Origin of the sequence: Trabulsiella odontotermitis, from assembly GCF_001297775.1 — a bacterium.
GTDB lineage: Bacteria > Pseudomonadota > Gammaproteobacteria > Enterobacterales > Enterobacteriaceae > Trabulsiella > Trabulsiella odontotermitis.
Map to the genome: position 1 here is coordinate 1 of NZ_LIFX01000007.1, position 56,785 is coordinate 56,785.

The 56,785-nt window shown below is 56.0% G+C and carries 55 protein-coding genes (1 of these 55 cut by a window edge); 22 read left to right on the forward strand and 33 right to left on the reverse strand.

What is annotated here, in order from left to right; all coding sequences use genetic code 11:
- From AOY23_RS10530 to nrdG, 3 genes are all read left to right on the forward strand, one after another.
- Nucleotides 1–1,938, forward strand: a 1,938-nt coding sequence (locus AOY23_RS10530) for an autotransporter outer membrane beta-barrel domain-containing protein (protein ID WP_152958516.1), incomplete at its 5' end; no start/stop codon positions are given.
- A gap of 482 nt (nt 1,939–2,420) precedes the next feature.
- Nucleotides 2,421–4,559 carry an anaerobic ribonucleoside-triphosphate reductase gene (nrdD, locus tag AOY23_RS10535; RefSeq protein WP_054181264.1) on the forward strand — a complete coding sequence of 713 codons (2,139 nt, stop codon included), beginning with the start codon at nt 2,421–2,423 and terminating at the stop codon, nt 4,557–4,559.
- A 105-nt stretch (nt 4,560–4,664) separates the two neighbouring features.
- Nucleotides 4,665–5,129, forward strand: coding sequence for an anaerobic ribonucleoside-triphosphate reductase-activating protein (gene nrdG, locus AOY23_RS10540; protein WP_054179602.1), 465 nt, complete (start codon nt 4,665–4,667; stop codon nt 5,127–5,129).
- A 3-nt stretch (nt 5,130–5,132) separates the two neighbouring features.
- Here the strand turns inward: nrdG and AOY23_RS10545 are convergent, their stop codons facing one another.
- The 12 genes from AOY23_RS10545 to AOY23_RS10600 form a co-directional block, all read right to left on the reverse strand.
- Nucleotides 5,133–5,423 (reverse strand): type II toxin-antitoxin system RelE family toxin, encoded by a 291-nt coding sequence (locus AOY23_RS10545; protein ID WP_054179603.1) that lies wholly within the window; start codon nt 5,421–5,423, stop codon nt 5,133–5,135.
- Nucleotides 5,413–5,655, reverse strand: a complete 243-nt coding sequence (locus tag AOY23_RS10550) for a type II toxin-antitoxin system RelB/DinJ family antitoxin (RefSeq protein WP_054179604.1) — start codon at nt 5,653–5,655, stop codon at nt 5,413–5,415. Before AOY23_RS10550 ends, AOY23_RS10545 begins: the two co-directional genes overlap by 11 nt.
- A gap of 95 nt (nt 5,656–5,750) precedes the next feature.
- Nucleotides 5,751–7,661 carry a BglG family transcription antiterminator gene (locus AOY23_RS10555; RefSeq protein ID WP_054179605.1) on the reverse strand — a complete coding sequence of 637 codons (1,911 nt, stop codon included), beginning with the start codon at nt 7,659–7,661 and terminating at the stop codon, nt 5,751–5,753.
- A 49-nt stretch (nt 7,662–7,710) separates the two neighbouring features.
- Nucleotides 7,711–8,862 carry a lactonase family protein gene (locus AOY23_RS10560; protein ID WP_054179606.1) on the reverse strand — a complete coding sequence of 384 codons (1,152 nt, stop codon included), beginning with the start codon at nt 8,860–8,862 and terminating at the stop codon, nt 7,711–7,713.
- 80 nt (nt 8,863–8,942) lie between these two features.
- On the reverse strand, nt 8,943–9,683 hold the full coding sequence (gene dagF, locus AOY23_RS10565; protein WP_054179607.1) for a 2-dehydro-3-deoxy-phosphogluconate aldolase: 741 nt from the start codon (nt 9,681–9,683) through the stop codon (nt 8,943–8,945).
- The gene (locus AOY23_RS10570; RefSeq protein WP_054179608.1) at nt 9,680–10,798 is read right to left on the reverse strand and encodes a DgaE family pyridoxal phosphate-dependent ammonia lyase; all 1,119 of its coding nucleotides are present in this window, start codon (nt 10,796–10,798) and stop codon (nt 9,680–9,682) included. Before AOY23_RS10570 ends, dagF begins: the two co-directional genes overlap by 4 nt.
- Nucleotides 10,782–11,915, reverse strand: coding sequence for an amidohydrolase/deacetylase family metallohydrolase (locus tag AOY23_RS10575; protein WP_054179609.1), 1,134 nt, complete (start codon nt 11,913–11,915; stop codon nt 10,782–10,784). The genes AOY23_RS10570 and AOY23_RS10575 overlap by 17 nt, the downstream gene beginning before the upstream one ends.
- A 43-nt stretch (nt 11,916–11,958) precedes the next feature.
- Nucleotides 11,959–12,603, reverse strand: coding sequence for a DUF4310 family protein (locus AOY23_RS10580; RefSeq protein ID WP_049848648.1), 645 nt, complete (start codon nt 12,601–12,603; stop codon nt 11,959–11,961).
- Between the two features lie 12 nt (nt 12,604–12,615).
- Nucleotides 12,616–13,392 carry a DUF4311 domain-containing protein gene (locus AOY23_RS10585; RefSeq protein ID WP_038156176.1) on the reverse strand — a complete coding sequence of 259 codons (777 nt, stop codon included), beginning with the start codon at nt 13,390–13,392 and terminating at the stop codon, nt 12,616–12,618.
- A gap of 22 nt (nt 13,393–13,414) precedes the next feature.
- Nucleotides 13,415–13,714, reverse strand: coding sequence for a DUF4312 family protein (locus AOY23_RS10590; RefSeq protein WP_054179610.1), 300 nt, complete (start codon nt 13,712–13,714; stop codon nt 13,415–13,417).
- 2 nt (nt 13,715–13,716) lie between these two features.
- On the reverse strand, nt 13,717–14,079 hold the full coding sequence (locus AOY23_RS10595) for an SFCGS family glycine-rich protein (protein WP_038156178.1): 363 nt from the start codon (nt 14,077–14,079) through the stop codon (nt 13,717–13,719).
- A 10-nt stretch (nt 14,080–14,089) separates the two neighbouring features.
- On the reverse strand, nt 14,090–14,428 hold the full coding sequence (locus AOY23_RS10600; protein ID WP_152958518.1) for a glycine dehydrogenase: 339 nt from the start codon (nt 14,426–14,428) through the stop codon (nt 14,090–14,092).
- 414 nt (nt 14,429–14,842) lie between these two features.
- Between AOY23_RS10600 and AOY23_RS21770 the strand changes: the two genes are divergently transcribed.
- Nucleotides 14,843–14,998 (forward strand): Hok/Gef family protein, encoded by a 156-nt coding sequence (locus tag AOY23_RS21770; protein ID WP_072170981.1) that lies wholly within the window; start codon nt 14,843–14,845, stop codon nt 14,996–14,998.
- A gap of 72 nt (nt 14,999–15,070) precedes the next feature.
- On the opposite strand, the gene cybC is transcribed toward AOY23_RS21770, so the two are convergent.
- Together cybC and pmbA are read right to left on the reverse strand one after the other, a co-directional pair.
- Nucleotides 15,071–15,460 carry a cytochrome b562 gene (cybC, locus tag AOY23_RS10605; protein ID WP_054179612.1) on the reverse strand — a complete coding sequence of 130 codons (390 nt, stop codon included), beginning with the start codon at nt 15,458–15,460 and terminating at the stop codon, nt 15,071–15,073.
- 54 nt (nt 15,461–15,514) lie between these two features.
- Nucleotides 15,515–16,867 carry a metalloprotease PmbA gene (gene pmbA, locus AOY23_RS10610; RefSeq protein WP_054179613.1) on the reverse strand — a complete coding sequence of 451 codons (1,353 nt, stop codon included), beginning with the start codon at nt 16,865–16,867 and terminating at the stop codon, nt 15,515–15,517.
- A 95-nt stretch (nt 16,868–16,962) separates the two neighbouring features.
- On the opposite strand from pmbA, the gene yjgA reads away from it, so the two are divergent.
- Nucleotides 16,963–17,514: a ribosome biogenesis factor YjgA gene (gene yjgA / locus AOY23_RS10615; RefSeq protein ID WP_054179614.1), complete on the forward strand. Its 552-nt coding sequence runs from the start codon at nt 16,963–16,965 to the stop codon at nt 17,512–17,514.
- Nucleotides 17,515–17,593: 79 nt separating this feature from the next.
- On the opposite strand, the gene mpl is transcribed toward yjgA, so the two are convergent.
- The gene (gene mpl / locus AOY23_RS10620) at nt 17,594–18,970 is read right to left on the reverse strand and encodes a UDP-N-acetylmuramate:L-alanyl-gamma-D-glutamyl-meso-diaminopimelate ligase (RefSeq protein WP_054179615.1); all 1,377 of its coding nucleotides are present in this window, start codon (nt 18,968–18,970) and stop codon (nt 17,594–17,596) included.
- Between the two features lie 174 nt (nt 18,971–19,144).
- Between mpl and fbp the strand changes: the two genes are divergently transcribed.
- Nucleotides 19,145–20,143, forward strand: a complete 999-nt coding sequence (gene fbp / locus AOY23_RS10625) for a class 1 fructose-bisphosphatase (RefSeq protein WP_054179616.1) — start codon at nt 19,145–19,147, stop codon at nt 20,141–20,143.
- A 51-nt stretch (nt 20,144–20,194) separates the two neighbouring features.
- Here the strand turns inward: fbp and AOY23_RS10630 are convergent, their stop codons facing one another.
- The 5 genes from AOY23_RS10630 to ytfQ all read right to left on the reverse strand — a co-directional run bounded on the left by AOY23_RS10630 (nt 20,195) and on the right by ytfQ (nt 26,449).
- The gene (locus AOY23_RS10630) at nt 20,195–21,766 is read right to left on the reverse strand and encodes a methyl-accepting chemotaxis protein (RefSeq protein WP_054179617.1); all 1,572 of its coding nucleotides are present in this window, start codon (nt 21,764–21,766) and stop codon (nt 20,195–20,197) included.
- Between the two features lie 91 nt (nt 21,767–21,857).
- On the reverse strand, nt 21,858–22,856 hold the full coding sequence (gene yjfF / locus AOY23_RS10635) for a galactofuranose ABC transporter, permease protein YjfF (RefSeq protein ID WP_054179618.1): 999 nt from the start codon (nt 22,854–22,856) through the stop codon (nt 21,858–21,860).
- Entirely contained in the window at nt 22,843–23,868 is a 1,026-nt protein-coding gene (gene ytfT, locus AOY23_RS10640; protein ID WP_161804022.1) for a galactofuranose ABC transporter, ATP-binding protein YtfT, read from the reverse strand. Before ytfT ends, yjfF begins: the two co-directional genes overlap by 14 nt.
- A gap of 10 nt (nt 23,869–23,878) precedes the next feature.
- Entirely contained in the window at nt 23,879–25,384 is a 1,506-nt protein-coding gene (gene ytfR, locus AOY23_RS10645) for a galactofuranose ABC transporter, ATP-binding protein YtfR (RefSeq protein WP_054179620.1), read from the reverse strand.
- A gap of 108 nt (nt 25,385–25,492) precedes the next feature.
- Nucleotides 25,493–26,449, reverse strand: coding sequence for a galactofuranose ABC transporter, galactofuranose-binding protein YtfQ (gene ytfQ, locus AOY23_RS10650; protein WP_054179621.1), 957 nt, complete (start codon nt 26,447–26,449; stop codon nt 25,493–25,495).
- A gap of 305 nt (nt 26,450–26,754) precedes the next feature.
- On the opposite strand from ytfQ, the gene ppa reads away from it, so the two are divergent.
- On the forward strand, nt 26,755–27,282 hold the full coding sequence (gene ppa, locus AOY23_RS10655) for an inorganic diphosphatase (RefSeq protein ID WP_054179622.1): 528 nt from the start codon (nt 26,755–26,757) through the stop codon (nt 27,280–27,282).
- A gap of 62 nt (nt 27,283–27,344) precedes the next feature.
- Here the strand turns inward: ppa and AOY23_RS10660 are convergent, their stop codons facing one another.
- The 5 genes from AOY23_RS10660 to tamA form a co-directional block, all read right to left on the reverse strand.
- Entirely contained in the window at nt 27,345–27,695 is a 351-nt protein-coding gene (locus tag AOY23_RS10660) for a type II toxin-antitoxin system ChpB family toxin (RefSeq protein ID WP_054179623.1), read from the reverse strand.
- Complete coding sequence (locus tag AOY23_RS10665; RefSeq protein WP_054179624.1) at nt 27,689–27,940, reverse strand: AbrB/MazE/SpoVT family DNA-binding domain-containing protein; 252 nt, start codon at nt 27,938–27,940, stop codon at nt 27,689–27,691. The genes AOY23_RS10660 and AOY23_RS10665 overlap by 7 nt, the downstream gene beginning before the upstream one ends.
- Before the next feature lie 205 nt (nt 27,941–28,145).
- Complete coding sequence (locus tag AOY23_RS10670; RefSeq protein ID WP_054179625.1) at nt 28,146–28,490, reverse strand: gamma-glutamylcyclotransferase family protein; 345 nt, start codon at nt 28,488–28,490, stop codon at nt 28,146–28,148.
- 2 nt (nt 28,491–28,492) lie between these two features.
- Nucleotides 28,493–32,269, reverse strand: a complete 3,777-nt coding sequence (gene tamB / locus AOY23_RS10675) for an autotransporter assembly complex protein TamB (protein WP_054179626.1) — start codon at nt 32,267–32,269, stop codon at nt 28,493–28,495.
- A complete protein-coding gene (tamA, locus tag AOY23_RS10680) occupies nt 32,266–33,999 on the reverse strand; it encodes an autotransporter assembly complex protein TamA (RefSeq protein ID WP_054179627.1) in 1,734 nt (577 codons plus the stop codon). The genes tamB and tamA overlap by 4 nt, the downstream gene beginning before the upstream one ends.
- A 210-nt stretch (nt 34,000–34,209) precedes the next feature.
- Here tamA and msrA point away from each other — a divergent pair, with 210 nt between their 5' ends.
- Nucleotides 34,210–34,851, forward strand: coding sequence for a peptide-methionine (S)-S-oxide reductase MsrA (msrA, locus tag AOY23_RS10685; protein ID WP_054179628.1), 642 nt, complete (start codon nt 34,210–34,212; stop codon nt 34,849–34,851).
- On the opposite strand, the gene AOY23_RS10690 is transcribed toward msrA, so the two are convergent.
- On the reverse strand, nt 34,852–35,910 hold the full coding sequence (locus AOY23_RS10690) for a LacI family DNA-binding transcriptional regulator (RefSeq protein ID WP_054179629.1): 1,059 nt from the start codon (nt 35,908–35,910) through the stop codon (nt 34,852–34,854).
- A 191-nt stretch (nt 35,911–36,101) separates the two neighbouring features.
- Between AOY23_RS10690 and AOY23_RS10695 the strand changes: the two genes are divergently transcribed.
- The 7 genes from AOY23_RS10695 (at nt 36,102) to paeA (ending at nt 44,746) form a co-directional block, all read left to right on the forward strand.
- On the forward strand, nt 36,102–37,256 hold the full coding sequence (locus tag AOY23_RS10695) for a Gfo/Idh/MocA family protein (RefSeq protein WP_054179630.1): 1,155 nt from the start codon (nt 36,102–36,104) through the stop codon (nt 37,254–37,256).
- A 16-nt stretch (nt 37,257–37,272) separates the two neighbouring features.
- Nucleotides 37,273–38,466, forward strand: a complete 1,194-nt coding sequence (locus AOY23_RS10700) for a Gfo/Idh/MocA family protein (protein ID WP_054179631.1) — start codon at nt 37,273–37,275, stop codon at nt 38,464–38,466.
- Nucleotides 38,453–39,532 (forward strand): Gfo/Idh/MocA family protein, encoded by a 1,080-nt coding sequence (locus AOY23_RS10705; protein ID WP_054179632.1) that lies wholly within the window; start codon nt 38,453–38,455, stop codon nt 39,530–39,532. The genes AOY23_RS10700 and AOY23_RS10705 overlap by 14 nt, the downstream gene beginning before the upstream one ends.
- The gene (locus AOY23_RS10710; protein ID WP_054179633.1) at nt 39,529–40,557 is read left to right on the forward strand and encodes a Gfo/Idh/MocA family protein; all 1,029 of its coding nucleotides are present in this window, start codon (nt 39,529–39,531) and stop codon (nt 40,555–40,557) included. The genes AOY23_RS10705 and AOY23_RS10710 overlap by 4 nt, the downstream gene beginning before the upstream one ends.
- Before the next feature lie 37 nt (nt 40,558–40,594).
- Nucleotides 40,595–42,142, forward strand: coding sequence for an MFS transporter (locus AOY23_RS10715; RefSeq protein ID WP_054179634.1), 1,548 nt, complete (start codon nt 40,595–40,597; stop codon nt 42,140–42,142).
- A 9-nt stretch (nt 42,143–42,151) separates the two neighbouring features.
- Nucleotides 42,152–43,219, forward strand: a complete 1,068-nt coding sequence (locus AOY23_RS10720) for a glycoside hydrolase 5 family protein (protein ID WP_054179635.1) — start codon at nt 42,152–42,154, stop codon at nt 43,217–43,219.
- A gap of 183 nt (nt 43,220–43,402) precedes the next feature.
- Nucleotides 43,403–44,746 carry a polyamine export protein PaeA gene (gene paeA, locus AOY23_RS10725; protein ID WP_054179636.1) on the forward strand — a complete coding sequence of 448 codons (1,344 nt, stop codon included), beginning with the start codon at nt 43,403–43,405 and terminating at the stop codon, nt 44,744–44,746.
- Between the two features lie 75 nt (nt 44,747–44,821).
- On the opposite strand, the gene AOY23_RS10730 is transcribed toward paeA, so the two are convergent.
- Complete coding sequence (locus AOY23_RS10730; RefSeq protein WP_003856054.1) at nt 44,822–45,028, reverse strand: DUF1107 domain-containing protein; 207 nt, start codon at nt 45,026–45,028, stop codon at nt 44,822–44,824.
- Between the two features lie 321 nt (nt 45,029–45,349).
- On the opposite strand from AOY23_RS10730, the gene AOY23_RS10735 reads away from it, so the two are divergent.
- Nucleotides 45,350–45,907 carry a YtfJ family protein gene (locus tag AOY23_RS10735; RefSeq protein ID WP_038156218.1) on the forward strand — a complete coding sequence of 186 codons (558 nt, stop codon included), beginning with the start codon at nt 45,350–45,352 and terminating at the stop codon, nt 45,905–45,907.
- Here the strand turns inward: AOY23_RS10735 and cysQ are convergent.
- On the reverse strand, nt 45,904–46,644 hold the full coding sequence (gene cysQ / locus AOY23_RS10740) for a 3'(2'),5'-bisphosphate nucleotidase CysQ (protein WP_054179637.1): 741 nt from the start codon (nt 46,642–46,644) through the stop codon (nt 45,904–45,906). The two genes, AOY23_RS10735 and cysQ, sit on opposite strands and share 4 nt — an antisense overlap.
- A gap of 188 nt (nt 46,645–46,832) precedes the next feature.
- Between cysQ and AOY23_RS10745 the strand changes: the two genes are divergently transcribed.
- Nucleotides 46,833–48,776: a bifunctional 2',3'-cyclic-nucleotide 2'-phosphodiesterase/3'-nucleotidase gene (locus AOY23_RS10745; RefSeq protein WP_152958519.1), complete on the forward strand. Its 1,944-nt coding sequence runs from the start codon at nt 46,833–46,835 to the stop codon at nt 48,774–48,776.
- A 3-nt stretch (nt 48,777–48,779) separates the two neighbouring features.
- Here the strand turns inward: AOY23_RS10745 and AOY23_RS10750 are convergent, their stop codons facing one another.
- On the reverse strand, nt 48,780–49,154 hold the full coding sequence (locus AOY23_RS10750) for a winged helix-turn-helix transcriptional regulator (RefSeq protein ID WP_054179639.1): 375 nt from the start codon (nt 49,152–49,154) through the stop codon (nt 48,780–48,782).
- 89 nt (nt 49,155–49,243) lie between these two features.
- Here AOY23_RS10750 and AOY23_RS10755 point away from each other — a divergent pair, with 89 nt between their 5' ends.
- From AOY23_RS10755 to ytfE, 4 genes are all read left to right on the forward strand, one after another.
- Entirely contained in the window at nt 49,244–50,092 is an 849-nt protein-coding gene (locus AOY23_RS10755; RefSeq protein WP_054179640.1) for an SDR family oxidoreductase, read from the forward strand.
- Between the two features lie 80 nt (nt 50,093–50,172).
- Nucleotides 50,173–50,997, forward strand: coding sequence for an AraC family transcriptional regulator (locus tag AOY23_RS10760; RefSeq protein ID WP_054179802.1), 825 nt, complete (start codon nt 50,173–50,175; stop codon nt 50,995–50,997).
- A 74-nt stretch (nt 50,998–51,071) separates the two neighbouring features.
- Nucleotides 51,072–52,043, forward strand: coding sequence for a DMT family transporter (locus tag AOY23_RS10765; protein WP_054179641.1), 972 nt, complete (start codon nt 51,072–51,074; stop codon nt 52,041–52,043).
- Nucleotides 52,044–52,136: 93 nt separating this feature from the next.
- Entirely contained in the window at nt 52,137–52,799 is a 663-nt protein-coding gene (gene ytfE / locus AOY23_RS10770) for an iron-sulfur cluster repair protein YtfE (protein WP_054179642.1), read from the forward strand.
- Nucleotides 52,800–52,837: 38 nt separating this feature from the next.
- Here the strand turns inward: ytfE and cycA are convergent, their stop codons facing one another.
- Together cycA and fklB are read right to left on the reverse strand one after the other, a co-directional pair.
- On the reverse strand, nt 52,838–54,247 hold the full coding sequence (gene cycA / locus AOY23_RS10775; RefSeq protein ID WP_054179643.1) for a D-serine/D-alanine/glycine transporter: 1,410 nt from the start codon (nt 54,245–54,247) through the stop codon (nt 52,838–52,840).
- A gap of 301 nt (nt 54,248–54,548) precedes the next feature.
- Nucleotides 54,549–55,169 carry an FKBP-type peptidyl-prolyl cis-trans isomerase gene (gene fklB, locus AOY23_RS10780; RefSeq protein ID WP_038156233.1) on the reverse strand — a complete coding sequence of 207 codons (621 nt, stop codon included), beginning with the start codon at nt 55,167–55,169 and terminating at the stop codon, nt 54,549–54,551.
- Nucleotides 55,170–55,326: 157 nt separating this feature from the next.
- Between fklB and AOY23_RS10785 the strand changes: the two genes are divergently transcribed.
- A complete protein-coding gene (locus AOY23_RS10785; protein WP_054179644.1) occupies nt 55,327–55,971 on the forward strand; it encodes a LysM-like peptidoglycan-binding domain-containing protein in 645 nt (214 codons plus the stop codon).
- 104 nt (nt 55,972–56,075) lie between these two features.
- Here the strand turns inward: AOY23_RS10785 and rplI are convergent, their stop codons facing one another.
- A complete protein-coding gene (gene rplI / locus AOY23_RS10790) occupies nt 56,076–56,525 on the reverse strand; it encodes a 50S ribosomal protein L9 (protein ID WP_038156237.1) in 450 nt (149 codons plus the stop codon).
- A 41-nt stretch (nt 56,526–56,566) separates the two neighbouring features.
- A protein-coding gene (gene rpsR, locus AOY23_RS10795) for a 30S ribosomal protein S18 (RefSeq protein WP_000135199.1) crosses the window boundary here: on the reverse strand, nt 56,567–56,785 show its 3' portion. It continues 9 nt past the right edge of the window; the window shows 219 of its 228 coding nt (coding positions 10–228); its start codon lies beyond the right edge, outside the window; its stop codon occupies nt 56,567–56,569.

The following is a 56,785-nucleotide window of genomic DNA, read 5'->3' on the forward strand; positions in this document are numbered from 1 at the left end:
GCCTCGCTGATTAACACCGGGACCCTGGAGTTCACCGCCGCACAGAGCAGCAAGCCACTGCGGTTCAACGGCAATGCCCAGGTGATTAACGCCGGAACCATGAATGTCACCGGGGTGGCTGACGGTATTGTGTCAGAAGGCTCAGCCACTGATGCCTTCTTCTGGAACCAGCAGGGCGCCACGCTCAACTTCAGCGGCAACAACGGCTGGGGCGTCAAAATGGGGGGCAGCGGCTACTCAGCGCAGAACGACGGCACCATTAACATCAGCGGCAACAAATCCGTGGCGATGTACGTGGGCGGCAGTAACCAGGCAGTCAACAACGGCACCATTAACCTCGGCACCGAGGGCGGCAGTGACTCCGGGCTTATCGGTATGCAGCTGGGGGCTGACGCCACCGAAGACGCGGTGATTGAGAACAACGGCACCATCAATATTTATGCCGACAACTCGTATGCCTTCAGCAAGGCCGGTGCGAACGGCCATGTGGTCAACAACGGCACCGTGTATATCGCTGATGATGTCACCGGCTCCGGCCTGATTGCCCAGGACTCCGCCACCATCGAAGGGCTGAACGGCAATGACGGCAACGCCAGCGAAGTGCACTACTACAGCCACGACAACAGCAACAGCCTGAACGGTTACGTGGTCGGCACCAACGCTGACGGCAGTGCCGGGCAACTGATGGTCAGCAATGCCAGCATGGACGGCGTCAGCGTCAACACCGGTTTCACCTCCGGCACGTCGGCCACCACCATGACTTTCGACAACGTGGTGCAGGGCAGCAACCTGACCGACGCGGACGCCATCACCTCCACCTCGGTGGTGTGGAACGCGCAGGGCAGCACTGATGCCCAGGGCAACGTGGACGTCACCATGACCAAAAACGCCTATGCCGATGTGGCAACCGACAGTTCGGTCAGCAGCGTGGCGACCGCGCTGGACGCGGGTTACACCAGCAATGAACTGTACAGCAGCCTCAACGTCGGCAGCACCGCAGAGCTCAACAGCGCCCTGAAACAGGTGAGCGGCAGCCAGGCAACGAACGTGTTCCGTGAAGCACGGATGCTGGGCAACCGCTTTGACATGCTGGCCGACGCGGCACCGCAGGTGAGCAGCGGTCTGGCATTCAACGTGGTGGCGAAAGGCGACCCGCGTGCCGAACTCGGTAAAAACACCGACTACGACATGATGGCCCTGCGTCAGAAACTCGCCCTCACGGACAGCCAGAACCTGACGATGGAGTACGGTATCGCGCGCCTTGATGGCAGCGGCAGCCAGAGTGCCGGTAACAACGGCATCACCGGCGGCTACAGCCAGTTCTTCGGTCTGAAGCATCAGATGGCGTTTGACAACGGCCTGAGCTGGAACAACGCCCTGCGTTATGACGTGCATAACCTCGACAGCAACCGCTCTGTTTCCTACGGCGACACCAACAAGACCGCTGACAGCAGCGCGAAACAGCAGTATCTGGAGTTCCGCAGCGAAGGGGCGAAGACGTTTGAACTGAGCGAGGCGCTGACCGTCACCCCGTATGCGGGTGTCAAACTGCGCCATACGCTGGAAGACGGTTATCAGGAGCGTAACGCCGGAGACTTCAACCTGAACATGAACAGCGGCAGTGAAACGGCGGTGGACAGTATCGTCGGGATGAAGCTGGATTATGCCGGGAAAGATGGCTGGGGAGCGAGCGCCACCCTGGAAGGCGGCCCGAACCTGAGCTATTCGAAGAGCCAGCGCAGTGCGACACTGGCGGGTGCCGGAAGCCAGCGCTTTGCGGTGGACGACGGCCAGAGCGGCGGCGGCGTTAACAGTCTCGCGACGGTGGGCGTGAAGTACAGCGGCGAAAGCAGTGCCCTGCAGCTTGACGCGTTCCACTGGAAGGAGGACGGCATCAGCGATAAGGGGATGATGCTGAACTTCAAGAAAACGTTCTAAACAATATCAAATACCCCGGCAGTCAGGATGACGGCCGGTGACAGCGTTCCTTTCCTGAACCGGTGTGACGAAAGTCCTCCGTTAATATCCCCGGCGACACGGATGCCTGCCGGGGTATTAAAAATTCCCCCTAAGTGACGTGAGTCCGTGTTTTTGTTGAAGTTTTACTCAGAATATTCTCATCAAAATTTACATACCCGCCAATGCCCGCCCACTGCGCCCCGCGATTTTTACTTTGTTTTGAATCAATAAAAATGCAAACTTGTTTGATGCAAATCACTATATATAGAATTTAGAATGCACTCCGACCCAACATATAGTATTAATCGTCTACTATGTCATCAGATCCCATCGAACTATGGCGGTGATGGGTGTGGATAAAACGGGTCATGGCCGAAGGAAGTGCTTGGTTGCACTATGAATAACGCCTTCCGCCATCGTTCCGCCTCTGTGGATAACCTGTTCTTTTATATGGAGTGATCATGACACCGCATGTGATGAAACGAGACGGCTGTAAAGTGCCTTTCAAATCAGAACGCATTCAGGAAGCTATTCTGCGTGCGGCAAAAGCAGCGGGAGTCGATGACGCAGATTACTGCGCCACCGTCGCGGCAGTGGTGAGTCAACAAATGCAGGGCCGCACACAAGTCGATATCAGCGAAATCCAGACAGCCGTGGAAAACCAGCTGATGTCAGGCGCCTACAAGCAACTGGCGCGCGCTTATATTGAATATCGACACGATCGCGACATCCAGCGTGAGAAACGCGGTCGTCTGAACCAGGAAATTCGTGGACTGGTCGAGCAGACCAACTCCGCGCTGCTGAACGAAAACGCGAACAAAGACAGTAAAGTGATCCCGACGCAGCGCGATCTTCTGGCCGGTATTGTCGCCAAGCACTATGCCCGTCAGCACCTGCTGCCACGCGACGTGGTGCAGGCGCACGAGCGTGGCGACATTCACTACCACGATCTCGACTATTCCCCTTTCTTCCCGATGTTCAACTGTATGTTGATCGATCTGAAAGGCATGCTGACGCAGGGCTTCAAGATGGGGAACGCGGAAATCGAACCGCCAAAATCGATCTCGACAGCAACGGCTGTCACCGCACAGATCATCGCTCAGGTCGCGAGCCATATTTATGGCGGCACCACCATTAACCGTATTGATGAAGTGCTGGCGCCGTTCGTTACCGCCAGTTTCAAAAAGCACCGTAAGGTCGCTGAAGAGTGGCAGATCCCCGATGCCGACGGCTACGCCCACGCGCGCACCGAGAAAGAGTGCTATGACGCGTTCCAGTCGCTGGAGTATGAAGTCAATACGTTGCATACCGCCAACGGTCAGACGCCATTCGTCACCTTCGGCTTTGGTCTCGGCACCAGTTGGGAATCGCGCATGATCCAGCAGTCGATTCTGCGCAACCGCATCGCGGGCCTCGGTAAAAACCGTAAAACGGCGGTGTTCCCGAAACTGGTCTTTGCGATCCGCGACGGCCTGAACCATAAGTTTGGCGATCCGAACTACGACATCAAACAACTGGCGCTGGAATGTGCGAGCAAGCGCATGTACCCGGATATTCTGAACTATGACCAGGTGGTAAAAGTCACCGGTTCGTTCAAAACCCCGATGGGCTGCCGCAGCTTCCTCGGCGTGTACGAAGATGAAAACGGCGAACAAATTCACGATGGCCGTAACAACCTCGGCGTTATCAGCCTTAACCTGCCGCGCATCGCGCTGGAAGCAAAAGGCAACGAAGCCGTGTTCTGGAAACTGCTCGACGATCGTCTGCAACTGGCGCGTAAGGCGCTGATGACGCGTATCGCCCGCCTGGAAGGGGTCAAAGCCCGCGTGACGCCCATTCTGTATATGGAAGGCGCCTGCGGTGTACGTCTGAAAGCGGACGACGACGTTTCCGGCATCTTCAAAAACGGTCGCGCGTCGATTTCCCTGGGCTATATCGGCATCCATGAAACCATCAACGCGCTGTCTGGCAATCAGCACATTTACGACAGCGCTGCGCTGCGTGAAAAAGGCGTGGCGATTGTCCAGCGTCTGCGTGACGCGGTAAACCAGTGGAAAGACGAAACCGGTTATGGTTTCAGCCTCTACAGCACGCCGAGCGAAAACCTCTGCGACCGCTTCTGCCGTCTGGATACCGCAGAGTTCGGTATTGTTGAGGGTGTGACGGACAAAGGCTACTACACCAACAGCTTCCACCTCGACGTGGAGAAAAAGGTGAACCCGTACGACAAGATCGACTTTGAAGCGCCCTACCCGCCGCTGGCGAGCGGCGGTTTCATCTGCTACGGCGAGTACCCGAACATTCAGCACAACCTGAAAGCGCTGGAAGATGTCTGGGACTACAGCTATCAGCATGTGCCGTACTACGGTACCAACACGCCGATTGATGAATGCTACGAGTGCGGTTTTACCGGTGAATTCGAGTGTACCAGCAAGGGCTTTACCTGCCCGAAATGCGGCAACCACGACGCCTCCCGCGTGTCAGTCACCCGCCGTGTTTGTGGTTACCTCGGCAGCCCGGATGCGCGTCCGTTCAACGCCGGTAAGCAGGAAGAGGTGAAACGCCGCGTTAAGCATCTGGGGAATGGGCAGATCGGTTAATCCGCTGCCACGTTAATGCCCGGTGGCGCTGCGCTTACCGGGCCTACGGACCGCTCTCTTTTGTAGGCCGGGTAAGCGCAGCGCCACCCGGCGTGGTTATTCGCGATGAACTATCACCAGTACTACCCCGTCGACATCGTCAACGGGCCTGGTACGCGATGCACCCTGTTTGTTTCAGGGTGCGTCCATGAATGCCCCGGGTGCTACAACAAAAGCACCTGGCGGCTGAACTCCGGGCAGCCGTTTACCCAGGCGATGGAAGACCAGATCATCAACGACCTGAACGATACGCGCATTCATCGCCAGGGCGTGTCGCTGTCGGGCGGTGATCCGCTGCACCCGCAGAACGTACCGGATATTCTGAAGCTGGTACAACGGGTACGCGCCGAATGCCCCGGCAAAGACATCTGGGTATGGACCGGCTACAAGCTGGACGAACTCACCGATGCGCAAATGGCGGTGGTCAACCTGATCAACGTGCTGGTGGACGGTAAATTCGTGCAGGACTTAAAAGACCCGGCGTTAATCTGGCGCGGCAGCAGTAACCAGGTCGTGCATCACCTGCGGTAGTGCTTACTCATCCAGCCGTTTGTCCGCACTGGCGTAGACGGCTGATTTTTCTCGTTTCCCCACCGCAATGACCATCACCACAACAATTTCCTCTCTGACCTGATAAACCAGTCTGTAAACTGCTGTTTTCAATTTTATTTTGTAGCAGTCCGGCAAATCATGCAGTCTGGCGGATTCCACCCGCGGATGAACAAGCACCTCAGCCAGTTTCTTTTTGAACTGTGAACGAACGGTACTCCCAAGCTTTTTCCACTCTTTCAAGGCGCGGGGATCAAACTCCAGTTCATAGCTCATCCAACCTGACCTTAATGCCCTTTTGCGGATTAGCCAGCCGTTCACGCACGGTGCGCAGTAAGGCGTCTTCGGTATCGCTGACGGTCACTGTTTTCACCGGCATGCGACCGTTTTCTGCGAGGTATTGAAACAGCAGCCGAACGGCTTCTGTTGGGGTGAGATTGAGTTTATCCAGCACGGCGTATGCCTCTTCCTTAAGTTTGTCATCGAGTCTGACGTTAAGCGTGGCCATTATGCCTCCGGAAAAAGAAAAGATGTAATGCATTATAGCATTACATCTGCATTACATTCATTTCTGGAAAGCGGCTCGCAGAACTTAACCTGCACTCAGAAACGGCTTACACACTCCATTGCCACCGCTTTAAATTCGCTAAAGCTTTGACAGGCAGAGAGTCTTTGCATGGCGCGCTCGCGCAGGAAGGTGACGAAAATATCGTAAATCGCCATCGCCTCTTCGTATTCGCTTTTGCTGATCGCCAGCAGGAAAATCGCGTGCGCGGTTTCATCTCCCCAACGGATACCCTGCGGTGCGAGTACGGTATAGACCACCGTTTTTTTCGCCAGCAGGCCAAGGGCGTGCGGCAGGGCGATCCCTTCGCCGAGCATGGTGCTGACGATGGCTTCACGCTCAACCACTGAGGCATGGAATTCAGCATCAACAAAGCCCTCTTCGCACAGGCTGTCGCACAGCTCGCGGAACAAGGTTTGCTGATCCATCGGTGTGTTGATCACCCGGAAATGGGCGACATCAAAGAACTTTTCCAGCATCCACGGGCGCGTTCTGTCCACCAGCACCAGCTTGCCGATCTGCTCCAGTTGATAATCAGTCGGGAATGGCGCAATCGTCACCACCGGTTTGTCTTTTTCGCTGATGCGAACGGTGGAAATGACAAAGTCTTCGGTGATGCTTTCACGGTCTTCATAGTCGCGCAGTGAAAGCGTATCGGTAATTTCAATCTGCGGATATTTGCGCAGCAGCACCGCTTCGATCATTCTGACCATCGCGTTGCCTGCGTCGCACACCAGCAGGACACGCGGCTGGCGCTGATAACCGATGTTGTAGTGACGCTCAAGCCCGACGCCGATATGCAGCACCAGGAAACCAATTTCGTTTTCGCTGATCACATACGGCGTGTATTTTCCCCAACTGGAAACCGCCGCCAGCGTCATGTCCCACGCCATCGGGTAGTGCTGCTTGATGTTGTCGAGCAGCGGATTGGGGATCATGATCTGGTAGCGCACCCGGGTGATCATCGTTTTGATATGGGTGAGCAAATCCGCATGCAGTTGCGCGTCGTTCAACAGGTTGTAGTTATATTGCGTGTTGATATAGCGAAGAATGTAGTTCACCAGCGCTTCGTCATCGTCGGCGCTGATGGTTTCCGGGTCGACATCCTGCACCTGGCGGGCGGCGATATGCACACACAGCCACTCTTCTTCCGCCGGTGACAGCGCCTTCCCTGCCAGTTGTTGCAACGATGCAGCGATGTCCTGCGCCGCATCACGCACGTTCTGCGCGACATCTTCCGCACTGAATTCCGACAGCGGGTAGCCTTCGCTGATGCGGCGAACCGCCACCGCGCAGTAAATACGCACAAAGCGCTCGCCTTCCGCCGTCAGGCGCACATGGTGGCGGGTAAACGCCTCCTGTAATACTTCCGCCAGTCGCTCCGGGACTCCGGCGTTGAGTGCCTCTTCGGTGATGAGCGGGTTGTTGCTGTCAGTTTGCGCCAGCTCCCACAACAGATCCGTCAGGCAGGCGCGAATGGAGACTTCGCTGCCAAACAGCTTCATGCCGTGACGCGGGCGGGTTTCCAGCGTCAACTGATAGCGCTGAAAACGCTCGCGCACGTCAACCATATCGCTTTGCAGCGTGGCGCGGCTGACAAACCATTCATCCGCTAAATCTTCCAGCTTGAGGGAAAAGGCGGAAGTGAGAAAACGTACGGATAAGTAATTCACCCGCTCATGGGCGGTGCGCGGGATGCGCAGCGCTTTCGGGCGTGAGGCTTCCAGCGTCTGGTAGCGTGAAGGGTCATCAATTTTCAGCTGATAACCACTGCCGCGCGTCAGAATAAACTGCGCGCCATAATGCAGCAGCAGTGAATTCAGCGCGGTAATATCAGCGCGAACGGTACGTGTGGAAACCGACAGTCGCTGCGCCAGTTCATCCTGCGGCAGCGTTTCGTTTTGCAGCAAATCAAACAGTTGCGCTAAACGTTGGTTGGGGAATCGCACGTCAGTTTCCTCTCTGATGGGCGGGCGCCTCTCGCACCCGCCTTACCACTTAGGGTTTTGATGATATGACCATTTGCGATGGGCTTCCCACCGCCGTGTAGTCCTCTGCAAAGGTTAACTTGCCATCGGTCGGCGACACGCTGAAACGGGTGATATTGTCGCTGCGCTGGTTCATCACATACAGCCAGCGGCCTTGTGCATCGAGCGTCAGCGTGCGCGGATAGTCGCCGCGCGTCCAGATATCCTGCTGGTGTGTCAGCGTACCGTCGGCCGTTACAGTAAAGTGACCAATGCTGTTATGCAAACGGTTGGCAACATACAGCTGTTTTCCGTCGTGGCTTAACACCAGACCGGCGGCAAAACTGGTGCCCTTGTAGCCGTCCGGTAATGCCGAAATCGTTTTACCTTCGCGCAGGGTGCCGGTGGCCGTATCCAGTTGATAGTAAGTTAGCGTAGAGGCTTCTTCGTTAATCAGCCACACGCCGTCGCCTTTCGGAGTGAAAACAAAGTGGCGCGGACCGGCACCGTTCGAGGATGCCGCGACAAACGGCGGATCGTTCGGCGTCAGCTTGCCGCTCGCTGCGTCAAAGCGGTACTGATAGACGCGATCCAGCCCCAGATCGGTTGAAAAGACATACTTCCCGCTGGGATCAGCGGCGATCATGTGGGCATGCGGACCGTTATGGTCACTGATAGCAAAGCTGCCTTCGACGGCACCTTCAGGTTTTGCCGCGCCCGCCGGACCTTCATCCTGATGCGTATCACTCGCCTCGCCCAGGCTGCCATCCGCTTTCACCGGCAATACAGCGATCGAACCGCTGACGTAATTCGCCACCAGCAGATGTTTACCGTCCGGCGTCAGCGAGAGATAGACCGGCCCGGCACCACCGGAAGCGGCCTGATTCAACTCGCTCAGCTCACCCTTTTCATTAATACGCCAGGCCTGTACGACGCCTTTTTCAACTTCGCTGGCGGCATACAGCGTTTTGCCGTCTGCGGAAACGGTGAGCTGGGCGGCGTTAGGTAGCGTGCTGACCAGCGTTTTGTCGCTGAGTACGCCGGTTTGTGGATCAACCGAAAAACGGTACAGCCCTTCACCATTCGGATTGTAGGTGCCCACCCAGGCAAACTGCGTTTGCGCCGTGGCGGCGGTGGCGAGCAGAGAAAATGAAGCAACAAGCAGATGACGTGCAGAAAGCATATTAACTCCTTGATGGATCGACTGAAATTATTTTCCCTTCACTCCCGCCCTCTCCCGACGAGAGGGGGCGAAGGGGCAGGTTATTTAACCCGTTGTTTGGTCATCGCCAGCAACTGGCGTACATCGTCAGGGCGGGTATCACCACTGGCTTTATCAATGATGGAGCTATAGATGTGCGGAATGATTTTGCTGACCCCGGCGTCGAGCGCGATCTGCAGGATCTCGCCGAAGTTTTCCAGATCGATACCCCCGGTCGGCTCCAGCCAGAAATCATGACGGGCGCAGGCTTCCGCCACCGCTTTGTATTCGTCACGGCACTTGAGGCCACCCATCGGGAAATATTTCACCGAACTGCCGCCCATGTCTTTCAGCAGGGCGATCGCGGTGTCAACCGGCACGATGCCATCCGCGGCGGCGCTGCTCAGCGGACCGGTGGAGATCTTCACCATGCCCGGCGTGCCGGTCGGGGAAATCAGCCCATTTACCACCGTCTGGTTCTGCCCCAGCAGCGCACGGCTGGTCGCGACGCCGGTGAAAACCTGGTTCACATGCTGCGGCTGTACCTGACGGGAGATTTCACTGACCATGGCCGACTGGTTCGGATCGCCCGCGCCCAGCCCGACGGACAGCGCGTTATCGATTAGCGCCGCATACTCGCGCATATCCGCCACCGCCGTGGCGACATCCGGGTAATTTTTGGAAAGCACACCGACCAGCACGTGGCCTTCTGCCGCTTCGTAAATGGCGCTGGCATTCGCTTTGCTTCCCGCCAGCACGTTCAGGCAGACACGATCACGATAAAAATTCGGGGTCAGTTTCATGCTTTTTTCTCCTTGTTCAGTACTTCGGCAATGCGGCGCGCGACGATCTCAAGCTGATCGGCGTTAACGCTACGCACATCCGCTTCGATGATCCCTTCGTTCGCTTTGTAACCACGGAAATAGATGGCGTACTGCCCTTGCTTAAGAGCGTTGACCAGATCGCCGGTCGCCACGTTGGTCACCGCTTCATCAAATTTGATTTCGGTACGGGCGATGTCGCGTCCGGCGCTGTCCCATACCACGCGGGCAGTCACACCCTTCAGGGTATTGAGCTGGTTGATGAATGGCGTCATCTTCGCCACCATCTCATCACCGCTCTCTTTGCTGGCGGTGAGGTAATGTTCGATGGCGCAAGTCAGGCCGAGAATGCCCTCTTTACCGACTTTCATCGCCCGGCCGATGCCTGCCGTCTGGCGTTTCACCCATTCGACGTACTGCGTTTTACCGATCACCAGTCCGCTGGTCGGCCCTTCGATGGCTTTCGCGCCGCTGTAGATCACCAGATCGGCGCCCATGCGGTAGTAGCACTGCAAATCTTCTTCTGCCGCCGCATCAACAATCAGCGGCAGGTTGTGTTTACGCGCTACCACGGCGGCCTGCTCAACGCTGAGCATGCTTTTCTGTACGCAGTGGTGAGATTTGATATACAGGATCGCCGCAGTGCGTGGCGTGACAGCCGCCGCGAGCTGATCGGCAGAGCATTCATTGGCATAGCCCGCTTCCACCAGCTTACCGCCGCCGAGCGCAACCATGGTGCCCACCGGCGCGCCAAAGTTAACGTTGTGCCCTTTCGGCAGCACGATTTCGTTATTTTCAATCGGCGTGACGTGGAGATTTTCCAGCAACCAGTCGCTGTCTTTTACCAGCACCGCCGCGACCGACTGCGCGATCCCCGCAGAAGCGCAAGAGACCACCGTCGCCCCTTCCACTTCCAGCAGTTTTGCAATGTATTCCCCGGTTTTGTTGACCAGATCTTTCATTTCAAAGTAGTGGTTCATGCCGCTCATGACGGCCTCGACCACTTCCGGACGCGGCGTGGAAACCCCTAACGCCGTCATGCGACCGGATGTATTAATCACTTGTTTTAAATTGTATTTTTCAAAAATCGAAGGCATGTTCCGTGCTCCCTTGTTCGGTCATATAGCCCTTGCCCGCACGAATAGCGGCCAGCGGCACCAGAATATTGTCAGCCTGCAGGCTGTCGTTTTCGGCATCCACCATCACGGTGGGCTGATGTTTCAGCGTGAAGAGGGTCAGATCAGCGTCAAAGCCTGCTGCCAGGCGTCCTTTACGCGATAAGCGCAGCCCTTCTGCCGCATGGTCAGTGACACAGGCGATCACCTGCGGCAGCGACAGGCCAATGGCGAGAAATTTCGACATCACACTCGCAAGAGAATGTACCGGGCCGTCAATACGGTTGCGGCAGTAGATATCCGAGCTGATGGTGTGCGGCAGAATGCCCATGCTGATGGCGCGTCGCGCCACCTCAAAGCTGAAACTGGCCGTGCCGTGGCCCACATCGAGGCGCACGCCGCGCTGAATGGCGCGGGTAATGGAGGCACGCAGTTCGCCCGCGGGCGTCAGAATGCGGTTTGGTTTGCCGTTATAGCAGTGAGTAATGATATCGCCGGAGGTCAGCAGTTCCGCGATCTCATCCAGATTCGGCGGATTGTTGCCGATATGCACCATCAGCGGCAGATCGCCGTTCTCTTTCTGGATGCTTTTGGCGCGTTCCAGCGGCGTGATGCCGTTTTCGCCGACCACGCTACTGCTCATACGCGCTTTCAGTCCGACGATAAAATCCGGGTGACGTTTGACCGCGTCGCGAACCGCAGCGGCATCAATATTCGCCATGTTCGACAGTTCGTTCTGGGCAATCAGCCCGACGCGGGATATATTCAACAGCGCATAGACGTCAGTGCTGGCCTGACGGGTCAACTGCCAGAAGTCGTCAATGTCGTCCGCACCGGTGCTGCCAGCGTCGATGACCGTGGTGACACCCGTCGCGATGCCGACGCTGTCAGGTTCATCGTGATAAATCGGGGATTTTGGGTAGCAATGGACGTGGGAGTCAATCCAGCCTGCGCTGACATAAACCTCGCCGTGGAGTTCTACCGTTTTTTTCGCGGGTGCGGTGATATCGCCCAGTGCGGCAATTTTGCCGTCCAGAATGGCGATATCGGTCAGGGTATCGTCGACGAGGCGCGCACGGCGCAGGAGTAAATCAAACATACCTTTCTCCTGTGAAGGCGGGCGCCGGAGCGCCCGTAAAACATTAGCTGATAGCGATGGGGAAGATAGAACCGAGGATCATGGCGCCAAGAATGGCTCCCCCGGTGATCGGCTTCTGCCAGAGGTAGAACAGCAGCGCGCCAATCAGTGAACCCACGCCGATCGGAATGGACGCCGTCATTGCGCTCAGGATAATCAACGGCCCGAGGAAGCGGCCTGACGCGTTACCGGCACCCATCATGACGTCAGCACCGTAGGTGGAGTCGCTCTGGTTGATGGTGAACTTACGCGCCAGAATAATGATGTAACCAATCGCCAGACCAATCACCAGACCGGTAATCAGCGACGCAATGAAATTGGTCACCGGGAACATGATCCCCGCGCCCAGCAACAGCGCCGGAACCCCAAGACCCACACCGGTCTGGATAGCGCCGCCGATATCAAGGATCCCCACCAGCGAACCTTCGATGATACGGGCAAACAGGAAGCTCGCGCCAAACGCCGCGACCGCACCGTATACGCCGGTATCAATCCCCGCTTTCAGCATGGCCACGAAGGCCACTTCGTTAAACGCGCCGATACCGTAGAGGTAGTACATGTGCGTCCCGGCGAACACGCCGGAGGAGAGCAGGCCAACAAAGATCGGGAACGACCAGTCGGCATACCAAAAACCTTTTTTCTCTTCCATTTCAGGCTCCTGTTATTTACCGCTGAGAGAGTTATGGATCACATCCAGCCAGTTCGGGACGGTCAGATGGAAAGATTCGATCATCTTCATGTCGAAGCCGCGGAAGAAGCCGCTCAGAACGAACAGCGCTACAATCGCCACCATCATCACTTTGGTCACACGATGCCAGCCGCTCTCTTCAACGCCTTTACCGATCAGAATACCCAGTACCAGACCTGGCACGGCGTTACCCATGATCAGTTGCGCTGCGCCACCGAAGACGGTTGCCCAGAAGCCGGATTTTTTACCCGCGTCGATAGCCGCCAGCCAGAAGATCACCGGCATCACGGTATTCACCAGCAGGTTTGCCGCCGGTACCAGTACCTTCACTGCCGTCACCTGCAGTGCTTCCGGTACGGACGAGGCGGTCAGGTTGAGGAAGGTCACCACGATCATGCCGATCACGCCGCAGGCGATCGCCATTTTCTTCGGATCATGCAGCGTTTCACCGACATTGCGGTTTTTCAGCATCAGCGCTGCCGCACCCCAGTTAGGAATAATGCGGTGGTCGACGTCCTGTGTGAAAGAACCCGCCGCAACAGAGGAGGCCCACGCGTTGAAGAAGAAGCCTAACCCAAAGGAGAAGTGAGACGCAGGGTCCCCTTCGCAAGAGTTCAGTTCCCCCAACGTACGAAACGCGCCCATCCCCTGTGTGGTGGGCGCATGAAACATGCGTGCAGCCCCAGCACCCACGCCGACGCCCACGAGGCCACCGATGATGAGTGATTTTATTAAAATTATCAGGAACATTAGTCTGCCCTTTTAGTAAGAATCAGCGTTGCGTGACAAAATCTACCCTGTCGAGGTTGATGGCGGTCACGTTGACGGTGACATCCAGCTCCACGCTGTACGACCGTCTTTCCCGGCGCAGAAAGAAGAACAAAAACGCTTCCTTACGCACCGCTTCACGCGCATGAACAACTTGCACATCCTGTGGCTCAATACGCAGTAAAATGTGCGGTGAACTCTTCATCACCGCTGATTGCACCTGGTTAAGCGCATCGGAAAAAGCACGTGCTTTTGAGTCGCCTTTGCCCTTAACCCTCACCGTGGTGGTGAACTGCTCTTTCATAGTTATGCGCCGTATTTCTTTTTCCAGGCTTCCACCAGGCGCTCGCCCAGCTCTTCTTTATCCATAAAGCCAAAACCCAGAACGTTGCAGCCTTCATTGATGGCCGTTACGCCCTCATCCACAGAACGCATGCCGTATTTCGCTTTGTAGCCATATTTGTTTTGTGCCGTAATGGCGCCCGCGCCACCGCTACCGCAGAAAGAGATGCCGAAGGTGGCGTTTTCCGCTTTCATCACGTCGCCAAGCTTCATGTCTGCCGCTACGCCCGGAACAACCACGGCACGGCCACCGGCTTTCTCAACGCCTGCAGCCACTTTCTGTCCTTTGCCAAGGCGATCGCCAATCACAACGGTAATCTGTTCCATCATTTGCTCCTTAAAGGTTGTCTTTCGCTACTTCGAAGTGAACGGAGAGCAGCCAGGCTTCTTCCTCAGGGAGATTGCCGAACTGCGCGACCACTTCTCGGGCGAGCGTCATTGAATCTGGTGAAATTTCTTCGAACAGGCTGGCGTCCACTTCAGGCAGCGGCTCACCGGTCACTGACCGATGCGCCATCGCGCGGACGTGAGAGGTCAGCATCTGCTCCTGTACTGCATTGGGGAGAATGTTGTGGCGGCTGAGCAGCGCAAAGGTCTGCTTCAGCATGGTATCGGCAAGTTTCTCTGTCTGAACTGCCTGGTCCCCAACGTCGTTCATTACCGCTCCGTTAATCACTCGTCTTACCCCGTTAATGTCTCTGAGATAAAAGTAGCGTTGGGAAACCGGAGTTTGTAGACAGTTGTTTTCCACTTCGAAGTGGAAAGGAAACAGGCAGCAGTGATCTGTGCCACATAATTGCGGTGAATAAGTTTAATTGACTGGAATTATGTGATGAATATCACGGGGATTGGCGGCAAATCATGGCGTGTCGCAGCGAAAAACCTTGCGAGGCTTCTCGTAAAAATGTGATGTCGATAAGGTTTGCTTATAAAAAATCGCTAAGATGCTTGCGGGTGCTTGAGACTTTCCGTCTCAGGCATGGGACGGAAAGTGGAAAGCCCCACCTGACTATAAATCAAGGTGGGGCCCTAAACTTCACGTCTCAACCGTGGAGGTTAGTGCCTTACCTGCAGAAGCAAGGAGGCATCCATGAAACGACCGCAACCAATTATACGGGCGCTGCTGATAATTGCTATGACAATCATCGCAGTGACTCTGATTACCCGGCGATCGCTTTGCGAAATTCGATATCGCAACGGTTCGCAGGAAGTTGCAGCACGTCTGGATTGCAAATCTGACAAGTAAGGAGCTATACCGGGGGGAGTTCCGAACTCCCCCCGCCCCACACAATGAGGGCGTAAGGCTCAAGCACCTATTTTAACGATACTTTTTGTGATAGGTATTGCGCGTCGTCACAAAGCCGTCAGCCGCAGCCTGCGCCTCTTTCACTTTACCTTCGTTAGCCAGTTTCAGCGCGCCGTCGATTTGCCCGACCAGCGTATCCAGGCCGTGGCGGAAATCTTTCATCTCGGCGCTGTCAGCCGCTTTGCCTTCCAGCTTCGGCGGCGTCTGTTTCTGCGCATCCAGCGCAGCGGCGCGCATTTTGCTCAGCGCGTCCTTCATGTCCGCGGCGTTATCGGTCTTCTGTACAATTTTCAGGTTTGCGTTGAGGGTATCCATATCGTCTTCAAGATCGGCGGCAAAGACGTTTGTCGCGCTGAGGACAAGGGAAGACACCGCTAACATCGCGAGGAGTTTTTTACGCATTGCTCACTTCCTTTTTTGTTATTAACGGCGCGGCAGGTCGCGCCAATAAGTGAATCATTGCCCGGCGATTTTTATCTCCGGCAACAGCACAGAACCACACTGTATATTGCTACGTGTTTCAATATCGTCGGCGATGGTGACAATATTGCGCCACATGTCTTTCAGATTCCCGGCGATGGTGATTTCACTCACCGGATACTGAATTTCGCCATTCTCAACCCAAAAGCCTGACGCACCGCGCGAATAATCACCCGTTACGCCACTGACACCCTGCCCCATCAGTTCGGTCACCACAAGCCCGGTGCCCATTTCTTTTAGCAACTTTTCAAAACTCAGGCCACGCCCGGCAATGCGCCAGTTGTGAATGCCACCCGCATGCCCGGTGCTTCTGAGGCCCAGTTTACGGGCTGAATAGTTGGTCAGCAGCCATTGCGTGAGGATACCGTCTTTGATGATATCGCGACGTTCTGTGCGTACGCCTTCGCTGTCGAACGGCGTCGAGGCCAGCCCTTTACGCAGATGCGGATGTTCTTCGATGGTCAGCCACGCCGGCAGGATCTGCTTGCCGAGGGAATCCAGCAGAAACGTAGATTTGCGGTAGACCGCGCCGCCAGCAATCGCGCCGACCAGGTGCCCAAACAGCCCGGTCGCCACATCACTGGCGAAAATCACCGGCGCTTTCATCGTCGACAGTTTGCGCGGCGCGAGACGCGCCAGCGTGCGACGCGCGCACTCTTCACCGACCCACTCCGGCGATTTCAGATCATCAATCGCCCGGCCGATGGTGTAGGCGTAATCGCGCTCCATTTCGCCGTTCTCTTCCGCAATAACGCAACTGGAAAGCGAATGGCGGGTCGAGCAGTAGCTTTGCAGCATGCCGTGGCTGTTGCCGAACACTTTGATGCCGTAGTGGCTGTTAAAACTGCCGCCTTCGGTGTTGGTAATGCGCTTGTCGGCCTTGAGGGCGATTTGTTCGGCGCGGGCCGCCAGTTCGATGGCTTCATCGGGTGAGATTTCTGACGGATGGAAGAGATCCAGATCCGGCGCGTCAAAGGCCAGCAGGTCTTTATCCGCCACCCCGGCGTAAGGATCGGCGGAGGTGTAACTGGCGATATCCAGCGCCGCCTGCACGGTGCGCGCAATCGCCTGCGGGCTTAAATCGGTCGACGAGGCACTGCCTTTGCGATTCTGGTGATACACCGTAATGCCGAGCGCGCCGTCGCTGTTGAATTCGACATTCTCCACTTCACCGTAACGCGTGCTGACGCCAATGCCGGTGGTTTTCGACACCGACACTTCGGCGCCATCTGACTTGCCCGACGCCAGTTCCAGCGCGGTAGAGACCGCTTCTTCCAGTGCTTTACGCTGCTCTGCAACTTGTGTGATTACTTTCATCGTCAATGCCATAATGTAAAGAGAGTTTCAATGAAGTCTAACAGAGAACCGTTTTCCAGTGCGCGCCTTAACTGGTAACATGTGCCTCTTTTTTTAAGGAGCCTGAGATGACCAAGCAGCCCAAAGACTGGCTCGACGATGTTCCCGGTGATGACATCGAGGATGAAGATGATGAAATCATCTGGGTCAGTAAAAGTGAAATTAAACGCGACGCCGAAGAGTTAAAACAGCTTGGCGCGGAAATGGTCGATCTGGGGAAAAACGCGCTGGATAAAATCCCGCTCGACCAGGATCTCCGTGACGCCATCGAACTGGCGCAGCGTATCAAGAAAGAAGGCCGTCGCCGTCAGTTGCAACTGATTGGCAAAATGCTGCGTCAACGCGATGTCGATCCAATTCGCCAGGCGCTGGATAAGCTGAAAAACCGTCACAACCAGCAGGTTGCGCTGTTTCACAAGCTGGAGCAGATGCGTGATCGCCTGATCGACGAAGGCGACGATGCCATGGCGGAAGTGCTGAATCTGTGGCCGGATGCCGATCGCCAGCAGATGCGCACACTCATCCGCAATGCGAAGAAAGAGAAAGAAGGGAATAAGCCGCCAAAATCCGCGCGCCTGATTTTCCAGTATCTGCGCGAACTGGCAGAGAACGAGCAGTAACCGTTTTGCCGGATGGCGCTGCGCTTATCCGGCCTACAGGATCGTAGGCCCGGTAAGCAAAGCGCCACCGGGCAGTAAACTACGCTTCAACCGCGTCCGTTTTTTTCGCCAGACCGTCCAGCAGTTTCTGATGGATCCCACCAAAACCGCCGTTACTCATCACCAGAATGTGATCGCCTGGCTGCGCGGATTTCACAATCATCTCCACCAGCGCGTCAACGTCCGCACTCCAGAAGGCTGGCTGGACGCAGGCTTCCGCCACTTCCGCCACCTGCCAGGGAATATGCTGCGGCTGTAGCAGATACACTTCATCCGCGCGCCCCAGCGACGGCGCCAGATCGCTTTTGCTGATGCCCATTTTCATGGTGTTGGAGCGTGGCTCCAGCACCGCGATAATGCGCGCCGTGCCGCCCACTTTACCGCGCAGTGCCTGCAGCGTGGCGAGGATCGCCGTCGGGTGATGCGCGAAATCGTCATACACGCAGACGCCGTTCGCTTCGCCACGCAGTTCCAGGCGGCGGCGGGCGTTGATAAACGACCCCAACGCATTCGCGGCATCCGCAGGCGTGACGCCCACATGACGCGCGGCGGCAATCGCCATCAGGCCGTTATTCATGTTGTGTTCGCCAACCAGCGCCCACTTCACCTGACCGACGACCTCGCCGTCCAGCAGCACTTCCCACTCGGACGCGTCAGTGTTCAGCTTTCTCGCCTGCCAGTGACCCTGTTCGCCCACCAGTTCCTGTTCGCTCCAGCAGCCCATCGCCATCACCTGTTTCAGGTTAATGTCGTTTTCCGGCAGGATGATGCGCCCCTGACCCGGCACGATGCGCACCAGATGGTGGAACTGTTTCTGAATTGCTTTCAGATCATCAAAGATGTCCGCGTGGTCAAACTCAAGGTTGTTGAGCACCAGTGTGCGCGGACTGTAATGGACGAATTTGGAGCGCTTGTCGAAGAACGCACAGTCATATTCGTCAGCTTCGATAACGAAGAACGGGCTGTCGCCGAGACGGGCAGACACATCAAAATTGCCCGGCACACCGCCGATCACAAAGCCCGGCTTGTAACCGCAGGCCTCTAAGATCCAGGTTGCCATCCCGGCGGTGGTGGTTTTGCCGTGAGTCCCGGCAATGGCCAGCACCCAGCGGTCACGCAGCACGAAATCGTGCAGCCACTGCGGACCGGACATGTACGGAATATTCTTCTCCAGCACCGCTTCCACGCACGGGTTGCCGCGCGTCATGGCATTGCCGATGATCACCAGATCCGGCTGCGGATCGAGTTGAGCAGGATCGTAACCCTGAATTAAATCAATACCTTGATTTTCCAGTAACGTGCTCATTGGCGGATACACGTTGGCGTCCGAACCCGTCACTTCGTGGCCCAGGGTGCGTGCCAGCATCGCCAGTCCGCCCATGAAAGTGCCACAAATTCCCAAAATATGAATGCGCATAGTTACGTCCTTTCTTTTAGCTGGCGCGTATTTTACTCATATGTTCGACAGCAGCGAAACGCATTTCAGTTAAATCCGTATTTTGCTGGCGCGATTCACCTGTGCGCTACTATTTGAATCTTTGTTAAGATTGTTGCGGTCGCTTTACTCCACATAAAATGCAGGGAAAGTGTTATGAAAACGTTAGGTGAATTTATTGTCGAAAAGCAGCACGAGTTCTCTCATGCTACCGGTGAGCTCACTGCTTTGCTGTCGGCAATAAAACTGGGCGCCAAAATTATCCACCGCGATATCAATAAGGCCGGTCTGGTCGATATCCTGGGTGCCAGCGGTGCTGAGAACGTGCAGGGCGAGGTTCAGCAGAAACTCGATCTGTTCGCGAACGAAAAACTGAAAGCTGCACTTAAGGCGCGCGACATCGTCGCGGGCATCGCGTCGGAAGAAGAAGACGAGATCGTCGTCTTTGAAGGCTGTGAGCATGCGAAGTACGTCGTGCTGATGGATCCGCTGGATGGCTCATCCAACATTGATGTTAACGTTTCTGTTGGCACCATTTTTTCAATCTACCGTCGCGTGACGCCGGTAGGCACCCCGGTTACCGAAGAGGATTTCCTGCAGCCGGGCAACAGGCAGGTCGCTGCCGGATATGTGGTTTACGGCTCCTCCACCATGCTGGTGTACACCACCGGCTGCGGTGTTCACGCCTTTACCTACGATCCGTCGCTGGGGGTATTTTGCCTGAGCCAGGAGCGCATGCGCTTCCCGGAAAAAGGCAACACCTACTCCATCAACGAAGGCAACTACATCAAATTCCCGATGGGCGTGAAGAAGTACATCAAGTTCTGTCAGGAAGAAGATAAGGCCACGCAGCGTCCGTATACGTCACGCTATATCGGTTCTCTGGTGGCCGATTTTCACCGTAACCTGCTGAAAGGCGGGATTTATCTCTACCCAAGCACCGCCAGCCACCCGCAGGGTAAACTGCGTCTGCTGTATGAGTGCAACCCGATGGCCTTCCTCGCCGAACAGGCGGGCGGTAAAGCCAGCGACGGTAAAGCGCGCATTCTGGATATTATCCCGGATAGCCTGCACCAGCGCCGTCCGTTCTTCGTCGGCACCGATCATATGGTGGAAGATGTGGAACGCTTTATTCGTGAGTTCCCGGACGCGTAATACCTGAACGTCTGACCCTCTTCCCGATGGGGAGAGGGTCAGTGTGAGGCATCAGACCGCGCCTGCGCCCTGTAGCCTGAACGAGGCCATCGCTTCAATCAGCTCCTGCGACTGCTCTTCCAGCGAGCGCGTTGCCGCGGAGGATTGCTGTACCAGCGCGGCGTTCTGCTGAGCGGTTTCATCCATCTGGCTGACGGCGATATTCACCTGCTCAATGCCACGACTTTGTTCCTGCGACGCACTGGCGATTTCACGCATCAGCTTGGTCATTCGCAATACTTCGGTGGCGATTTCATCCATCGTTTCACCCGCCTGCAGCGCCAGATCGCTCCCCTCGCCCACGTGACTGCGGGAATCGCTAATCAGCTGACGAATTTCTTTCGCCGCATCCGCACTGCGGCTCGCCAGAATGCGCACTTCACCTGCAACCACCGCAAATCCACGCCCCTGCTCACCCGCACGCGCCGCTTCCACCGACGCGTTGAGCGCCAGGATGTTGGTCTGAAACGCGATGCCGTCGATGACGCTGAGGATGTCGGCAATACGATCGGAACTGCTGGAGATATCGCGCATTTTTTCAATGACGTAGCACACCATTTCGCTGCCGCGATCGGCGGTGTCAGAGACCGCTTTCGCCAGCTGGTGCGCCTGCTCGGCATTTTCAGCGTTCTGTTTCACCGTCGCGGTGATCTCTTCCATGCTCGCCGCCGTCTGCTCAAGGGAGGTCGCGGTGGATTCTGTCCGCTGTGCCAGGTGCATGTTACCCGCCGCCAGTTCGCGGCTGCCGGTATCAATTTGTGAGCTGGCGTCACGCACCCGCAGCACGGAAGACATCAGCGACTGGCGCATGTCGTCGATAGCCGCGTTGAGGCGGTTAATTTCGTGGCTCGCCTGTTTGTCCGTTTCCCAGGTGAGATCCCCGGCGGCGACATGTTCCAGTTGAGCGATAGACGCATTCAGCGGCTTGAGCAGCATCTGACGCAGCGCCATCCATGCCAGAACGATCACCCCGGCCGTCAGCAGTGCGACAATGATGATAAACATCATCACCCGCGTTTTACTGCTCTGCACCGCGCTGACCTCTGCTTTTCCGCGCTGGTCGACCCACTTCTGATACGCCTGCATGTCGTTGTCAAACTGGCGGGAAACCGGGATCAGGCTCTTTTCGAGCAGATCGTAATAGCCGTCCGCGCTCTGTTTGTTCAGCGCGTCCAGCATCGGCTTAATGCCCTGTTCGCTGTAAGCGGCGTAGCTGCCCGCCACCGTTTTCAACAGCTTATCGCCCTGCTCGTCCTGCATCGGCGTGCTGAGCACCGCAGCCAACACCTTTTGCGCCTGCGCCACTTCTGTATTGATATTTTTGACCGCTTTAGTGGCGTCATCCAGCATCCCGATTTCCATCAGACGTACCGCCTGACCGGCTTCGTTACGCGCCCGCAAAATCAGGGTATAGCCTTCATTGAGATGCACCATCTGCTCACCCTGGAGCTGGTTGATGCGCTGCAAAGAGGAGGAACTTTGAGAGAGGGCATAAATGCCCATGCCGCTCACCAGCAAAAGCAGGAGCGTCATCACGGCGAGTACAGAGAGCAGGCCGGTTCGAATCGATAGCGTTTTTAGCATGATGTTATTTCCGGTAGCAGGGGACTTCGGCATAAAATAAATTTATCGGCGGCTACCGGAAAAAGTTTAGTTTTAATGCAATTTCAATATGTTACCGGGTTGTTGCGTTATTAACCCTCGTGACCGGCGAACTCTGGCGATTCTCCCACAGCACCGTCAGGCCACGCTGCAGGGCAATGAAAATGAACAACAAAATGCCGATGGCGATCTTGGTCCACCACGAGCTGAGTGTGCCATCAAAGTTAATATAGGTCTGAATCAGCCCCTGGATTCCCACGCCAAACAGCGTTCCCAGCACCGTACCGACGCCGCCGCTGAGCAGCGTGCCGCCAATCACCACCGAGGCGATCGCGTCCAGCTCCACGCCAACGCCCGCCAGCGCATAGCCCGCCTGGGTATACACCGAGAACACAATGCCTGCCAGCGTCGCCAGCCCGGTGGAAAGCATGTAGATGCGAATGGTAGTGCTGCGCGTCGAAATCCCCATCAGGTTGGCCGACGTCGCGTTGCCGCCGATGGCATACACCTGATTGCCAAAACGGGTGCGGTGAGCGAGGAAAATCCCCACTACGACCACCAGCAACATCAGGAGCCCCATCGCGCTGAGACGCCCGCCGCCGGGAATCGTCCAGGCCAGATCAGAAAGCGAGTCATACACCGGATGGTTAATCGGGATCGACTCTTCAGAAACCAGATAGCTGACACCGCGCAGGAAGAACATCCCGGCAAGGGTGATGATAAACGCCGGGATTTTGAGCGCGTCAATCAACAGCCCCATAAACGCGCCAAACGCGCAACCCATCACCAGCACCAGCGGAAACGCCAGCAGCGGGGAGATCCCCCAGAAGCCGATCGCTTTCGCCAGAAAAACCCCGGTGAAAGCGATCACCGAGCCGACGGAAAGATCTATCCCCCCGGAGAGGATCACGAAGGTCATGCCGACAGCGATGATCCCAAGAAACGCGTTATCGGTCAGGATGTTGCAGATGACGCGCGTCGAAGCGAACCCCGGAAACTGCGTCAGACAATAGAGATAGCCAAGGATAAACACCCCGAGCGTAATCATCAGCGGTAAATTACGTTTGATCATGGCGGCGGATCCTTTTCAGTATGCTGATAAAAGACGGTGACTGGACGATCAGGACGCAGAGCACCACCACCGCTTTCACCACCTGGTTGAGCTCCGGCGGGAAGCCGGAAAGCAGGATGCCGGTATTCATACCCTGAATAATCAGCGCCCCGACCACCGACAGCAGCAGGTTAAAACGCCCGCCCATCAGCGAACCGCCACCGATAACCACCGCCAGAATGGCGTCCAGCTCCAGCCACAGCCCGGCGTTATTGGCATCAGCGCCGCGAATATCGGCGGCAACGATGGTTCCGGCAATCGCCGCACACACGCCGCTCAGAACATAAGTCAGCATCACCACAATGCGCGTATTCACCCCGGCGTTTTTTGCGGCGCGAATGTTGATGCCGACCGCTTCAATAAACATCCCCAGCGCGGTTTTGCGGGTGAACAGCCAGAAGACGATCAGCGTCACCAGGGCGATGATCACCGGCGTCGGGAACAACAGGAATTTGCCGCTGCCGATCCACGCCAGGTTCGGCGCATCAAAGGTGACGATCTGCCCGGCGGTGATCAGTTGCGCCACGCCGCGTCCGGCGACCATTAAGATCAGCGTGGCGACGAAAGGCTGGATTTTCAGTATCGCCACCAGAATGCCGTTCCACAGCCCCGCCAGCACGCCTGTTGCCAGCGTCGCCAGCAGAATAACCGGCAGCGAGTGTCCGGCGACGGCCATGGATGCAGCCGTGGCGCCCGCAATCGCCATCACCGCACCGACGGAAAGATCGATACCGCCAGTGGCGATCACCAGCGTCATACCAATGGCGAGCAGCGCAACCGGGGCGGCGCGGTTAAGAATGTCAATCGGGCTACCAAACAGGCGCCCGTCCTGCAGCACCACCTGGAAGAAATGCGGCGCCACCAGGCTATCAACCACCAGCACCAGGATCAGCGCCGCGAGTTGCGGCATCCCGGTGGGCCAGCGAAAACGGCGCTTTGCGGCGTCCGTTTGCGGAAGGGATTGAGGCATCACGGTTTACTCCTTATGCCGCAATAGCATTCATAATCGCCGGGACCGAGAGCGCATCCAACGGGATCTCCGCGACCTGTTTGCGATCGCGCATGATAATCACCCTGTCGGCATAGCCCACCAGTTCCTCCAGCTCTGACGAGATGACCAGCAACGCCAGCCCATCAGCGCACAGGCTTTCTATCAGACGGATAATTTCCGCGTGCGCGCCCACGTCGATACCGCGTGTCGGCTCATCAAGAATGAGAAACTGCGGGCGGGTCAAAAGCCAGCGGGAGAGCAGCACTTTTTGTTGATTGCCGCCGGAGAGAAACTCAATCGGCTGCTCCCCGCTGGGCGTACGGATGCCAAGCTGGCGAATAAAACGTTCGGTGATCTCATGTTGTTCACGCCGGGGAATCGGTTTTAGCCAGCCACGCTGCGCCTGCAATGCCAGAATGATATTTTCCCTGACCGACGCCGCAGCAATTATGCCATCGGTTTTCCTGTCTTCCGGGCAGAACCCGATGCCAAGACAGGAAGCCTGATGCGGCGACCGCAGAAGCTGTTTTTTGCCTTTGATCCACGCCGTACCGCTGTCGGCAGGCTTAATGCCGAAAATCACCTCTGCGGTTTCGGTGCGACCGGATCCTAACAAGCCCGCCAGCCCGACGATTTCCCCGGGGCGAACCTGCAAATCGAAGGGGTCGATGGTGCCTTTTTTGCCGAAGCCTTCAAACGCCGCCACCGGTTTTTCACTCAGCAGCGTACGCCCGGCGCGCTGCAGCGCCTGATGCTCAAGCTCGCGGCCCAGCATCATCTTCACCAGATCAATCTGCGGCAGCTCGCGGGTCTCCCGGCAGCCGACAAAACCGCCGTTGCGCAGCACGGTGATCCGATCGCTGACCTGGTAAACCTGATCGAGAAAGTGGGTGACGAAAATCAGGCTGACGCCCTGATCGCGCAACTGGCGCATCAGACCGAACAGCATGTCGACCTCTTTGGTGTCGAGACTGGCCGTCGGTTCGTCGAGGATTAGCACTTTGGCGGAGAGATCGATGGCGCGGCAAATCGCGACGATCTGCTGCATGGCCACCGAAAAACGGTTAAGAGGTTCGCGTACGTCGAGGGAAAAACCGTAGGAGGCCATCAGTTCGGTGGCACGTTTTTCCATCTCCTTGCGCCGCAGAAAGCCGAAACGGCGCGGTTCGCGACCAATAAACAGGTTATCCGCCACCGACATGTTCGGCAGCAGGTTCACTTCCTGATAGACGGTGCCAATGCCCAGTTGTTGAGCATGCGCGGTATTCTTTGGTGAGATTGGCTCACCTTCCAGCCAGATGGTGCCGCGATCGGCATGATAAACCCCGGTCAGGGCTTTGATGAGCGTTGATTTCCCCGCGCCGTTTTCCCCCAGCAGCGCCATGATTTCACCGCGCCGCAGACTGAAATCGACATTATCTAATGCCTTCACGCCGGGGAAGAATTTGCTCAGGCCTTCCGTACGCAGAACATCCTGATGATGGATTGATTCGGTCATTATCGCCTCCCCCAAAAGTTCCCTACCCTGACCCGCTTCCTAAAAGGGAGAGCGCCTGCGACGCCTCTCCCCTCAGGGGAGAGGGCCAGGGTAAGGAGTGATCCACTATCAGTAACCCATATTTTTCTTCTTCTCTAACTCTTCTTTCGCCGTGTCCGGCAGGTAGAGCGTGGACTTGGTCAGTGTCACTTTCTCCGGCATGGTGCCGTCTTTCTTGAATTTCTCAAGCGCATCAAACGCCGGGCCCGCCATGTTCGGGGTCAACTCGACGCTGGCATTAGCTTCACCAGCAATCATCGCTTTATAGATATCCGGCACGCCATCGATGGAGCCGGTGAGGATATCTTTACCCGGTTTCAGACCCGCTTCCTTGATGGCCTGAATCGCACCGATCACCATGTCATCGTTATGGGCGTAAACCATGCAAATATTCTTGCCGTTGTTTTCTGCCTTGATGAAGCTCTCCATGACTTCTTTCCCTTTACTGCGGGTAAAGTCGCCGGACTGAGAACGGATGATCTTAATATTCGGGGCTTTGGCGATCGCTTCCGCGAAACCTTTTTTACGATCGATCGCGACACTTGCGCCGACTGTCCCCTGCAGTTCCACAACGTTACACTGCTTACCATCAACGGTTTTGATCAGCCAGTCGCCAATCAGCTGACCTTCCAGCACGTTGTTGGCGGTCACCGTGGTCATATAGAGCGAGTTGTCTTTTACATCAATAGAGCGGTCGAGCAGGAATACCGGGATTTTTGCCTCTTTTGCCTCTTTCAGTACCGGTTCCCAGCCTGTTGCGACGACAGGGGCGATAAAGATGGCATCCACGCCCTGAGCGATAAAAGAGCGTACAGCTTTGATTTGGTTTTCCTGTTTTTGCTGTCCGTCCGCGATTTTCAGCGTGATGCCACGTTTCTGGGCTTCACTCTTCGCGACGTTGGTTTCAGCGGCTCGCCAGCCGGACTCAGAACCGACCTGCGAAAATCCTACGGTCAAAGGAGCAGCCATTACCATAGACGACATGGCTGCGGAAACTGCCGTGACAAGAAGTAAGCGCTTCCACATAAAGGTATCCTCGTAGGGTTATTGTTGGATAAAACTTCGCCTGCGGGATAAATATAGACAAGGCGGGATGTAACAGAATGCGTTACATCACACTTCAGAAAAGTGGATAAAATGTTAATCACAAATTTGTAATCGTTTCCACTTCGCTATGAAAAAAGCGGCTGAGTTTATGGATTTTCCAGTTATGAAATTCGTCTGAAAAGAACAATTTCAACGCGATGAACTGGAAAACAGGAAAAGACATTCTTTGTGAGTTGGCTATAATACCGGGCACAAGATTGCCACACATTTTTAAGGAAACAGACATGAGCTTACTCAACGTCCCGGCGGGGAAAGATCTGCCCGAAGATATCTACGTTGTCATCGAGATCCCGGCTAACGCAGATCCTATCAAATACGAAATCGACAAAGAGAGTGGAGCACTGTTCGTTGACCGCTTCATGTCTACTGCGATGTTCTACCCGTGCAACTACGGTTACATCAACCACACCCTGTCTCTGGACGGTGACCCGGTAGACGTTCTGGTTCCGACTCCGTACCCGCTGCAGCCGGGCTCCGTTATTCGCTGCCGTCCGGTTGGCGTGCTGAAAATGACTGACGAAGCCGGTGAAGATGCGAAACTGGTTGCCGTACCGCACACCAAGCTGAGCAAAGAATACGATCACATCAAAGATGTAAACGACCTGCCGGAACTGCTGAAAGCGCAGATCGCTCACTTCTTCGAGCACTATAAAGATCTGGAAAAAGGCAAGTGGGTGAAAGTGGAAGGCTGGGCCGACGCTGAAGCGGCAAAAGCAGAAATCATCGCCTCCTTCGAACGCGCTAAGAAGTAATTCTTACCGCCGCTGAACATAAAACACCGCCTGATTGAGGGCGGTGTTTTTGTTTCATGGGCTTATTCAACAATTGCCTGCACACGTAACAACACCTCTTCGATCACTTCACCCGTCGCGGTATCCACCTTTTTTGCCTGCCTGGCTTGCAGATCCAACATACGCAACTGGTTAACCAGCACCACACCCTGAATATCACCATTGCGACTGCTCACCGGCACGGCAAAACCCGCATAACGCGCATAGTTTCCGCCCTGTGTGATTGGCGCGACCAACACGGTTCCCAACCGATTAAACGCCTGCGGCGACAGCACAAGTGCTGGTCTGCCCACGCCTTTTTGCTCATGCCCACTCGCGGGATCAAACCCGACGATGACGATATCGCCCCGCTGATATTGCGGGCGCGTTACCATACTTCGTCACCAACAGGGCCATCATTACCCCAGATATCCTCTTCGCGGATCGCCGGTGCGTTCATGTCGCATTGTGCCAGCAACTCCTCCAGCGAATAGCGCTTACTGACTGGCGTAAGCACCAGTTGTTTATCTTTCACCATCACCTCCATGCTTTGGCCCGGCGTTAAGCCGAGTTCTTTCATCACTACACCGGGAATCACCATGCCTGCACTGTTCCCCCATTTCTTAATGGTTATACGCATCTCGCCCTCCTGAGTTAGACAAAGTATAACTCAGGAAGTGGCGATGTCATTGTGGACTTCACCACAAAAGAACACCAGTGTTGGATCCAGACAAAGAGTGAAAGCAGAAAGCGCTTTCCAGATGGAAGGAGATATCAGACTTGTTGCAGAAAAAAGTGCGCAGGCGCTCGCAAAAAACAACGCCACCCGAAGGTGGCGTGGCTTTTCAGTCCTGGTTTCTGTCTAACCAGTTTCCGCTTTCAATCAGCGTTAACCCGTCGACCGGACGTTGGTACACGTACATCCATGCACTTCCGTACGGTGTTTGAATCAAATGGCGAGCGTATTCCCCGCCCTTAGTGCGCAGCGCATCAAGCTCGGCAAGGGTCGAGGCGTCGATACGATAAACTTCACCATGTACTGTGCCCTTTCCCGGCACCGCGCCTGGATAGTGGCCCAGGCTGTACAACTGATAATCATCGACACTGTGCGCACCCAGCCACTGAGCGTTGGTCATCCAGTGGCTGTTGCCTTGTTTGCGTCGTAAACTGCCGTAAACAAATATTCGCATTGCTAAAACTCAAACTGATAGAGCAAATCCAGTGCCTGATCAACGCCAGACACGGCTTCCAGATATAGCTTAGGCATCAGGCGATAGCGTAACGTGAGTGTTGCCAGTGAGTCAAAAATACCCACGCCATATTTCACCTGTAGGCCCGGCAAGACATAGCCACTGACCACCACCTGTGAGGAGTCGCCGACTCCCTGGGTGTCCAGCGCCAGATTGCTTACGCCAAACGTCTCGCCGATTTTACCCACAACCTGACCACTTTGTGCAACCCCCAGACCGACAAGCATGGATGTCATTGCTGCACTATCGCTCTGTTCGCTGTCCAGACCCTGCCCGCGAAGCAGGTAAGAGAGCGCCTGCTGCTGCGACATTGCCGGGTCGGAGAACACTTCCGCTTTTGGCTGATCGGCAGAACCGGTGACGCGAACGCCGGCAATCACGTCGTTTTCTGTGGCTTCCGGGTTGCGAATGGCTTCAATGTTCAGTAATGGCTGATCCGGCGGACCAGAGAACAGCAGTTCGCCTTTACGCACAATCAGATCCTGACCGTAAGCATGGAAGCGGCCATCCGGGATGTTAATCTGCCCGTTCAGCCCCAGCCCCTGTTTGTCCTGCGCGACTTTAAGATCGCCCGTCAGACGGGCTTTCAGGCCAAACGCATCCAGACGCACGTTGTTGCCGACATGGATATTCAGGTTGCTGTTGATGGGGATCGACGCGGTTTTCGGCGCTTCCGGTTGCAGATTATTGTTCAGCATCACCTCGTCGTTGGAAACCCCAACCGCGCTTTCTGGTAGCTCGTGCACCACAATGCGCGCCCACGGCACATCCACATTACCTTCCAGCGTGAACAGGCTTGGTGTGGCGGTAAATACCACGTCCGGTGAGACGTCCAGCCGTACCATCGGCGGCACGGTGATCCGCACCCGGCTGCCTTTGGCGGCGATACTGGCGCGCCAGTTATCAATCTGACTCCAGTCGGCATTGCCGCTCAGGTTGATCTGCCCCTGTTGTGTCAGTACCGATCCCTGCAACACAGAACTTGTGCCATTGAAGTTCATCGTTAAATGGCTGGGCTGCATGTCGAATGGCATAAAATTACCGTCTATATCGATGCCGCTCAGTTGCATCTGACCGAACAGTTGTGGCCCCTCCAGGTTACCGCCAAGGCGCAGATTCGCGCTGAGTTTACCGGCGGCTTTCTCGCCCCGCGAGAAGATCGGGTTGATCATCGCCAGCGAGAAATCACGGATGTTGACGTTGCCGCCGAGAGTGCGGCGTCCCTGCGGATCGGTCACCTGCACCTGACCATCCAGTTGACCATTATTGGTGAGACGAATCAGCCAGCCCAGTTCCGCGCGATTGTTGCGCAGTTCCGCATTCAGATTCAGCGTGTCGAACGCCACCGGTAGCGGCGCGTCGTTCACGACCTGCGTCACTTTAACGTTGCGCCCGGAGAGCGTCACGCTGCCCTGCGGCAACCCTTCTTTGGTGGTATCCCAACTGACATCGGCTTTACCGCTAAAGACACCGCTGGCCTGCGTCGCCTCCGGCATAAACGATTTCAGCATTGCCAGGTCGAAACGGTTGAGATTCACCACCGCGCGACCTTCCGCCCCGGCATCAATGGTCTGCGGTACACACAACTCGGCATTCGGGTTGTTCCAGCAGTGCGGCCCGATGCTGATTTTTTGTTCCTGATTGCGGTAATCCAGCGCAATGGCGCGACTCAGCGACCACGGCCCGACCGGCGTCTGGAAACGGGTATTGCTCAGTTCACCTTTCCAGCGCTCCGCTTTACGATCAAAACTGCCTTTCAGCGTCAGCTGACCCGACACCGGCTCGCCCTGGAGACGCAATTGCAGGTCGTGCTGTTTCTCGTTGCCGTTGGCGTCCAGTTGCACCAGGCGCATGTTAACGCCCGGCTGGACGATGTTATCAACGCGAACCTTCAGGTTACCGCCAATTTGATCGGTCGATTTAACGTCGCCTTCCACACGCACCTGCGCGACGGAAAGCTCCTGCCAGCGCAGGCTTCGCGCGGTGATATCCGCCAGCAGTTGCGGCGCATCAATCGTGCCGCGAACTTTCAGCAGACCTTTCGCCGTACCGCCCAGTCCCGGAAGGGCGTTATCAAGACTGGGGGCGTCGACAGTGGCATCCAGATTGAGATCTTTCACCCCCAGCTCGCCTTTCACGTCAGCGCTGTTGCGCCCCAGCGCCAGATGCAGCCCCGGAATGGTCCACTGCAAATAGCTGTTGCCTTTCAGCGAGCCTTCAACGTTGACCTTGTTCTGTTTGACGTTACCGGTGATTTTCAGTTCAGGGACGTCCATCTGCCAGCTACCGCCGTACAGGCTGCCGCGGGTTTTAATCAGCCCGTCCAGCTTCGATGGCCAGTCAGGCACTTCTTTCGCGGTGTTAATGCCTTTCAGGGTTAATTCACCGTTCCAGCTGATCGCCTGCTGCCAGTCCAGGAGCGCTTTGAGTTCGGTGGTGCCTTCCAGCGCTGCCACGGAGAGTTTGTCGAGATTTACCTGCTTTTCATTGCCCTTCGCGTCCAGCGTGATGGTGGCGGGCGGCACGCCCTGCCCCTTCACAGCAGTACGGAACGACAGGGTGTAATCGGTCATTTTGCCGCTGAGTTTCAGCTTCAGGTCATCGGCCTGATACTGTTTCTCGCCAGTGAAAGGCCAGTAGAGCTGCTTGCTCAGCACTTCCACGTTTAACGGCAGCCCGGCCTCCGCCAGTTGCGTCTGCGCGCGAAGCGACATATCTACCGGGCCGGAGAGATTCACGCCAACGTCCAGCTGTTTACGCAGCTCGCCGCCCACTTTCAGTTTGATCTTCTCGCCCTTCATCGGGTCAATATTCAACGTACTGTTGAGCGTGATATCGACCGGCCAGTTATCCTGCAACTGTGCGGTGCCTGAGGCGTTCACCGTGCCCTGGTTCGAATCGATATCCAGCGTGTCCAGGCGAGTATTGCCGTCAATGCTGCTCACTTTCAGCAACATGCTGAAGATGGTCAGATCGGTGTCGCCGGTCAGGCGTAGTTGCTCGCCGCGAAATTCCTGAATATTGAGATTCAGCGGCAGATGAACGTCGGTCATCTCCGGCAGCACCGGTTTCGAGAACAGTTCGGTCAGCGTTTCGCCCAGCGGTTTCTCTTCCGGCTGCGGGTTTTGAATTTTCGGCTCGACCACCTCTTCCTGCGCCACCTTTGCCACTTTTGGCAGGGCAATCAGCAACCCCTGCAGCGATGTTGGCGTCAGGGTCAGATCTTTCTCCTGCCAGTTAAGCCCGGTGGAGAAATCCATCACCGACACGGTGGTGTCATCGATTTTGATGTTGACGTTATTCAGCGTCACGCGGCTGAGTGTGATGGGATACGGTGTGGAGAGATTGAGCGGGCCGCTCTCTTCTTCTTCGACCGGCGCCGCGGGCGGCATTTTCTTGCTGTCGATAGCGACGTTAATGTCGCGCAGCGAAATGTCATTCACGCACAGCGCGCTGTTCCACAGACAATCCAGTTTGACCGCCAGATGCAACTGCCCGGCATCCACCGCCACACCTGGCTGCTGGTAACGCACGTTTTTCAGCGTCAGATCACGCCAGCCCCCCGTCACCTGGCCGATTTCCAGCCCCGGCACCCAGCGATTCGCCGCCTTGAAAACCAGATGCAGCCCGGACGTGGTGCCCACGAGATACGCCACCGCCCCCAGCAGCAGAACAATAAAAATCAGTACGCCGAGGCTTATTTTCTTCCATAAACTCATAATTCAGGCCCCAGACCGATGTAAAACTGTAAACCGTGCTCTTCTTTGTCGCCGACCGGAACGGCGAAATCGAGCTTGATCGGCCCGACCGGTGACTGCCAGCGAACGCCAACACCGGCGCCGGTTTTGAAATCGCTCTTGCGGATGTCGCTTACTGCTTCACCGCCGTCAACGAACATCGCGCCCCACCATTTGCCGCTCACGTTGTACTGATATTCCAGCGAGCCGGTCGCCAGTTTTGACGCACCGATCAGCTTGCCGTCGTCATCTTTCGGCGCGATGGATTTGTATTTGTAACCGCGAATGCTGCGGTCGCCCCCGGCGAAGAAACGCAGGTCCGGCGGCACTTTGTCGAAATCACCGGTTTCTATCCAGCCGAGATTACCGCGCGCCACAAAGCGATGACGATCATAAAGCGTGCGGATCCAGACGTTTTGCGCCTGCACGACGACGAAATCCACGTCGGAGCCCCAGGCGGTGTTGGAATAATCGACAGAATAACGCTGTGAATCGCCCCAGTTCGGCATCAGGCCGCCGCGTGAACGGGTGCGGCTAATCATCACCCCCGGATAGAGCAGCATCGTCGTATTGGTGACGTCGGCCTGGGTAAAGTGGTCGAGACTCCAGCGCAAATTGATAGCGCGCTGCCAGCCGCTGGAAAGATCCCAGTAGCGTGAGACAGCGAGCGTCGTGGAGTCAGATTTGGTGTCATTGAGATCGGTACGCTTAAGGCCGCCCTGCACCAGGTAATACTGCTCCAGCGGGTTCTTCAGCAGCGGCATTTTATAGCTGAAATCGAGCTGCTGCTCCGGCGCGGAAATACTGGCGCTGGAGGTCAGGCTGTGACCGTAAGAGTTCATCCACGGCTTTTTCCACGTCGCCTTCACGCGCGGCCCGACGTCAGTAGAGTAACCGACCCCGGTTTCAATGGTGTTTTCGCTGCGCGGCGATACCACACCATGCAGTGGCAGCACTTTGGTTTTGCGGGATTTATCAAATTCGGGCGCCACGACCACCGAGTTAAACCAGCCGGTGGCCGACAGGCGGCGGTTCAGTTCGGCTAAATCCGCGGAGGTGTAGTAATCCCCCTGTTTGAACGGCACCAGATTCTGCAGGTAGCGGTCCTGGATCTGCGAGCCTTCAAAGGTGACCGCGCCGAAGCGATAGCGTTCGCCGCTGTCGTAGTCGATATCCCAGAAGGCCTGGTGCCGGTCGAGCGCCACGCCAAGCTGGCTTTTGTTGAATTCGCTGTCGAAGTACCCTTTGCGCAGCGCCACGCTGGTGAGATCTTTCTTGAAGCCGTCATAATCGCCATGATTCAGCACGGTACCGACCGCCGGGCGCTTCTTTAGCAGGTCGAGATAATCCCTGTCGGTACGCGCGCCGCCGCGCAGGATCACCCCGGTACCGCCAATACGCACAGGCTCGCCAGGAGTGACTTTCGCCAGCAGCACCTGACGGCCTTTTTTCGGCGGCGGCTTGAGTTCAAAATCAATGGTCGGTTCGTAATACCCCAGCGCTTTCAGGCCATCGCGAATGGCGTCGTCCACACGCGCCTGAAAGCGGCGGTCAGGCGTCACTTCATCACCCTGAATGGTTGAAAGCTGGGCACGAACGTTTTTTTCCAGGTTTCCTGATAGCCCTTCAACCTGCAAACGTATATTCGCCGCACTGGCGACCCCGCTGACCATCACCAGGCTGGCCATACATAACTGGCGAATTTTTGGCACGTTTTCTCCTGAATGTCCTTGTTTCCTCCCCTACAGGAAACACAAGCGTCGATCCACGACGTAACAATCCATTATCATTGGACTGAAAAAAAGACAACTTAGTTATATTCTCGTATGTTTAAATCTAGTCATATTCGCAGTGCTTATTGTGTTAAAAGACGCAGGCTGTGACAACCTTAACCACAATTTCCTTTTCCCGGAGGCCAAATCGTGAGCCCTTTCGATAAAAACCATCTTGTTAGCCAGTCGGATGCGTTACCCGGGCGCAATACACCAATGCCAGTGGCGACGTTGCATGCTGTTAACAATCACTCCATGACCAATGTGCCGGACGGTATGGAAATCGCGCTGTTTGCCATGGGATGCTTCTGGGGCGTGGAACGGCTGTTCTGGCAGTTGCCGGGGGTATACAGCACCGCGGCGGGCTATACCGGCGGTTTTACGCCAAACCCGACCTACCGCGAAGTCTGCACCGGGGACACCGGTCATGCGGAAGCCGTGCGCGTGGTGTACGATCCGAAGGTCATCAGCTATGAACAACTGCTGCAGGTCTTCTGGGAAAACCACGATCCGGCGCAGGGCATGCGCCAGGGCAATGATCACGGTACGCAGTATCGTTCAGCGATTTATCCACTGACGCCGGAGCAGGAAACGGCGGCGAAAGCCAGCCTCGAACGTTTCCAGGCCGCGATGCGTGCGGCCGGGGATGACCGCCAGGTCACCACGGAGATCGCCGCCGCAAAACCGTTTTATTACGCAGAGGACGATCACCAGCAGTATCTGCACAAGAATCCGTACGGCTATTGCGGTATCGGCGGCATCGGCGTTTGCCTGCCCCCACAGACGGCATGATTATGCGTCAAGCGCCACGCGGGCCGCGTGGCGCGTGGCACTCATCACTGAGCCAAAATCCCGCATTTGCCCCTGCAGCAACAGATTAAACACCGGTGCCTGTGGCCGGTTCAGTCGTTGCTGTAACAAATGCACCGCCTCTATCCCCAGATCGCGACAGGGTACCGCAATCCCGTTGACCGGTGTCGCCAGCCCATTTTCCAGATTCCACATAAAATCGGTGGTGATAAGCGAAATGTCTTCCGGCACGCGGAGGTTGTGCCGCGCCAGCACCCGCAGTACACCCGAGGTCATATCACTGCAACCAGGGAAAATCACCTCCGGCCAGTATTCACGTGGTCGTGCGGCCAGCCACGTCTCCAGCGTCTGCTCTGCCTCGCTGGCAGAAAAGCCTTCGGTTACCAGCAAATCCTGTTGCGGATCGAACGGCACATGGCAACTACGATACGCTTCTTTGATGCCGTTAAGCCGCTCATACAGCGTCTCCCGACGCAACGTAGTGATAGACAGCACCCGCCGGTGTCCTTGCCCGAAGACGTAACGCAGCGCGTAAAAACCGATGGCACGGTGATCCGGCGAAACTGCATCCAGACGCATTTCGCGATCATAAGTATTAATTAATACGCAGGGTTTGTTCAGCGTGGCGGCAACGTTAAACAGCGTGTCGTCATCGCAGCCAATGATGATGATCGCGTTGATATCTTTGTGATTCGCCTTTTCCAGAAAGAGCTTAATATCCGCCCGCTGTTCTTCCAGTCCACAGTAGTTAAGCCAGACATTGTGCGGTTTCAGTGCCTGCGCAATCCCGCGCGTCACTTCCAGATAAAAGATATCGCCGCGAGCATTGAAGGTTCTGCCAGGCGCGAAGACGGCAATACCGTTGATCAGCAGCCGACCAGACGCCAGCTCATCCAGCACGCCCAGTTCCCGTGCGCAATGCACGATGGCTTCACGGGCTTTGTCGCTGCTGTAGGATTTACCACTTAGCACCCGGGACACGGTACTGATGGAGTAGCCGGTGAGCGCCGCAATCTCCTCCATTTTCAGCTTACCTGGCATTGTGTGACCTCCCTCGCAATCAATTTCTGCAATTATTTGCAGATCCAGCGTTCTGTTTTTTAAACCAAATTTCCTTCGCTTAGTGATTTTCTTATCCACCCTGCGAGCGTTCTCACAAATTCTAATTGTCGCTTTTTTCTTCGTTTTTTATGTTCCGCACATTCCCCTCTGACGCTGAATGAAGGTAAGAAATGGAGAAAGTACGTTTTGGCATTATTGGTGTCGGTAATATCGGTACGGTCCACGCGCGTTACCTGCTGGCAGGCCAGATCGAGGGCGCCAGCCTTGCTGCTGTCTGCGATCACAACCCCGAAAAACATACCGCGATCCGTCGGCTCACTGGCCCGGACGTTCCGCTGTTTGATAATGCACAAGAGATGATCAACAGCGGTTTAATTGACGCGGTGATTGTCGCCACCCCGCACTATGACCACCCGGCGCTGTCGATGATGGCTATGTGCGCGGGCATCCACACGCTGTGCGAAAAACCAGCCGGCGTCTACACCGCGCAGGTGCAGGAGATGAATGCCTGCGCCCGCGAGTGCGACGTGCAGTTTGGCATCATGTACAACCAGCGCCCGAACCCGCTGTATCAGAAAGTGAAGGATCTCATCGACAGCGGCGAGTTGGGTGAGATCCGCCGTTCCAACTGGATCATCACCAACTGGTATCGCTCGCAGAGTTACTACAACTCCGGCGGCTGGCGCGCCACCTGGAAAGGCGAAGGCGGTGGCGTGCTGTTGAATCAGGATCCGCATCAACTGGATCTCTGGCAGTGGCTGGTTGGCATGCCGGTGCGGCTGCGGGCCTTCTGCCAGTTTGGCAAACACCGGGATATCGAAGTGGAAGACGAGGTGACCGCGTATGCGGAATACGCCAACGGCGCCACTGGCGTATTCATCACAACCGTCGCCGAAACGCCCGGCACCAATCGTCTGGAGATCGTCGGCAGCCGCGGCAAAGTGGTGGTCGAAGCGGGCCAGCTCCGCTTCTGGCGGCTGCGTGAATCCGAAACCGACTTCAACGCCCGCTGGCAAAACGGCTTCGGCGAACCAGAATGCTGGGAAGTCTCGATCCCCTGCGCGCCAGAGTGCAGCGATCATCAGGTCATTACCGCCAACTTTACCGCCGCTATTCTGCGCGGCGAACCGCTGATTGCCCCCGGTTATGACGGCATTCACGGGCTGACGCTCTCCAACGCCATGCACCTTTCCACCTGGACCGATGACTGGGTCAGTCTCCCCTTTGACGAACAGCACTACTACACCCTGCTGCGACAGCGCATCGCGGCCTCCATCGAAAAACCGGTCGCCAGCCGCACGCTGGATGCCTCAGGTAGCTGGTAATCACAGGGGAAACAGAATGCTAAATATCGCCATTGTGGGAACCGGGAATATCTCACACCACCATATTCAGGGCTATTTGCAGTTCCCGGGTCGCTGCCGGATCGTCGCGCTGGTGGATATCTACCCGGAGAAAGCACGGGAGAAAAAAGCCCACTATGGGCTGAGCCATGCCCGTGTTTACGCCAGCCACCAGCAATTGCTGGAAGACGGCGCGGATATCGATATTGTCGACGTCTGTACGCCGCCGTATGTGCATGCGGAAATCAGCATCGCTGCGCTACATGCCGGTAAACATGTACTGTGTGAAAAGCCAATGGCTGCTTCACTGGAAGAGTGCGACGCCATGATAGCGGCGCAACAGGCCAGCGGAAAACAGTTGTCGATTATTGCCCAGAACCGTTTTACCGATGCCTTCTGGCGACTGAAAGCGGCGGTGGATTCCGGGCTCGCGGGGAAATTCTGCCATGCACAAGTAGATTCATTGTGGTGGCGTGGTCACAGTTATTACGACCTCTGGTGGCGTGGCACCTGGGAAAAAGAGGGTGGCGGCTGCACCCTAAACCACGCGGTACATCACATCGACGCCATGCTGTGGTTGCTCGGTTTTCCCGACGACGTCAGCGCCATGATGAGCAACGTGGCTCATGATAACGCCGAAGTGGAAGACCTCACGTCGGCCATTTTCCGTTACCCCAATGGCGCGCTGGCGCAGCTTACTGCGTCGGTGGTACATCACGGCGAAGCACAAAAGATCGTGATTCAGGGAGAGAAAGCGTGTATTTCCGCCCCATGGAAAACTGTGGCCTTTCAGAGTGCGGACAACGGTTTTCCCGAAGATGTGCACGACACAGACCGCGAAGCGCGCCTCAACGCCCTTTATGCCGCCACGCCATCGCTCCCCTGGACGCTTCACACCGGGCAGATAGACAACCTGCTCAGCGCCATTGAGCACAATACGGTGCCACTGGTCGACGGCCTGCAGGGCAAACGGGCGCTGGAAGTGATCACTGCGATCTATACGTCGGCGATTACCGGCCGCATCGTGTCATTGCCCATCCCCCCTGACGATCCTTTTTACCGTACCGGTGGCCTTACCGCCCTTGCCCCGCGCTTTCACGAAAAAACCGCCTCCGTGACCCGCTTTCGCGAAGTGGGAGTGATTCCCCTTGGCCAAAATCTGGATGAGAGAACCCTCGATGAACAAAAATGATGGCATGAATTACGCCCCGACGGGGAAACCGCAACCGGTCGTCAAACCGGGCGAATTTGTCTTTGCTGCCGCGGCCCTCGACCACGGGCATATTTACGGTATGTGCAACGGGCTGCTGGAAGCAGGTGCCACCCTGAAATGGGTCTGGGACGCTAACCGTCAGAAATGCGAAGACTTTATTCGCCAGTATCCACAGGTGAAGATTGCTGACTCGCTGGCAACCATTCTGGCAGACAATGACGTGCAACTCGTCGCCGGGGCGGCCATTCCCGCACAGCGCTGCGCGCTGGGACTAAAAGTAATGGCAGCCGGAAAGGACTATTTCACCGATAAAGCGCCGCTAACCACCCTTGCACAACTGGACGATGCCAAAGCCATGGCGGCCCGCACCGAGCGCAAATATGCCGTCTATTACAGCGAACGTCTGCACGTTGAAAGCGCGGTTTTCGCCGGGCAACTGGTGAAACAGGGAGCGATTGGTCAGGTCATACAAACACTCGGCACCGGGCCGCACCGGGAGGGTCAGGGCCGTCCGGACTGGTTTTACGAACGCCACGATTTTGGCGGCATTCTCTGTGACATCGGCAGCCATCAGATTGAGCAGTTTCTGTTTTTCACCGGCAATCATGACGCCACCATCGTCGCCAGTCAGACACGCAACGTTAACCATCCACAGCACCCCCGTTTTGAGGATTTCGGTGATGCCCTGCTGCGCGGCAAAAACGGTGCCACCGGTTATTTTCGTTGCGACTGGTTCACCCCGGATGGCCTCTCAACCTGGGGCGACGGGCGTCTGACGCTGCTCGGCACCGAGGGTTACATTGAGATCCGCAAATACGTTGATCTGACGCGAGGCGAGCAGGATGTGGTCTATCTGGTCAACCGCGACGGTGAATTCCGCTACCCGGTTGCTGGTCAGGTAGGCTTCCCCTTCTTTGGCGAGCTGATCCTCGACTGCCTGAACCGCACTGAACACGCCATGAGCCAGGCGCATGCGTTTAAAGCCGCTGAGCTGTGCGTGAAAGCACAGATGCTGGCGAATGCTTCCGTTGGAGGCGCGCGATGACCTCGTTAAACGCCGCCATTATTGGCTGTGGCGCCATCCACCGTAACCACATTGATGCCCTTCGCCTGCTACCTGATGTGGATCTGCGGGCCATTGCCGAGGTGGATGTGCCGAAAGGCGAGCATCTGGCGCAGAGGTACGGTTGCCGGTTTTATCGCGACTACCAGGAGATGCTGCTGGCCCATGACATTGATGTGGTCCATATCTGCACGCCGCACTACCTGCACAAACCGATGATTATGGCGGCGCTGGCGGCGGAAAAGCATGTCTTCAGCGAGAAGCCGGTCGCCATGACCGGCAACGATATTGCCGAGATCCGCCACGCCGCTTACGCCGCAACCGGGCGGCTCGGGATCTGTTATCAGAACCGTGTAAACCCCACCAGCCAGGCCATTGACTCGTTGCTGACAGCGGGAACGCTCGGCGAGATGCACAGCATCAAAGCCATTCTGACCTGGTCGCGGGGTGACGCCTATTATCGCGACAGCGACTGGCGTGGCTGGTTTGCCACCGAAGGCGGCAGTCTGCTCATCAATCAGGCCATCCATACACTCGATCTGATGCAGTGGTTTGGCGGCGGCGTCAGACGGGTAAAAGGCGTGGTAGATAACGCCACCCTGAACGATGTCACGGAGGCGGAGGACAGCGCCATGGCGACATTCGAATTTCATAACGGCGCACGCGGACTGTTCTATGCCAGCAACGCCCATGTCACCGATTCACCGCTGCTGCTGGAGATCCAGTGCCAGCACGGCACCCTGCGGCTACAGGACAACATTCTGTGGCTTTTCACCCGCAACGGTCAGCGCGAGCTGGCCCGCGACACCGCTCCGGATGGCGGCAAAAGCTACTGGGGCACAGGGCATCAACAGGCGATCGCACACTTTTATCATGCGCTTCGCCACCCCGAGGCTGACGGCGTGGTGGATCTTGACGCGGCGGCCAGTTCCTTACAACTGGTGGAGGCGATATACCGCTCATCCCAGTTACGACGATGGATAAATCTCACTGATGTAATCGATTAATTCCAGCCATAAAAACCCTACACCCTGGAAAAAAAATATGACTAAACCCACTGAACGCAGAGTCGGTTACGGGATCGCTATTGGCTATGGCGTGACCGACTTATTTGGCGGAGGCGCCTTCGCCATCATCGGCACCTGGCTTCTCTTTTTCTATACCACTTATTGCGGCCTGAGCGTATTAGAGGCCGGTTCGATATTTGCTATTGCCCGTGTGATTGACGCGTTATTAAGCCCGATTATGGGTTACGTGACAGATAATTTCGGTAATGCCTGGCTCGGCCGTAAATTTGGCCGTCGACGTTTCTTTTTATTACTCAGCTCACCGTTAATGTTTTTATACGCCCTGCTGTGGCTGACGGATATGGGTTACTGGTATTACCTGGGCACTTATCTTTCTATCGAACTGCTCTCCGCGATGGTGCTGGTGCCATGGGAGACGCTGGCCGCCGAAATGACCAACCGCTACGAAGAGCGCAGTCGCCTTTCCGGCGTACGCATGATCTGCTCCCAGGTCGGTGGTTTTCTCGCAGTTTCTGTGCCGGGGGTAATAATGCAGTTTACCGGCAAAGATAATCCCTTTACCTATACACTGACTGGCCTGCTATTTTCCGCCATCTTTTGCATTGCGGTGTTTATTACCTGGCGTTGTACCTGGGAGGCAAAAGATGTTCAGGAGGAAAATACGTTTCAGCCTGAAATACAACGAAGTGGCGGTTTACTGAATCATTTAAAATATCTGGTACTGGATCTGTTCTCCTCTTTTCGTATTCGTGCGTTTCGTTTGCATATTATTATTTATATCTTTTCATTTACGGCGATGGATGTCTTTGGCTCAGTTTTCACCTATTACGTGGTTTATTGCCTGAGTCAGGATACCGCCGCCGTTTCCGGCTGGCTGAGCATCGCCGCGTTTGCGTCGGTGCCCGGTACCTGGTGCTTTATGCAGCTACTTAACCGTTTTCATGTCACGCCGTCCGCCGCGTTGCGCCTCGCTTACGGTTGTATTTTCTTCGTGCTGGCGTTTCTGTTTTACATCTATCTCACGCAAAGCGTGGTCTCGAATCTGCTGTTTTCCGCGATCTTTATCCTGCTCGGGGTGGCGCGTTCGGGGCTGTATTACATTCCGTGGAACATCTATAGCTTCATTCCAGACATTGACGAAATGGTCACCCAACAACGCCGTGAGGGGATATTTGCTGGCGTGATGGTGCTGACGCGCAAAAGTACCGTGGCACTGGCGATCCTGATAATCGGCCTGGTGCTGGAAGAGGCCGGTTTTGTGAAAGGGAGTGGCATTCAGCCCGAAAGCGCCCTGCAGGCGATCATCGGTCTGATGATTTTTGCCACCGCCGTGCTGCTGGCCGTCAGTTTCTTCACTACGTATCGCTTTAAACTGACCCGTGAAACACACAAGCTGCTGCTCAAAGAGATCGCCCGCCGCAAGCTGGGGGGTGATTACCGTGACTGCGAGCCTGCGACCCGTGAGGTGATTAAACAGCTAACCGGCTATACCTACGATGAAGTCTGGGGCGGCGCGCGTGCCGGTCATCGTCAACAGACCGTGCGCGTGTCCGGAATGGAGTAAGGAGCCCGTATGTATCAACAATGGAGTATCGAAGAGGCCCGGGCGTGGTATCAGCAACTCCCGTGGGGCTGCGGCTTTAACTATCTTCCGCGTACGGCGGTGAACTGGACAGAAATGTGGCAACAGGCGAGTTTCGATACCGCCACCCTCGACCAGGAATTGAGCTGGGCCAACCGTTACGGCTATAACCAGTTGCGCACCAACCTGCCGTTTATTGTCTGGCAGCATGATCGCGACGGGCTGCTGTCGCGCATCGACCAGTTTTTAGCGATCGCCGCCCGCCATCAACTCCGGGTGATGCTGACCCTGCTGGATGACTGCGCCTTTTCCGGCGATGAACCGTTTCTCGGGCCGCAAAAAACGCCGCGTCCGGGCATTCATAACAGCCAGGCGGCCGCCAGCCCGGGTCGCCAGCAAGTGATGGATCGCAATCGCTGGCCGGAGATTGAATGCTACGTGCGTGACGTGGTGCGCCATTTCCGTGACGATCCGCGAGTGTTGTTGTGGGATCTCTACAATGAACCCGGCAACGGCGGTTTTTTCACCGATGATGGCGAATGCCGTCAGTTCGACGATACGCTGGAGTTGTATGCCCTTTCACTCATGACCCGGCTGTTTCAGTGGGTGCGGGAAGAGCGGCCGCAGCAACCGCTGACAGTGGGTGCCTGGCATATTGCCGATCGCCACGACTGTCGCCACGCCTTTACTCACCCCATTGATGCCGCCGCGCTGCACCTTTCCGACGTCATCAGCTATCACGCCTATGTGGATACGCCGGGGCAACTGGAGATCCTGAAACAACTCTCTCGTCATCAACGCCCCATTTTTTGTACCGAGTGGCTGGCGCGGCATGTGGGAAGTACGATAGTGGAGCAGTTGCCGATGTTCAGAGCGCAGCGCGTGAGTGCTTTTCACTGGGGACTGGTGCAAGGGAAAACACAAACCTGGCTGCCCTGGCCCGATATCGCACGTGAAAACCCGCAACCGTCGTTGTGGTTTCATGACGTCCTGACGGCGGATGGGAAAGCGTTCAGCCAGACCGAAATGGCGCTGATCCGCCAGCTGAACAAAGCCTGAAGCGCCCTCTGGTGACTTTACAGCCCTTTACGCTATACTAACCTCGAAATTGCCGGTCCATTGCCTTCGGACCGGTTTTTCTTGTCAAATCTCACCCTTAGTACACATGATCATTCATAAATGAGGTGTATAAAAGTGAGCAACTTCCCTTCCGAGGATCTGGCCTGAACGGCTGGATAAGATATGTTAAACAGTATTTTAGTAATACTTTGTCTGATTGGCGTCAGCGCTTTTTTCTCGATGTCCGAGATTTCGCTTGCAGCCTCACGAAAAATCAAACTCAAACTGCTCGCCGATGATGGCGACATCAATGCACAACGCGTGCTGAAAATGCAGGAAAACCCCGGCACCTTCTTTACTGTGGTGCAGATTGGCCTCAATGCCGTTGCTATCCTTGGCGGTATCGTGGGTGACGCGGCGTTCTCTCCGGCGTTTTACGGTATCTTAAGTAACTACATGTCGTCCGAGCTGGCAGAGCAACTGAGCTTTATACTCTCCTTCTCGCTGGTCACCGGCATGTTCATTCTCATCGCCGACCTGACACCGAAACGCATCGGTATGATTGCGCCCGAAGCTGTGGCTTTGCGTATCATCAACCCGATGCGCTTCTGTCTGTTCGTTTTCCGCCCGCTGGTCTGGTTCTTTAACGGCATGGCGAACATCATCTTCCGCATCTTCAAACTGCCGATGGTGCGTAAAGACGACATCACTTCTGATGATATCTACGCGGTGGTGGAAGCCGGTGCGCTGGCCGGGGTGTTGCGTAAGCAGGAACATGAGCTGATCGAGAACGTGTTTGAACTGGAATCACGCACCGTGCCGTCTTCCATGACGTCGCGTGAGAGCATTATCTGGTTCGACATCAACGAAGATGAGCAGAGCCTGAAAAACAAAGTGGCGGAACATCCGCATTCGAAGTTCCTGGTCTGTAAAGAAGACATCGACCACATCATTGGTTACGTTGATTCTAAAGACCTGCTGAACCGCGTGCTGGCGAACCAGAGCCTGGCGCTGACCGGCGGTGTGCAGATCCGCAATACGCTGATTGTGCCGGATACGCTGACGCTCTCCGAAGCGCTGGAAAGTTTCAAAACCGCCGGTGAAGATTTCGCGGTGATCATGAACGAATACGCGCTGGTGGTGGGGATCATCACCCTGAACGACGTGATGACCACGCTGATGGGCGACCTGGTCGGTCAGGGGCTGGAAGAGCAGATTGTCGCACGCGACGAAAACTCCTGGCTCATCGATGGTGGCACGCCGATTGACGACGTGATGCGTGTGCTGGATATCGACGAATTCCCGCAGTCGGGCAACTATGAAACCATCGGCGGCTTCATGATGTTTATGCTGCGTAAAATCCCGAAACGCACCGATGCGGTGAAATTCTCTGGCTACAAGTTCGAAGTGGTGGATATCGATAACTACCGCATCGATCAGTTGCTGGTGACGCGCATTGACAGCAAACCGACAGTACTGACGCCGAAACTGCCGGATGCGGAAGAGCAGAAGAAAGGCGCCGCGTAATCCCACCCCTGAAACATTAACGGCTCCCTGTGGGAGCCGTTTTTTTTATAAACTACTGCATAGCACAGCTGCTGGTTACGCCATCTCCGTTTGCAGACGCATAACCTGACGGTTGACTTCAGACATCACAGAGAGATGCTGCTTGTCCTTCACCTTCGGGATAAGGATTTTGCCCTTATCAAACTCGAAAGCCCCAACGTCCTTGATGTACAACCGTCCACGGAACAGGATCTTCACGTACTTCGCCACCTGAAGCGGGTTGTAGCGTTGGAAAATTTTCATTCTTTTCTCTCCTGCAGTATTGCGCTCCTGTGGTACCACAATCGGTCCAACGTGTCGGGGCGCAAAATTTAAAGCTCTAAAACTATAGTTCATAACCGGGAAGATACCCAGTATGTATAAGTTTATTTACCTTTTGATTACAGTAATTCAGAATTTTCGTTTCAGCCATACGCAGAAGGCAGTATAAGTCTTCGTTTTTTCTCATATATGTGCGTTCGCCCGCAAACTGGCATCGGGATTGCGGGTAAAGCGGCGAAATCGCACTTATGATTATGGTTCGAACCAAGTGGTCGGATCACCTGCATAAAATAAGGAAACACCATGACCCTACGTAAGCTGATGGCGCTTTCGTGCCTTTTACTGCCGCTGATGGCCTCCGCACACGATTTTCAGGAGGGGCAGCGCGTCCCGCCGGTGGGGATTGCCGACCGCGGTGAACTCATGCTTGATAAGGATCAGTTTAGCTATAAAAACTGGAATAGCGCGCAGTTGCCTGGAAAAGTGCGCGTGGTGCAGCACATCGCCGGTCGTACCTCGGCAAAAGAGAAAAATGCCGCGCTGATTGAAGCGATCAAAGCGGCGAAATTCCCTCACGATCGCTATCAGACCACCACGATTGTCAACACCGATGACGCGATCCCCGGCTCCGGCATGTTCGTGCGCAGTAGCCTTGAGAGCAATAAAAAGCTCTATCCGTGGTCGCAGTTTATCGTCGACAGTAACGGCCTCGCGCGCAAAGCCTGGCAACTGGACGAAGAGAGTTCGGCTATCGCCGTGCTGGATAAAGACGGTCGCGTGGCGTGGGCGAAAGACGGCGCCCTGACGCAGGAAGAGGTGCAGCAGGTGATTGCCCTGCTGCATAAACTACTGAAAGATTAATAAATTGAAACTCTGAAGCCGGGGTTGAGGAACGATTCACGCGGGGTGTAATCCAGCGGTTTCCCCTGCCAGTCGTGAACGTGCGCCCCGGCGGCAGCGGCCACCGCGTGCCCGGCGGCGGTATCCCAGACGTTAGTCGGCCCGAAGCGCGGGTACAGTTGTGCCTGCCCTTCCGCCACCAGGCAAAACTTCAGCGATGAACCAATCGACGTGGTCTGGTGCTCACCCAGTTGTTGCAGGTACTCCTGCAGTTCGCCATCGGCGTGCGAACGGCTGATCACCACCAGCGGCGGCCTGGCGTCACGCACCTGAATCTGCTTACGTACCCCACACTCCTCTTTCCACGCCTTACCGTCGGCGGCGCTGTACATCATTTTCATGACCGGGGCATACACTACGCCCATTACCGCTTTCCCTTTATCAATCAATGCGATATTGACGGTAAACTCGCCATTGCGTTTGATAAATTCTTTGGTGCCATCCAGCGGATCGACCAGCCAGTAACGCTGCCAGTGTTGACGCACATCCCAGGCGGGGGGATCTTCTTCCGACAGCACCGGGATCTCCGGCGTCAACGCCTGCAGCCCTTTCAGGATCACCGCGTGAGCCGCGATATCCGCCGCCGTTACCGGGGAGTCGTCCTGCTTGCTGGCGAGCTCCATCGGCTGTTTCCCGTCGTACACCTGCATAATGGCATCGCCTGCCTCCCGTGCAAGCTGGCAAATTTTATCTAACATACCCACCTCTCGTGGTCGCTTTTGCGTTAACTCATTGTTTTAGTTATATCGTATCGCGACGAAATCCGCTATCTGTGAGACGTTGCCAGTTTCCTGAGTTTCATTTATGGCAAGATTCACAATTCTGTAAGCAACTCGCTGTAATTACATTTATTTCTGCCGAACAGATCAACAAAAGGATGCCTCTGATGATTAAGTTTAGCGCAACGCTCCTGGCGACGCTGATTGCCGCCAGCGTACACGCCGCCACCGTGGATCTCCGCATCATGGAAACCACGGATTTGCATAGCAATATGATGGACTTCGATTATTACAAAGACAGCGCGACGGAAAAATTCGGACTGGTGCGTACAGCCAGCCTGATCAACGCCGCCCGTGGCGAAGTGAAAAACAGCGTGCTGGTGGATAATGGCGACTTAATTCAGGGCAGTCCGCTCGGCGATTACATGGCCGCGAAAGGGCTGAAAAAGGGCGACGTCCATCCGGTCTATCAGGCGATGAACACACTGGATTACGCCGTCGGCAACCTCGGTAATCATGAATTCAACTATGGTCTCGACTATCTTCACAAGGCGCTGGCGGGCGCGAAATTCCCCTATGTGAACGCCAATATTATCGACGTGAAAACCGGTCAGCCGCTGTTCACGCCTTACCTGATCAAAGCGACGCCGGTGCAGGACAGCGACGGCAAAACGCAGACTCTTCGCATCGGCTACATCGGTTTTGTACCGCCACAAATCATGACCTGGGATAAAGCCAATCTCGACGGCAAAGTGACGGTAAATGACATCACCGAAACGGCGCGCAAATACGTACCAGAGATGCGGGCGAAAGGAGCTGATCTGGTGGTGGTGGTCGCCCACTCGGGCCTTTCTGCTGACCCGTACCAGACGATGGCGGAGAACTCCGTGTATTACCTGAGCCAGGTTCCCGGCGTTGATGCCATTCTGTTTGGTCATGCGCATGCGGTATTCCCGGGGAAAGATTTCGCCAGCATCAAGGGCGCGGACATCGACAAAGGGCTGCTGAACGGCGTTCCGGCGGTGATGCCGGGCATGTGGGGCGATCACCTCGGGGTTGTCGATCTGGTGCTGAACAACGACAGCGGTAAATGGCAGGTGACGCAGGCGAAAGCCGAAGCGCGGCCGATTTACGACGCGGTGGGCAAGAAATCGCTGGCCGCGGAAGACGCTGACTTAGTGAAAATCCTCAAGCCTTCCCACGACGGCACCCGCGAGTTCGTCAGCAAACCGATCGGCAAAGCGGCCGACAATATGTACAGCTATCTGGCGCTGGTGCAGGACGACCCGACCGTGCAGGTGGTGAACATGGCGCAGAAGGCCTACGTCGAGCATTTCATTCAGGGCGATCCTGATCTGGCAAAACTGCCGGTGCTGTCGGCGGCGGCGCCGTTTAAAGTCGGCGGACGTAAAAACGATCCGGCAAGCTTCGTCGAAGTCGAGAAAGGCCAGTTAACCTTCCGTAACGCGGCGGATCTTTATCTCTACCCGAACACGCTGATTGTGGTGAAAGCCAGCGGCAAAGAAGTGAAAGCGTGGCTGGAGTGTTCCGCCGGGCAGTTTAATCAGATAGACCCGACCAGCAGCAAGCCGCAATCACTGATTAACTGGGATGATTTCCGTACCTATAACTTCGACGTCATCGACGGGGTGAACTACCAGATTGATGTCACGCAGCCAGCCCGTTATGACGGCGAATGCCAGACCATCAACGCTGACGTGGAACGTATCAAAAACCTGACGTTTAACGGCAAGCCGATTGATCCGAACGCCACCTTCCTCGTGGCGACGAACAACTATCGCGCCTATGGCGGTAAATTCGCGGGTACCGGCGACAGCCATATCGCCTTTGCCTCGCCGGACGAAAACCGTTCGGTGCTGGCGGCGTGGATTGGCGAGCAGTCGAAGAAAAACGGTGAAATTCACCCGGCGGCGGATAACAACTGGCGTCTGGCGCCGATCCACAGCAGCACGCCACTGGATATCCGCTTTGAAACCTCACCGTCGGCAAAAGCCGCCGCGTTTATCAAGGCAAACGCGCAATACCCGATGAAACAGGTCGCCACCGACGAAATTGGTTTTGCGGTTTATCAGTTGGATTTGAGCAAATAAGGTTTATGCCGGACGGCGCTTCGCCAGCACGTCCGGCAAATTCACTTCGATCCAGTCCGCCAGCGCCGCGACTTTCTCGCTGATCTGTTCACCGAGCGGTGTCAGGCTATATTCAACATGGGGCGGCACGACGGGGTAAGCGACACGGTCAACGAAACCATCCTGCTCCAGCGCCTGTAACGACTGCGCCAGCATCTTTTCGCTCACCCCGCCCATTTTGCGCCGCAGATCGCTGAAACGATGGGTGCCGTCACGCAAGGCAACCAGAATCAACACGCCCCAGCGACTGGTGACATGCTTCAGCACATCCCGCGACGGACACTGTTCGGCAAACAGATTGCCGTCGCGCATCTGCTCGCTCAGAGTCGGCATTGTCATTTTCACACTTACCTTTTTGTACGTACTTACTAAAAGTTAGTTAAGGTGCTAGCGTAGCACAACACATGACGAACACGAAGGAGAAAACCATGATTGCTATTACCGGAGCGACCGGCCAGCTGGGCCAGCTTGTGATCGCTGAACTGTTAACCCGCGTTGCCGCCAGCCAGATTGTGGCGATCGTTCGTAACCCGGCGAAAGCCGATGCTTTTCGCCAGCAGGGGATTGTCGTCCGCGAGGGCGATTATAACGATCCGGCCGCGCTGACGGCGGCATTGCAGGGCGTTGATAAACTGCTGTTGATCTCGTCCAACGAAATCGGCAAACGCGCGGCGCAGCACCGCAATGTGATTAATGCCGCCCGCACAGCGGGGGTTAAATTTATCGCCTACACCAGCCTGCTGCATGCGGATACCTCGCCGCTCGGCCTGCACGTTGAACATGTTGATACGGAAAAACAGCTGGCGGCCTCTGGCATTCCGTTTGCCCTGCTGCGCAACGGCTGGTATACCGAGAACTATCTGGCCAGCGCGCCGCCTGCCATTGAACACGGCGTGTTTATTGGCGCGGCCGGGGACGGCAAAATCGCCTCAGCCACTCGCGCTGACTACGCAGCCGCTGCGGCCCGCGTCATCAGCGAGGACAACCATGCCGGTAAAATCTATGAACTGGCGGGTGACAGCGCCTGGACACTGAGCGAGCTGGCCGCCGCACTCAGTAAGCACAGCGGTAAACCGGTGACCTATCATAACCTCAGCGAAGCGGATTTCGCCGCCGCGCTGAAAGGCGTTGGCCTGCCTGCGCCCATCGCCGACATGCTGGCCGATTCCGACTCCGGCGCCGCGAAAGGCGGTCTGTTTGATGACAGCCATACCCTGAGCCGCCTGATTGGCCGCCCGACCACGACGCTTGTGAAAAGCATCGAACGTAGTCTGTAATTGTTAACAACTGGTTATTTTTTGTGGCACTCCACCGGGTCATCTCTGATAATGGGAAAATGACCCGCGTGGAGGACACCGTGCAAGGCGTACCCGAGCAGTTTACCGATGAAACAGACAGCGCCCGCTTTCGCCATCTGGCGCAGGTGCCCGGCGTTGAGCTTTATCATGCCCATATCTCCCGCTACGCGTTTGAACCTCACACGCACGAAGCCTTTGGTATCGGCGCCATTGAGCTGGGCGCGGAGCGTTTTCGCTATCACGGCACCCAATATATCGCGCCAGCCAATTCCGTGATCACCATGAATCCTGACGAACTGCACACCGGCGAGGCGGAAACCGCGGAGGGCTGGCGCTACCGGATGGTTTATCTGGAGCCGGATCTGCTCGAAGAGGTGACGGGCATTCGTCACTGGTGGTTCAGCGATGTCTTACGGATAGATCCGCTGAACGCCAGGCAGATTAACGCACTGATTTATGCGATGTGGCATACCGACGATCCGCTGGCGCAAAAAGGGCTGTTGCTCGATCTGGTTGAGACCTTTCGCCCCTTTGCCCGCCATGCACCGCACATCCAGGAAAGCGGTCACCGTTTTGACCGGGCGCGCGACTATCTCCATGACAACTATATGCACGCCGTCACGCTGGATGAACTCGCGCAGGTGGTGTCGCTCAGTCCGTATCATTTTCAGCGCCAGTTTAAGGCCCACTTCCACGTTACGCCGCATCAGATGCTGATGGCGATCCGTCTCTGGCGCGCCAAAAACTTTCTCACCCACGGTATGCCTGCCGCCGACGTCGCTGCTGCCACGGGGCTGGTCGATCAGTCGCATTTGACCCGCGCGTTCACGCGTCGCTACGGCATCACCCCTGTCCGCTACCAGAAACAGGTTGCCCGGCGCTGATGCGCAATCTCATACAATACGCGTCCCCCTTCCCTGCTTACACTTTGGCTTCAACAGGCGCTAAGGGCTGAGAGATGATAAGTGGTGTGCTGTACGCCCTGCTGGCAGGGTTAATGTGGGGACTCATTTTCGTCGGCCCGTTGATCGTGCCGGAATATCCGGCGGTGTTGCAGTCGATGGGGCGCTATCTGGCGCTGGGGTTAATCGCCCTGCCGCTGGCGTGGCTGGGACGCGGACGGCTGAAACAGCTGACGCGCCAGGACTGGCTGACCGCGCTCGGCCTCACCATGATGGGCAATCTTATCTATTACCTGTGCCTCGCGAGCGCCATTCAGCGCGCCGGAGCACCGGTTTCCACCATGATTATCGGCACCCTGCCGGTGGTGATCCCGGTGTTTGCCAACCTGCTCTACAGCCGACGTGACGGCAAACTGTCCTGGGCACGCATGATCCCTGCACTGGTGTGCATCGCCGCTGGATTACTGTGCGTGAATATCGCCGAACTGCGCCACGGGTTGCCGGATTTTAGCGGGTGGCGCTACGGTTCCGGGGTCGGGCTGGCGCTGATTTCAGTGGTCTGCTGGGCGTGGTATGCGTTGCGTAACGCGCGCTGGCTGCGGGAAAATCCGGATAAACACCCGATGATGTGGGCGACAGCGCAGGCACTGGTGACACTGCCGGTGTCGCTGGCAGGCTATCTCGCGGCCTGTGGCTGGCTGAGCGTACAGGATGTGGCGTTCCCGCTGCCGTTTGGCCCGCGTCCGGTCGTATTTGTCACCCTGATGCTGGCGATTGCGATTTTCTGTTCGTGGGTGGGCGCGCTGTGCTGGAACATCGCCAGTCAGCGATTACCGACGGTGATTGTCGGGCCGCTGATCGTTTTCGAAACGCTGGCGGGACTGCTCTACACGTTTATGCTGCGTCAGAGCGTCCCGCCGTTGCTCACGCTGAGCGGCATCCTGCTGCTGGTCATCGGCGTGGTGATAGCGGTCATAGCCAAACCGACACACCCGGTCGTGGTGCCCGTGACCGAACAGGGATCGTAACGCGCAAAAATCCTGCACCTCAAAAGAGGTATAGCGTTATCTTAAAGATGCATTTAATATGCATCTTATATTATTCATGATGAGGTAACTGCTATGGCCTTCCGTGACCAACCTTTAGGTGAACTGGCGCTCTCCATTCCGCGCGCCTCTGCGCTGTTTCGTAAATACGATATGGATTACTGCTGTGGCGGCAAGCAGACGCTTGAGCGCGCTGCGACCCGTAAGGAGCTGGATCTCGACGCCATCGAAGCAGAGCTGGCAACACTGGCTGAGCAGCCGGTGGAGAAAGACTGGCGTGTCGCGCCGCTCGGCGAAATCATCAATCACATCATCGTGCGTTATCACGATCGTCATCGCGAACAACTTCCTGAGCTGATTCTGCAGGCCACCAAAGTGGAACGCGTCCATGCCGACAAACCCACCGTGCCGCGCGGTCTGGCGAAATACCTGACCATGCTGCATCAGGAGCTTTCCAGCCACATGATGAAAGAGGAGCAGATCCTGTTCCCGATGATCAAACAGGGCATGGGAAGTCAGGCGATGGGGCCCATCAGCGTGATGGAAAGCGAGCATGATGAGGCGGGTGAACTGCTGGAAGTGATTAAGCACACCACCAATAACGTCACGCCGCCGCCGGAAGCCTGTACCACCTGGAAAGCGATGTACAACGGCATTAACGAGATGATTGATGATCTGATGGAGCACATCAGTCTGGAAAATAACGTGCTGTTCCCGCGGGCGCTTGCCGGGGAATAACAACATTGCCCGGTGGCGCAATGCCACCGGGCAAATCATTAACGCAGGTCTGTCCTGCGTTTCTTACCGATGTACAGCCAGCCTAAGCCCAGCGCGATAAACCACAACGGCGTCACGATCAGCGCCTGACGGGTGTCATCTTCCAGCGTCAACAACACGATGACGAAGACGAAGAACGCCATGCAGACCCAACACATCACTTTGCCCAACGGCATCTTGTAGATTGATTTCTCATGCAGTTGCGGACGCTGTTTGCGGTACACCAGGTACGAGCAAAGAATAATCGTCCAGACGAACATGAACAGGATCGCCGATACGGTGGTGATCATGGTGAACGCGGTAATCACGCTCGGGTTAACGTACAGCATCACCACGCCGCCCAGCAGGCAGATACAGGAGAAGGTCAACCCTTTCGCCGGTACCGCGCGCTTAGACAGTTTAGCGAAAGCCCCCGGCGCCACACCGTCCTGCGCCAGACCGAACAGCATACGGCTGGTTGAGAACACGCCGCTGTTGGCGGAAGAGGCTGCGGAAGTCAGCACCACGAAGTTAATGATACTGGCCGCTGCCGGAAGACCGACCAGCACGAACAGCTCAACGAACGGGCTCTTATCCGGCACCACTGAGCTCCACGGGGTGACCGACATAATGACGATCAGCGCAAACACGTAGAACATGATGATACGAATCGGAATGGAGTTGATGGCGCGCGGCAGGGATTTCTCCGGATCTTTGGTTTCCGCCGCCGTGGTACCCACCAGTTCGATACCGACGAAGGCAAACACCGCTATCTGGAAGCCCGCAAAGAAGCCGCTAAGCCCTTTCGGGAACCAGCCGCCGTTATTCCACAGATGTGCAAATGAAGCTTCGGTCCCGGTCGGTGACTGGAAGTGCGTCAGCACCATCACCAGACCCACGATAATCAGCGCCACGATGGCGACGATTTTGATCATCGCAAACCAGAACTCCATCTCACCGAACATTTTCACCGTGGCGAGGTTCAGGCTCAGCAGCAGGATCACCACCGCCAGCGATGCCACCCAGTCGGAGAGTCCGGGGAACCAGAATTGTGCATACGCCGTGATGGCGACAACGTCCGCCATACCGGTAACCACCCAGCAGAACCAGTAGGTCCAGCCAGTGAAATAACCCGCCCAGGGGCCAAGCAGATCGGCGGCGAAATCGCTAAAGGATTTGTACTCGAGATTCGACAGCAGCAGTTCGCCCATCGCCCGCATGACGAAAAACAGCATGAAGCCGATGATCATATAGACAAAAATGATCGACGGCCCGGCAAGACTGATGGTTTTCCCGGAGCCCATAAACAGTCCGGTTCCGATGGCACCGCCGATGGCGATAAGCTGGATATGACGGTTAGTAAGATTTCGCCGTAGCGATTGTTCAGCCGGATCCTGCTCTTCAGCAGCGACTTTAACCTGATCTACCATGTGATTTTCTTCCTGTGTTCCTGTTGTGTTGTGCTGGCTCTGCGGCCTTTTATGTTCTGGCCCCTGTTCAGGGATTTATCGATATTAGGTAAGAATCGGCGGGTTGAATACCAGGAAATGAATTAAATGTTAATTTTATGTTTAAAGTGAGTGTTATATCACTCTTAAAACGCGATTTACTTCAAAATAAAACGTACAAAAACAATATTAACAGCATTAAATTTTAATAAAGTTCTAACTTGAGGATTTTACTCTGATTTTGTTCATCCTCTCCCCGCAAGAGGAGAGGATTCGTCCTGCCTTACAGAATTTCCAGCAGCTCAACGTCAAAGACCAGCGTGCTGAACGGCGGAATGGACGCGCCTGCGCCACGCTCGCCATAGGCCAGGTTGTGCGGAATCGTCAGTTCCCACTTCGAGCCAACCGGCATCAGGGTCAGCGCTTCAATCCAGCCAGCAATAACGCCATTCACCGGGAATTCTGCCGGTTCGCCGCGGGCGACAGAGCTGTCAAAGACGGTACCGTCGATAAGCTTACCGGTGTAGTGCACGCGAACGCGGTCAGTACGCGCCGGGATAGCGCCCTCGCCCTGGTTAATCACGCGGAATTGCAGACCGGATTCGGTGCTGTTCACACCCTCTTTCTCACGGTTTTCTTCCAGATATTTCACGCCATCGGCGGCCATCGCTTCAAAGCGCTCACGGCGAACGGCATCCGCACGTTCGTGGATTTCGCGCAGCGCACGATGCACCACATCAACCGGAACCTGCGGCTGTTTACCTTCCAGCGCGTCGGCGATCCCCGCTACCAGTGCTTCTGGCAGCAGCCCCTGTAAACCGGATTCGCTAAGCTGTTGTCCTACCTGTAAGCCAATACCGTAACTCGCCTGCGCTTCAATCGTGTCAAAAGTCGGGGTTGCCATCGTCTTTCCTTTCATCGGGTATAAAGTAGCGGGCAGCATAGCAGCCATGCCGTTTCGGGTAAAACTTTGTGTAACGTGAAGATAGTAAATGTGGCCCCGAGAAAATTATGTATATACTGAGGGCACAGGAATCTGGAACGCGGAGCAGGAGGAAGCCATGCCCGGGCGAAACCCGTTACAACAGACTTTGCTGAAAATCTGGCATGCACCGGATGACATTCGTCTGATGGATCCGCTGCCGCCGCTGCACCGCCGCGGTATTATTATCGGTGCTCTGTTGGTGGTGATTGGCGTACTGCTTCCGTCAGGGGATGACAACACATCCTCACCGCCTGTAACGCGCGATGCGCAGTTAAATCTCCAGTCCTCATCCCAACCGCAAAACACACAACCGCCGCTGCAAACGCAACTGGTGACCCCGTCAGCCAATGATCCGCAGCAGGTGGCGCCCGTCGCGCCGGAACCGGTGCAGGAAGACGATCCTCAGACGCAGGCACAAACACCACCGCCTTCGTCGCAAGCGACACCGGGCATCGAACAACAATGGCGTTCTTATCGCGTTGAGTCGGGGAAAACCCTCGCACAGGTGTTCCGCGACCATAACCTGCCAGCGACCGACGTCTACGCGATGGCGAAAGTGGAAGGCAGCGGCAAGCCGCTGAGTAACCTGCAAAGCGGGCAGATGATCCAGATCCGTCAGAATGCTAACGGTGTGGTGACCGGGTTAACGATCGATACCGGAAACGACCAGCAGGTGCTGTTTACCCGTCAGTCTGACGGCAGCTTTATTCGCGCCCGATAAACGACACCGCCCCGGTGGTGCAGGCCAGACCAATAAAAGGCCTGACGCAGAAAAGCAAAACGCCGGCACAAGGCCGGCGCTTCGATATTGATGCGAGTAATGAATTACTCAGCAACAACGTTTACAACCAGTTTAGCAAACACTTCGCTGTGAACCTGGAAGTTCACTTCGTGCTCACCAGTGGTACGCAGAACGCCGTTCGGCAGACGAACTTCGCTCTTAGCCACTTCAACGCCAGCTGCAGAAACAGCGTCAGCGATGTCGCGAGTACCGATGGAACCGAACAGTTTACCTTCGTCGCCTGCTTTAGACGCGATGGTTACGCTGCCCAGCGCGTTGATTTTCTCAGCGCGAGCATTAGCAGCCGCCAGAACGTCAGCCAGTTTAGCTTCCAGTTCAGCGCGACGTGCTTCGAAATATTCAACGTTTTTCTTGGTTGCCGGGACAGCTTTGCCCTGCGGTACCAGGTAGTTACGAGCGTAGCCCGCTTTAACGTTAACCTGATCACCCAGGCTGCCCAGGTTTGCTACTTTATCAAGCAGAATAACTTGCATTACCTTATCCTCTCAAAGTCGTATTAATGGACCGTGACCGATTACTGATGACGATCAGTGTACGGCAGCAGGGACAGGTAGCGAGCGCGTTTGATAGCGCGTGCCAGCTGACGCTGATATTTTGCACGGGTACCGGTGATACGGCTCGGGACAATCTTACCGCTTTCGGTGATGTAGTTTTTCAGCGTAGCGATATCTTTATAGTCGATCTCTTGAACGCCTTCCGCGGTGAAACGGCAGAACTTGCGACGACGGAAATA

What these genes read in the sequence shown, in the direction of transcription:
- nrdD (WP_054181264.1), top strand. Translation starts at nt 2,421, where the DNA reads ATGACACCGCATGTGATGAAACGAGACGGCTGTAAAGTGCCTTTCAAA.
- nrdG (WP_054179602.1), top strand. Translation starts at nt 4,665, where the DNA reads ATGAACTATCACCAGTACTACCCCGTCGACATCGTCAACGGGCCTGGT.
- AOY23_RS10545 (WP_054179603.1), bottom strand. Translation starts at nt 5,423, where the DNA reads ATGAGCTATGAACTGGAGTTTGATCCCCGCGCCTTGAAAGAGTGGAAA.
- AOY23_RS10550 (WP_054179604.1), bottom strand. Translation starts at nt 5,655, where the DNA reads ATGGCCACGCTTAACGTCAGACTCGATGACAAACTTAAGGAAGAGGCA.
- AOY23_RS10560 (WP_054179606.1), bottom strand. Translation starts at nt 8,862, where the DNA reads ATGCTTTCTGCACGTCATCTGCTTGTTGCTTCATTTTCTCTGCTCGCC.
- dagF (WP_054179607.1), bottom strand. Translation starts at nt 9,683, where the DNA reads ATGAAACTGACCCCGAATTTTTATCGTGATCGTGTCTGCCTGAACGTG.
- AOY23_RS10570 (WP_054179608.1), bottom strand. Translation starts at nt 10,798, where the DNA reads ATGCCTTCGATTTTTGAAAAATACAATTTAAAACAAGTGATTAATACA.
- AOY23_RS10575 (WP_054179609.1), bottom strand. Translation starts at nt 11,915, where the DNA reads ATGTTTGATTTACTCCTGCGCCGTGCGCGCCTCGTCGACGATACCCTG.
- AOY23_RS10580 (WP_049848648.1), bottom strand. Translation starts at nt 12,603, where the DNA reads ATGGAAGAGAAAAAAGGTTTTTGGTATGCCGACTGGTCGTTCCCGATC.
- AOY23_RS10585 (WP_038156176.1), bottom strand. Translation starts at nt 13,392, where the DNA reads ATGTTCCTGATAATTTTAATAAAATCACTCATCATCGGTGGCCTCGTG.
- AOY23_RS10590 (WP_054179610.1), bottom strand. Translation starts at nt 13,714, where the DNA reads ATGAAAGAGCAGTTCACCACCACGGTGAGGGTTAAGGGCAAAGGCGAC.
- AOY23_RS10595 (WP_038156178.1), bottom strand. Translation starts at nt 14,079, where the DNA reads ATGGAACAGATTACCGTTGTGATTGGCGATCGCCTTGGCAAAGGACAG.
- AOY23_RS21770 (WP_072170981.1), top strand. Translation starts at nt 14,843, where the DNA reads ATGAAACGACCGCAACCAATTATACGGGCGCTGCTGATAATTGCTATG.
- cybC (WP_054179612.1), bottom strand. Translation starts at nt 15,460, where the DNA reads ATGCGTAAAAAACTCCTCGCGATGTTAGCGGTGTCTTCCCTTGTCCTC.
- pmbA (WP_054179613.1), bottom strand. Translation starts at nt 16,867, where the DNA reads ATGGCATTGACGATGAAAGTAATCACACAAGTTGCAGAGCAGCGTAAA.
- yjgA (WP_054179614.1), top strand. Translation starts at nt 16,963, where the DNA reads ATGACCAAGCAGCCCAAAGACTGGCTCGACGATGTTCCCGGTGATGAC.
- mpl (WP_054179615.1), bottom strand. Translation starts at nt 18,970, where the DNA reads ATGCGCATTCATATTTTGGGAATTTGTGGCACTTTCATGGGCGGACTG.
- fbp (WP_054179616.1), top strand. Translation starts at nt 19,145, where the DNA reads ATGAAAACGTTAGGTGAATTTATTGTCGAAAAGCAGCACGAGTTCTCT.
- AOY23_RS10630 (WP_054179617.1), bottom strand. Translation starts at nt 21,766, where the DNA reads ATGCTAAAAACGCTATCGATTCGAACCGGCCTGCTCTCTGTACTCGCC.
- yjfF (WP_054179618.1), bottom strand. Translation starts at nt 22,856, where the DNA reads ATGATCAAACGTAATTTACCGCTGATGATTACGCTCGGGGTGTTTATC.
- ytfR (WP_054179620.1), bottom strand. Translation starts at nt 25,384, where the DNA reads ATGACCGAATCAATCCATCATCAGGATGTTCTGCGTACGGAAGGCCTG.
- ytfQ (WP_054179621.1), bottom strand. Translation starts at nt 26,449, where the DNA reads ATGTGGAAGCGCTTACTTCTTGTCACGGCAGTTTCCGCAGCCATGTCG.
- ppa (WP_054179622.1), top strand. Translation starts at nt 26,755, where the DNA reads ATGAGCTTACTCAACGTCCCGGCGGGGAAAGATCTGCCCGAAGATATC.
- AOY23_RS10660 (WP_054179623.1), bottom strand. Translation starts at nt 27,695, where the DNA reads ATGGTAACGCGCCCGCAATATCAGCGGGGCGATATCGTCATCGTCGGG.
- AOY23_RS10665 (WP_054179624.1), bottom strand. Translation starts at nt 27,940, where the DNA reads ATGCGTATAACCATTAAGAAATGGGGGAACAGTGCAGGCATGGTGATT.
- AOY23_RS10670 (WP_054179625.1), bottom strand. Translation starts at nt 28,490, where the DNA reads ATGCGAATATTTGTTTACGGCAGTTTACGACGCAAACAAGGCAACAGC.
- tamB (WP_054179626.1), bottom strand. Translation starts at nt 32,269, where the DNA reads ATGAGTTTATGGAAGAAAATAAGCCTCGGCGTACTGATTTTTATTGTT.
- AOY23_RS10690 (WP_054179629.1), bottom strand. Translation starts at nt 35,910, where the DNA reads ATGCCAGGTAAGCTGAAAATGGAGGAGATTGCGGCGCTCACCGGCTAC.
- AOY23_RS10695 (WP_054179630.1), top strand. Translation starts at nt 36,102, where the DNA reads ATGGAGAAAGTACGTTTTGGCATTATTGGTGTCGGTAATATCGGTACG.
- AOY23_RS10700 (WP_054179631.1), top strand. Translation starts at nt 37,273, where the DNA reads ATGCTAAATATCGCCATTGTGGGAACCGGGAATATCTCACACCACCAT.
- AOY23_RS10705 (WP_054179632.1), top strand. Translation starts at nt 38,453, where the DNA reads ATGAACAAAAATGATGGCATGAATTACGCCCCGACGGGGAAACCGCAA.
- AOY23_RS10710 (WP_054179633.1), top strand. Translation starts at nt 39,529, where the DNA reads ATGACCTCGTTAAACGCCGCCATTATTGGCTGTGGCGCCATCCACCGT.
- AOY23_RS10715 (WP_054179634.1), top strand. Translation starts at nt 40,595, where the DNA reads ATGACTAAACCCACTGAACGCAGAGTCGGTTACGGGATCGCTATTGGC.
- AOY23_RS10720 (WP_054179635.1), top strand. Translation starts at nt 42,152, where the DNA reads ATGTATCAACAATGGAGTATCGAAGAGGCCCGGGCGTGGTATCAGCAA.
- paeA (WP_054179636.1), top strand. Translation starts at nt 43,403, where the DNA reads ATGTTAAACAGTATTTTAGTAATACTTTGTCTGATTGGCGTCAGCGCT.
- AOY23_RS10730 (WP_003856054.1), bottom strand. Translation starts at nt 45,028, where the DNA reads ATGAAAATTTTCCAACGCTACAACCCGCTTCAGGTGGCGAAGTACGTG.
- AOY23_RS10735 (WP_038156218.1), top strand. Translation starts at nt 45,350, where the DNA reads ATGACCCTACGTAAGCTGATGGCGCTTTCGTGCCTTTTACTGCCGCTG.
- cysQ (WP_054179637.1), bottom strand. Translation starts at nt 46,644, where the DNA reads ATGTTAGATAAAATTTGCCAGCTTGCACGGGAGGCAGGCGATGCCATT.
- AOY23_RS10745 (WP_152958519.1), top strand. Translation starts at nt 46,833, where the DNA reads ATGATTAAGTTTAGCGCAACGCTCCTGGCGACGCTGATTGCCGCCAGC.
- AOY23_RS10750 (WP_054179639.1), bottom strand. Translation starts at nt 49,154, where the DNA reads ATGACAATGCCGACTCTGAGCGAGCAGATGCGCGACGGCAATCTGTTT.
- AOY23_RS10755 (WP_054179640.1), top strand. Translation starts at nt 49,244, where the DNA reads ATGATTGCTATTACCGGAGCGACCGGCCAGCTGGGCCAGCTTGTGATC.
- AOY23_RS10765 (WP_054179641.1), top strand. Translation starts at nt 51,072, where the DNA reads ATGATAAGTGGTGTGCTGTACGCCCTGCTGGCAGGGTTAATGTGGGGA.
- ytfE (WP_054179642.1), top strand. Translation starts at nt 52,137, where the DNA reads ATGGCCTTCCGTGACCAACCTTTAGGTGAACTGGCGCTCTCCATTCCG.
- cycA (WP_054179643.1), bottom strand. Translation starts at nt 54,247, where the DNA reads ATGGTAGATCAGGTTAAAGTCGCTGCTGAAGAGCAGGATCCGGCTGAA.
- fklB (WP_038156233.1), bottom strand. Translation starts at nt 55,169, where the DNA reads ATGGCAACCCCGACTTTTGACACGATTGAAGCGCAGGCGAGTTACGGT.
- AOY23_RS10785 (WP_054179644.1), top strand. Translation starts at nt 55,327, where the DNA reads ATGCCCGGGCGAAACCCGTTACAACAGACTTTGCTGAAAATCTGGCAT.
- rplI (WP_038156237.1), bottom strand. Translation starts at nt 56,525, where the DNA reads ATGCAAGTTATTCTGCTTGATAAAGTAGCAAACCTGGGCAGCCTGGGT.